Annotated in this window: 46 protein-coding genes, 3 tRNA genes, 1 other RNA gene and 1 pseudogene (2 of these 51 cut by a window edge); 41 read left to right on the top strand and 10 right to left on the bottom strand. The window is 72.0% G+C overall.

Features of this window, described 5'->3' with window-relative positions:
• A protein-coding gene (locus tag ACFYZB_RS15765) for an FHA domain-containing protein (protein WP_388758676.1) crosses the window boundary here: on the bottom strand, nt 1-2029 show its 5' portion. The gene continues 1913 nt to the left of window position 1, outside the view; only the first 2029 of its 3942 coding nucleotides appear in the window; it begins with the start codon at nt 2027-2029; the stop codon falls past the left edge of the window.
• A 357-nt stretch (nt 2030-2386) separates the two neighbouring features.
• Here ACFYZB_RS15765 and ACFYZB_RS15770 point away from each other — a divergent pair, with 357 nt between their 5' ends.
• From ACFYZB_RS15770 to ACFYZB_RS15785, 4 genes are all read left to right on the top strand, one after another.
• Nucleotides 2387-4042 (top strand): protein kinase, encoded by a 1656-nt coding sequence (locus ACFYZB_RS15770; protein ID WP_388758678.1) that lies wholly within the window; start codon nt 2387-2389, stop codon nt 4040-4042.
• 111 nt (nt 4043-4153) lie between these two features.
• Nucleotides 4154-5380 (top strand): serine/threonine-protein kinase, encoded by a 1227-nt coding sequence (locus ACFYZB_RS15775; RefSeq protein WP_388758680.1) that lies wholly within the window; start codon nt 4154-4156, stop codon nt 5378-5380.
• 90 nt (nt 5381-5470) lie between these two features.
• Nucleotides 5471-6577 carry a peptide chain release factor 2 gene (prfB, locus tag ACFYZB_RS15780; protein WP_351207049.1) on the top strand — a complete coding sequence of 369 codons (1107 nt, stop codon included), beginning with the start codon at nt 5471-5473 and terminating at the stop codon, nt 6575-6577.
• A gap of 298 nt (nt 6578-6875) precedes the next feature.
• The gene (locus tag ACFYZB_RS15785) at nt 6876-7814 is read left to right on the top strand and encodes a hypothetical protein (RefSeq protein ID WP_388758683.1); all 939 of its coding nucleotides are present in this window, start codon (nt 6876-6878) and stop codon (nt 7812-7814) included.
• A 92-nt stretch (nt 7815-7906) separates the two neighbouring features.
• On the opposite strand, the gene ACFYZB_RS15790 is transcribed toward ACFYZB_RS15785, so the two are convergent.
• Nucleotides 7907-8098 carry a hypothetical protein gene (locus tag ACFYZB_RS15790; RefSeq protein WP_023550109.1) on the bottom strand — a complete coding sequence of 64 codons (192 nt, stop codon included), beginning with the start codon at nt 8096-8098 and terminating at the stop codon, nt 7907-7909.
• A 237-nt stretch (nt 8099-8335) separates the two neighbouring features.
• Here ACFYZB_RS15790 and ftsE point away from each other — a divergent pair, with 237 nt between their 5' ends.
• The 5 genes from ftsE (at nt 8336) to ssrA (ending at nt 12348) form a co-directional block, all read left to right on the top strand.
• Nucleotides 8336-9025 (top strand): cell division ATP-binding protein FtsE, encoded by a 690-nt coding sequence (gene ftsE / locus ACFYZB_RS15795; RefSeq protein WP_055707746.1) that lies wholly within the window; start codon nt 8336-8338, stop codon nt 9023-9025.
• Between the two features lie 34 nt (nt 9026-9059).
• The gene (gene ftsX / locus ACFYZB_RS15800) at nt 9060-9977 is read left to right on the top strand and encodes a permease-like cell division protein FtsX (protein ID WP_351207055.1); all 918 of its coding nucleotides are present in this window, start codon (nt 9060-9062) and stop codon (nt 9975-9977) included.
• A gap of 68 nt (nt 9978-10045) precedes the next feature.
• On the top strand, nt 10046-11242 hold the full coding sequence (locus ACFYZB_RS15805) for a S41 family peptidase (protein WP_388758686.1): 1197 nt from the start codon (nt 10046-10048) through the stop codon (nt 11240-11242).
• Nucleotides 11243-11323: 81 nt separating this feature from the next.
• Nucleotides 11324-11866 (top strand): SsrA-binding protein SmpB, encoded by a 543-nt coding sequence (gene smpB / locus ACFYZB_RS15810; RefSeq protein WP_351207424.1) that lies wholly within the window; start codon nt 11324-11326, stop codon nt 11864-11866.
• A 113-nt stretch (nt 11867-11979) separates the two neighbouring features.
• Nucleotides 11980-12348: a transfer-messenger RNA gene (gene ssrA / locus ACFYZB_RS15815) on the top strand.
• A gap of 66 nt (nt 12349-12414) precedes the next feature.
• On the opposite strand, the gene ACFYZB_RS15820 is transcribed toward ssrA, so the two are convergent.
• Nucleotides 12415-13641 carry an MFS transporter gene (locus ACFYZB_RS15820; RefSeq protein ID WP_388758688.1) on the bottom strand — a complete coding sequence of 409 codons (1227 nt, stop codon included), beginning with the start codon at nt 13639-13641 and terminating at the stop codon, nt 12415-12417.
• An 84-nt stretch (nt 13642-13725) separates the two neighbouring features.
• Between ACFYZB_RS15820 and ACFYZB_RS15825 the strand changes: the two genes are divergently transcribed.
• The 5 genes from ACFYZB_RS15825 to ACFYZB_RS15845 all read left to right on the top strand — a co-directional run bounded on the left by ACFYZB_RS15825 (nt 13726) and on the right by ACFYZB_RS15845 (nt 18947).
• Entirely contained in the window at nt 13726-14697 is a 972-nt protein-coding gene (locus tag ACFYZB_RS15825; protein ID WP_388758690.1) for a LysR family transcriptional regulator, read from the top strand.
• Nucleotides 14698-14856: 159 nt separating this feature from the next.
• Nucleotides 14857-16236, top strand: coding sequence for a nitrate/nitrite transporter (locus tag ACFYZB_RS15830; protein WP_388758692.1), 1380 nt, complete (start codon nt 14857-14859; stop codon nt 16234-16236).
• A gap of 88 nt (nt 16237-16324) precedes the next feature.
• Complete coding sequence (locus ACFYZB_RS15835) at nt 16325-17485, top strand: uroporphyrinogen-III synthase (protein WP_388758694.1); 1161 nt, start codon at nt 16325-16327, stop codon at nt 17483-17485.
• Nucleotides 17486-17770: 285 nt separating this feature from the next.
• A complete protein-coding gene (locus ACFYZB_RS15840) occupies nt 17771-18217 on the top strand; it encodes a 2OG-Fe dioxygenase family protein (RefSeq protein ID WP_388758696.1) in 447 nt (148 codons plus the stop codon).
• A 112-nt stretch (nt 18218-18329) separates the two neighbouring features.
• On the top strand, nt 18330-18947 hold the full coding sequence (locus ACFYZB_RS15845; protein WP_388758698.1) for a LysE family translocator: 618 nt from the start codon (nt 18330-18332) through the stop codon (nt 18945-18947).
• On the opposite strand, the gene ACFYZB_RS15850 is transcribed toward ACFYZB_RS15845, so the two are convergent.
• The gene (locus tag ACFYZB_RS15850; protein ID WP_388758700.1) at nt 18936-19433 is read right to left on the bottom strand and encodes a YbaK/EbsC family protein; all 498 of its coding nucleotides are present in this window, start codon (nt 19431-19433) and stop codon (nt 18936-18938) included. The two genes, ACFYZB_RS15845 and ACFYZB_RS15850, sit on opposite strands and share 12 nt — an antisense overlap.
• 190 nt (nt 19434-19623) lie before the next feature.
• On the opposite strand from ACFYZB_RS15850, the gene ACFYZB_RS15855 reads away from it, so the two are divergent.
• The 6 genes from ACFYZB_RS15855 to ACFYZB_RS15880 all read left to right on the top strand — a co-directional run bounded on the left by ACFYZB_RS15855 (nt 19624) and on the right by ACFYZB_RS15880 (nt 26742).
• Nucleotides 19624-20217: a CGNR zinc finger domain-containing protein gene (locus ACFYZB_RS15855; protein WP_351207075.1), complete on the top strand. Its 594-nt coding sequence runs from the start codon at nt 19624-19626 to the stop codon at nt 20215-20217.
• 217 nt (nt 20218-20434) lie between these two features.
• The gene (locus ACFYZB_RS15860) at nt 20435-21019 is read left to right on the top strand and encodes a sigma-70 family RNA polymerase sigma factor (protein ID WP_030167252.1); all 585 of its coding nucleotides are present in this window, start codon (nt 20435-20437) and stop codon (nt 21017-21019) included.
• Nucleotides 21020-21081: 62 nt separating this feature from the next.
• Nucleotides 21082-21849 (top strand): zf-HC2 domain-containing protein, encoded by a 768-nt coding sequence (locus ACFYZB_RS15865; RefSeq protein ID WP_351207077.1) that lies wholly within the window; start codon nt 21082-21084, stop codon nt 21847-21849.
• A 69-nt stretch (nt 21850-21918) separates the two neighbouring features.
• The gene (locus tag ACFYZB_RS15870) at nt 21919-24273 is read left to right on the top strand and encodes a HelD family protein (RefSeq protein WP_388758703.1); all 2355 of its coding nucleotides are present in this window, start codon (nt 21919-21921) and stop codon (nt 24271-24273) included.
• A 365-nt stretch (nt 24274-24638) separates the two neighbouring features.
• Complete coding sequence (locus ACFYZB_RS15875) at nt 24639-26054, top strand: NAD-dependent malic enzyme (RefSeq protein WP_388758705.1); 1416 nt, start codon at nt 24639-24641, stop codon at nt 26052-26054.
• Between the two features lie 406 nt (nt 26055-26460).
• The gene (locus tag ACFYZB_RS15880; RefSeq protein ID WP_023550134.1) at nt 26461-26742 is read left to right on the top strand and encodes an HU family DNA-binding protein; all 282 of its coding nucleotides are present in this window, start codon (nt 26461-26463) and stop codon (nt 26740-26742) included.
• A 182-nt stretch (nt 26743-26924) separates the two neighbouring features.
• On the opposite strand, the gene murA is transcribed toward ACFYZB_RS15880, so the two are convergent.
• Nucleotides 26925-28265: a UDP-N-acetylglucosamine 1-carboxyvinyltransferase gene (gene murA / locus ACFYZB_RS15885; RefSeq protein WP_208900562.1), complete on the bottom strand. Its 1341-nt coding sequence runs from the start codon at nt 28263-28265 to the stop codon at nt 26925-26927.
• Nucleotides 28266-28544: 279 nt separating this feature from the next.
• Here murA and ACFYZB_RS15890 point away from each other — a divergent pair, with 279 nt between their 5' ends.
• The 8 genes from ACFYZB_RS15890 to ACFYZB_RS15925 all read left to right on the top strand — a co-directional run bounded on the left by ACFYZB_RS15890 (nt 28545) and on the right by ACFYZB_RS15925 (nt 40034).
• The gene (locus tag ACFYZB_RS15890; protein WP_055707730.1) at nt 28545-29117 is read left to right on the top strand and encodes a YqgE/AlgH family protein; all 573 of its coding nucleotides are present in this window, start codon (nt 28545-28547) and stop codon (nt 29115-29117) included.
• Nucleotides 29118-29146: 29 nt separating this feature from the next.
• Nucleotides 29147-29428 (top strand): DUF3039 domain-containing protein, encoded by a 282-nt coding sequence (locus ACFYZB_RS15895; protein WP_388758709.1) that lies wholly within the window; start codon nt 29147-29149, stop codon nt 29426-29428.
• A 172-nt stretch (nt 29429-29600) separates the two neighbouring features.
• Entirely contained in the window at nt 29601-31292 is a 1692-nt protein-coding gene (locus tag ACFYZB_RS15900) for a beta-N-acetylhexosaminidase (protein WP_388758711.1), read from the top strand.
• 258 nt (nt 31293-31550) lie between these two features.
• Entirely contained in the window at nt 31551-32444 is an 894-nt protein-coding gene (locus ACFYZB_RS15905) for an FAD binding domain-containing protein (RefSeq protein ID WP_388758713.1), read from the top strand.
• Nucleotides 32441-34411 carry a 2Fe-2S iron-sulfur cluster-binding protein gene (locus tag ACFYZB_RS15910; protein ID WP_388758715.1) on the top strand — a complete coding sequence of 657 codons (1971 nt, stop codon included), beginning with the start codon at nt 32441-32443 and terminating at the stop codon, nt 34409-34411. The genes ACFYZB_RS15905 and ACFYZB_RS15910 overlap by 4 nt, the downstream gene beginning before the upstream one ends.
• Nucleotides 34408-36717: a molybdopterin cofactor-binding domain-containing protein gene (locus tag ACFYZB_RS15915; RefSeq protein WP_351207094.1), complete on the top strand. Its 2310-nt coding sequence runs from the start codon at nt 34408-34410 to the stop codon at nt 36715-36717. Before ACFYZB_RS15910 ends, ACFYZB_RS15915 begins: the two co-directional genes overlap by 4 nt.
• A gap of 475 nt (nt 36718-37192) precedes the next feature.
• Entirely contained in the window at nt 37193-38353 is a 1161-nt protein-coding gene (locus tag ACFYZB_RS15920; protein WP_388758717.1) for an SUKH-4 family immunity protein, read from the top strand.
• A gap of 814 nt (nt 38354-39167) precedes the next feature.
• Nucleotides 39168-40034, top strand: a complete 867-nt coding sequence (locus ACFYZB_RS15925; protein WP_388758719.1) for a metallophosphoesterase family protein — start codon at nt 39168-39170, stop codon at nt 40032-40034.
• A 164-nt stretch (nt 40035-40198) separates the two neighbouring features.
• Here ACFYZB_RS15925 and ACFYZB_RS15930 read toward each other — a convergent pair.
• Together ACFYZB_RS15930 and ACFYZB_RS15935 are read right to left on the bottom strand one after the other, a co-directional pair.
• Nucleotides 40199-40270, bottom strand: a tRNA-Cys gene (locus ACFYZB_RS15930).
• A gap of 18 nt (nt 40271-40288) precedes the next feature.
• Nucleotides 40289-40386 (bottom strand) — tRNA-OTHER (locus tag ACFYZB_RS15935).
• A 177-nt stretch (nt 40387-40563) separates the two neighbouring features.
• Here ACFYZB_RS15935 and ACFYZB_RS15940 point away from each other — a divergent pair.
• From ACFYZB_RS15940 to dapE, 6 genes and pseudogenes are all read left to right on the top strand, one after another.
• Nucleotides 40564-41991, top strand: a complete 1428-nt coding sequence (locus tag ACFYZB_RS15940) for an MFS transporter (RefSeq protein WP_388758721.1) — start codon at nt 40564-40566, stop codon at nt 41989-41991.
• Nucleotides 41992-41996: 5 nt separating this feature from the next.
• Nucleotides 41997-42278: pseudogene (locus ACFYZB_RS15945) on the top strand (type II toxin-antitoxin system death-on-curing family toxin); the annotation flags it as partial.
• Between the two features lie 117 nt (nt 42279-42395).
• A complete protein-coding gene (locus ACFYZB_RS15950) occupies nt 42396-44198 on the top strand; it encodes a DEAD/DEAH box helicase (RefSeq protein ID WP_388758723.1) in 1803 nt (600 codons plus the stop codon).
• A gap of 414 nt (nt 44199-44612) precedes the next feature.
• Nucleotides 44613-45254: an IclR family transcriptional regulator gene (locus tag ACFYZB_RS15955; protein ID WP_388758725.1), complete on the top strand. Its 642-nt coding sequence runs from the start codon at nt 44613-44615 to the stop codon at nt 45252-45254.
• Nucleotides 45255-45420: 166 nt separating this feature from the next.
• Nucleotides 45421-46872 (top strand): amino acid permease, encoded by a 1452-nt coding sequence (locus ACFYZB_RS15960; RefSeq protein WP_388758727.1) that lies wholly within the window; start codon nt 45421-45423, stop codon nt 46870-46872.
• Nucleotides 46869-47924, top strand: a complete 1056-nt coding sequence (dapE, locus tag ACFYZB_RS15965; RefSeq protein WP_388758729.1) for a succinyl-diaminopimelate desuccinylase — start codon at nt 46869-46871, stop codon at nt 47922-47924. Before ACFYZB_RS15960 ends, dapE begins: the two co-directional genes overlap by 4 nt.
• On the opposite strand, the gene ACFYZB_RS15970 is transcribed toward dapE, so the two are convergent.
• A complete protein-coding gene (locus ACFYZB_RS15970) occupies nt 47905-49458 on the bottom strand; it encodes a PucR family transcriptional regulator (protein ID WP_388758731.1) in 1554 nt (517 codons plus the stop codon). The two genes, dapE and ACFYZB_RS15970, sit on opposite strands and share 20 nt — an antisense overlap.
• Before the next feature lie 103 nt (nt 49459-49561).
• On the opposite strand from ACFYZB_RS15970, the gene ACFYZB_RS15975 reads away from it, so the two are divergent.
• Genes ACFYZB_RS15975 through ACFYZB_RS15985 form a run of 3 tightly spaced genes read left to right on the top strand, consistent with a single transcriptional unit; the run spans nt 49562 to nt 52241 of the window.
• Complete coding sequence (locus ACFYZB_RS15975) at nt 49562-50311, top strand: chorismate synthase (protein ID WP_388758733.1); 750 nt, start codon at nt 49562-49564, stop codon at nt 50309-50311.
• Nucleotides 50308-51417: an o-succinylbenzoate synthase gene (gene menC / locus ACFYZB_RS15980; protein WP_388758735.1), complete on the top strand. Its 1110-nt coding sequence runs from the start codon at nt 50308-50310 to the stop codon at nt 51415-51417. Before ACFYZB_RS15975 ends, menC begins: the two co-directional genes overlap by 4 nt.
• A 32-nt stretch (nt 51418-51449) precedes the next feature.
• Nucleotides 51450-52241: a S16 family serine protease gene (locus ACFYZB_RS15985; RefSeq protein ID WP_388758737.1), complete on the top strand. Its 792-nt coding sequence runs from the start codon at nt 51450-51452 to the stop codon at nt 52239-52241.
• A gap of 6 nt (nt 52242-52247) precedes the next feature.
• On the opposite strand, the gene ACFYZB_RS15990 is transcribed toward ACFYZB_RS15985, so the two are convergent.
• On the bottom strand, nt 52248-52730 hold the full coding sequence (locus ACFYZB_RS15990) for an Lrp/AsnC family transcriptional regulator (RefSeq protein WP_388627372.1): 483 nt from the start codon (nt 52728-52730) through the stop codon (nt 52248-52250).
• Nucleotides 52731-52852: 122 nt separating this feature from the next.
• On the opposite strand from ACFYZB_RS15990, the gene hppD reads away from it, so the two are divergent.
• Complete coding sequence (gene hppD, locus ACFYZB_RS15995; protein ID WP_351207124.1) at nt 52853-53998, top strand: 4-hydroxyphenylpyruvate dioxygenase; 1146 nt, start codon at nt 52853-52855, stop codon at nt 53996-53998.
• Between the two features lie 140 nt (nt 53999-54138).
• The gene (locus tag ACFYZB_RS16000; protein WP_351207126.1) at nt 54139-55545 is read left to right on the top strand and encodes an FAD-linked oxidase C-terminal domain-containing protein; all 1407 of its coding nucleotides are present in this window, start codon (nt 54139-54141) and stop codon (nt 55543-55545) included.
• A gap of 17 nt (nt 55546-55562) precedes the next feature.
• On the opposite strand, the gene ACFYZB_RS16005 is transcribed toward ACFYZB_RS16000, so the two are convergent.
• The gene (locus tag ACFYZB_RS16005; protein ID WP_388758740.1) at nt 55563-55907 is read right to left on the bottom strand and encodes an SsgA family sporulation/cell division regulator; all 345 of its coding nucleotides are present in this window, start codon (nt 55905-55907) and stop codon (nt 55563-55565) included.
• Here ACFYZB_RS16005 and ACFYZB_RS16010 point away from each other — a divergent pair.
• Both ACFYZB_RS16010 and ACFYZB_RS16015 read left to right on the top strand, forming a co-directional pair.
• Nucleotides 55881-55963: transfer RNA gene (locus ACFYZB_RS16010), tRNA-Gly, on the top strand. The genes ACFYZB_RS16005 and ACFYZB_RS16010 overlap by 27 nt on opposite strands.
• A 258-nt stretch (nt 55964-56221) precedes the next feature.
• A protein-coding gene (locus tag ACFYZB_RS16015) for an RDD family protein (protein WP_388758742.1) crosses the window boundary here: on the top strand, nt 56222-57671 show its 5' portion. Its footprint extends 269 nt past the window's final position; 1450 of the gene's 1719 nt are visible here — the first part of the coding sequence; the start codon lies at nt 56222-56224; its stop codon lies beyond the right edge, outside the window.

Here is a 57671-nt window from a genome sequence, read left to right on the forward strand (position 1 = left end):
GGGTGCCGGGGTGGTCGGGGGAGAGGCCTCGGGCCGGTGCGCCGGGGAAGGGGACGGTGCCGTGGTCGCCGACGGTCTGGTCGGCCTGGCCGGGCGCGGAGATGCCGGAGCCGGGTGCCTGGGGGCCGATGTGGCCGGAGAAGCCTCCCCGGGCTGAAGTGCCCGGGGCGCCGGGAGTGTCCCACTCGCCGGTCGCCGGGTTCCGGGGCTGGGCCCCGGACGACTCGGCGGGGGTGCCCGCGGGGGAGCCCGGCGGGGCAGTGCCGGTCGGCTCGGTGTGCGCCGGGTCGCCCGGTGCGGTACCGGGTGCCGGGACCCGGGCGGGGTGGGCCGCGGTTCTGCCGGTCGCCGCGTGGTCGTCGAGTCGGCGCAGGAGTTCCTCCGTGCGGGCCGCCGCCTGCTCGCGGTCGTAGGCCAGCAGCAGCCGGCAGTCCTGGCCGTGGCCCGGCCGGACATGCGGGAGCCAGCCGAGCCAGGACCACTCGGCCGTGCGCTCCTCCACGGGGCGGGAACGGTCGGCGCTGATCAGCACGATCTCCAGCAGGTCGGGCGAGTGCAGCGCGGCCAGCTGGGCCAGCACCGCGCGGGTCAGCCCGGACAGCCGGGGCCGCGGACCGGCCAGGCCCAGCGCGCCCGCCTCGCGCAGTGCCGCCGTCACGGGCACCGCGGGCACCACGCCGGTGCCGTCCGGCGCGCTCCGGTCCGCCGTGCCGAGTCGCACGGTCAGCGTCTCCGGGTGACTGGGGCCGCGCTCCCACAACCGGGGCCCCGGACCGAGCGCCGTCAGCAGCAGTGCGGCGGGGTCCGGCCAGGTCTCGGGCTGCTGCGGGGCGGGGAGCGCCGGGGCGGTGCCGACTCGGGCGTCGGTGCCGTCGTACGCCTCGGGAGCCGTGGACTCCTCGCCACGCCCGCCGGCCAGCCGGCGCGCCCAGGCGCCGAGTCCGCGCCGCCGTGCGCCCTGTGGGGCGTCGATGCCTCGGACGGGAGTGCCCTTGCGGCCACTGTCCAGGGGTTCCGTGCCCGTCCCGCCGATGCCGAGGCGCCCTGCGTGGGTGTCCCCACCGGAACGGGCACCGGAGGCGTTCTCGATCCGGGGCGCCCCGCCCTGCCCCGGCACCACGGCCGACTCCCCGCGCCGGTGCTCCTGGCCCCCGCTGCCGGAGGTCCCCCACCCGGCAGGGCCATAGCCGTGCTGACCCGCCCCCACGGGCCCCGGGGCAGCGCCACCCGCAGCCGCCGACGGCGCTTCACCCCCACCGGGGCCACCCGCTCCCGACGACGAAGGCTGTACGGGGGGTTCGGGTGGGAAGCCGAACCCGGAGGACCCCGACGCACCCGCACCCGCAGACGCGTCCGCCCCCGCACCCGGAACGACCCGAACGCACCCCTCCCCGTCGGAGACGGTCCGCACCCGAGCGGCCGGCCCCCCGGACGGAGCAACCCGAAGCGCCGACTCCCCGATCCGCACCAGGCCCCCGGCGGGGACCCGCACCGGGCGCTCGTCCACCCGCACCCCGTCCAGGGCCGTACCGTTCGTGGAGCCGAGGTCGGCGACGGAGATCCGCCCGTCCGCCCCGACCGTGACCGCGCAGTGCAGCCGGGACACGTCGGGGTCGTCCAGCGGCACGTCCGCGTCGGCCGAGCGGCCCACGGAGATCCGCCCGCCGTGCAGCAGATGGACCCCGCCCGCGTCCGGGCCCGCGACGACGTGCAGCTGGGTCGGCGCGTCGTCGAGCTCGGGATGCGGCTCGGGGGCCGCCGGGGCGCCCAGGGACAGCACGGCGCCGTCGACCAGCGGGGGCTCGCCGAGGGCGCAGCGGCGTGGATCCAGCCGCTCGGTGCCGGCGTACAGCACGACGGAGGAGCCCGCGGCGTCACGGCCCTCCCCGGTGACCGCCCCGGCCAGCGCCGACGCGACCGCGGCCAGGTCCGTGCCCGTGGGCGCCGTGACCAGCACGTCGCGGCTCGCGGCGCGGCCCCGCTGCGGGGCAGGGCCCAGCGGGTCTACGACGGTCAGCCGGATCTGCATCGGCGTCAGCGGTCCCTTCTGCGCGGGTCTGCGCGGGACGGACTTCCCCCCACCCCACACGAGCACGTCGGCCAGTACTGGAAGGCATCCTCGCACCTGCCACCGACAACGCGCCCGGGACCCGGTGACAAGTGATCTTGATTGGTCGGCTCTGCCCCCAAAAGTGCCTGACCAGTGGCACACCCGCGATCACTTGAGATCGGTCACGTCCGGCTCCGGCAACCAGGAGACCGGGACGCGCGTCTTTCCGTCGACACGTGGCGCCCACAACGGCGGCACTACAGTGGGTCGGAACAACCGGAACGACAACCGGAATGCAGGCAAGCAAGCTTCAGCAAGCAACAGGGAGCGCGTGACGTGCGGCCAGTCGGCAGCAAGTACCTGCTTGAGGAGCCGCTCGGACGCGGCGCCACAGGCACCGTCTGGCGTGCCCGCCAGCGCGAGACCGCGGGCGCCGAGGCGGCCGTGCCCGGGCAGCCCGGCGAGACGGTCGCGATCAAGGTCCTCAAGGAGGAGCTGGCGAGCGACCCGGACATCGTGATGCGCTTCCTGCGCGAGCGGTCCGTGCTGCTGCGCCTCACCCACCCGAACATCGTCCGGGTCCGCGACCTGGTCGTCGAGGGTGATCTGCTCGCGCTGGTCATGGACCTCGTCGACGGCCCCGACCTGCACCGGTACCTGCGCCAGAACGGCCCCTTCACGCCGGTCGCCGCCGCGCTGATGACCGCGCAGATCGCCGACGCGCTCGCCGCGAGCCACGCGGACGGCGTCGTCCACCGCGACCTGAAGCCCGCCAACGTGCTGCTCCAGCAGCACGACGGCCGGATGCACCCGATGCTGACCGACTTCGGCATCGCCCGGCTCGCGGACTCCCCGGGCCTGACCCGCACCCAGGAGTTCGTCGGCACGCCCGCGTACGTGGCACCGGAGTCCGCCGAAGGCCGCCCCCAGACCTCCGCCGTGGACATCTACGGCGCCGGCATCCTGCTGTACGAGCTGGTCACCGGCCACCCGCCGTTCTCCGGCAGCACCGCGCTCGAGGTCCTGCACCAGCACCTGAGCGCCGAGCCGCGCCGCCCCTCCACCGTCCCGGACCCGCTGTGGACGGTCATAGAGCGCTGTCTGCGCAAGAACCCCGACGACCGGCCCAGCGCCGAGAACCTGGCGCGCGGCCTCCGGGTCGTCGCCGAGGGCATCGGGGTGCACGCGAACGCCGCGCAGATCGCCGCCGCCGAGGGCGTGGGCGCGCTGCTGGCCCCCGACCCGGCCCCGACCGCCGTACCGGGTGTGCCCGGCGCCGCCGACCCCACCCAGGTGCTGCCGAACACCGGTCCCCGGGGCGCGTACGACCCCAACGCGGCGACCAGTGTGCTGCCGCACACCGGCGGCCCCGCCGGCGCCGCCGACCCCACCGCCGTCCTGCCGAACACGGGCGCGGCGGACCCGACCGCGGTGCTGCCGAACACCGGCCCGCAGGGGCAGCAGCCCGAGCAGCCGCACCCCTGGCAGACCCAGCTGCGCGCGGCCCGCGACCGCAACGAGCAGACGCAGGTCCAGTACCTGTCCCCCGAGGACGACCCGCTGCGCCACCGTCCCCAGCGGCAGGTGGCCCGTCCCCAGCAGCAGCCGCGGCAGCCGCAGCCGCGCGGCCGGCAGCAGGGCTACCAGCAGGGGTACGGCCATGCGCCGCAAGCGCCCCAGCAGTACGCCCCGCCGCAGCAGTCGCAGCGGTACGCGCCGCCCGCGCCGGAGCCGCAGCGGCCCGCCCGTGAGCCCCGGGCGCCCCGGCAGCGCAGCGCCAACCCGATGAAGATCCCGGGCCTCGGCTGCCTGAAGGGCTGCCTGTTCACGATCGTCATCCTGGTCGTGGCGAGCTGGCTGATCTACGAGCTGACCCCGCTGCACACCTGGATCGGCCAGGGGCGCAGCTACTGGCACGAGGTGAGCCACTGGGCCGGCCAGGTGAGCAGGTGGGTCAAGGACCTGGGCGGTTCGTCCGGCAGCGGCAACTGACCACGAGCTTGTGGATTTGTCGACATCTGACGGGTGATTTCCGTCTCCGCGGTGAAGGTTGGCTCCTCGGACGCGTAGTTTTAGCGACAACACGCGTCTGTAGGAGCAGTCTTGGCACGGAAGATCGGCAGCCGGTACACCGCGAACCAGATCCTGGGGCGGGGCAGCGCCGGCACGGTGTGGCTGGGCGAGGGGCCGGAGGGTCCCGTCGCCGTCAAGCTGCTGCGCGAGGACCTCGCCTCCGACCAGGAGCTCGTCGGACGCTTCGTCCAGGAGCGCACCGCGCTGCTCGGCCTGGAGCACCCGCACATCGTCACCGTGCGCGACCTGGTGGTCGACGGCAACGACCTGGCCCTGGTCATGGACCTCGTACGCGGCACGGATCTGCGCACCCGGCTGGAGCGCGAGCGGCGGCTCGCGCCCGAGGCGGCCGTGGCGATCGTCGCCGACGTCGCCGACGCGCTGGCGGCGGCCCACGCGGCCGGGGTCGTCCACCGGGACGTCAAGCCGGAGAACGTGCTCCTCGACATGCAGGGCCCGCTCGGGCCCGGCGGAGCCCACCCCGCCCTCCTGACCGACTTCGGCGTCGCCAAGCTGATCGACTCGCCGAAGCGGACGCGGGCCACGAAGATCATCGGTACGCCGGACTATCTCGCCCCGGAGATCGTCGAGGGCCTGCCGCCGCGGGCGTCCGTGGACATCTACGCCCTGGCGACGGTCCTGTACGAGCTGCTCGCGGGCTTCACTCCCTTCGGCGGGGGCCATCCGGGAGCGGTCCTGCGGCGGCACGTCACCGAGACGGTCGTACCCCTCCCCGGTATCCCCGAGGAGCTGTGGCAGCTGCTCGTGCAGTGCCTGGCGAAGGCACCCGCATCCCGGCTGCGCGCCTCCGAGCTGGCGGCGCGGCTGCGGGAGCAGCTGCCGGTGCTGGCCGGGATGCCGCCGCTGGACGTGGACGAGCCGGAGCTCTCCGAGGAGGCCGCCGACGAGCCGGTGCCCTCGGCCACGCCGGGGGACGAGACGGTACGGCGGCGGGGGGCGGTGTCACTCGTCCCCGGGGCCCGGCCGGACTCCAACCGGGACACGCACACGTCGATGAGGGTGCCGGCGCCGGACGAGCTGGCGGGCGGCGCGCACGGGACCGCTCGCGTCCCCCGGGCCACGGGTGCCCCTCGGCCCGGCTCGGCCCGCCACCGCGCGGCGGTACGGCGGCGCAGGGTGACGCTGGGAGTGGCCGGGGTGGTACTGGCCGCTGCGGTGGGCGTCGGTGCGTGGTGGGCGTCCGGCGACGGCGACTCGGACGCGCCGCAGAACATCCACGGCACGTCGGCCCCGTGACCCACCCAGGGGGCGGGGCCCCGGGGCGGTGAGCGCAGTGCCGGGTACTGCACGGGCCAGGTCGCTTGCCACAGCCGTTACGCTGGATGCGTGGCAGTCGTCGATGTATCCGAAGAGCTGAAGTCCCTCTCCTCGACCATGGAGTCGATCGAGGCCGTCCTGGACCTCGACAGGCTGAGGGCAGACATCGCCGTGCTCGAGGAGCAGGCGGCCGCGCCGTCCCTCTGGGACAACCCGGACGAGGCGCAGAAGATCACCAGCAAGCTCTCCCACCTCCAGGCCGAGGTCAGGAAGGCGGAGGCGCTGCGCGGCCGGATCGACGATCTCGCGGTCCTCTTCGAGATGGCCGAGGAGGAGGACGACCCGGACACCCGTGCCGAGGCCGAGTCCGAGCTGACGGCCGTGCGGAAGGCGCTGGACGAGATGGAGGTCCGCACCCTCCTGTCCGGCGAGTACGACGCCCGTGAGGCGCTCGTCAACATCCGCGCCGAGGCCGGTGGCGTCGACGCCGCCGACTTCGCCGAGAAGCTCCAGCGCATGTACCTGCGCTGGGCCGAGCAGCGCGGCTACAAGACCGAGCTGATCGAGACGTCGTACGCGGAAGAGGCCGGCATCAAGTCGACCACCTTCTCCGTCCAGGCGCCGTACGCCTACGGCACCCTCTCCGTCGAGCAGGGCACGCACCGCCTCGTGCGCATCTCGCCCTTCGACAACCAGGGCCGCCGCCAGACCTCCTTCGCGGGTGTGGAAGTGCTGCCCGTCGTCGAGCAGTCCGACCACGTCGAGATCGACGAGAGCGACCTGCGGATCGATGTCTACCGGTCCTCCGGGCCCGGTGGCCAGGGTGTCAACACGACCGACTCCGCGGTCCGCATCACCCACCTGCCCACCGGCATCGTCGTCTCCTGCCAGAACGAGCGGTCGCAGATCCAGAACAAGGCCACCGCCATGAACGTCCTCCAGGCCAAGCTGCTGGAGCGGCGCCGGCAGGAGGAGCAGGCCAGGATGGACGCCCTCAAGGGCGACGGCGGCAACTCCTGGGGCAACCAGATGCGTTCCTACGTGCTGCACCCGTACCAGATGGTCAAGGACCTGCGCACCGAGTACGAGGTCGGCAATCCCGAGGCCGTCTTCAACGGCGAGATCGACGGGTTCCTGGAGGCCGGTATTCGCTGGCGCAAGCAGCAGGAGAAGTAACTTTGTCGACATGACAACTGCCGCCCAGGAGGCGGCAGTTGTCTTATGTCTGGGTTTTACATCACACTCACAGGCTTCAACTCCCCCCAAATACCCCCCGAAGGGACATTGCGCCCGCAATGGCCTTGACGTTGCTTTGAAAAATCGGAAGGGTTAAGCGCGGCATGCGTACTTCAGGGGCGCATGTGAACCGGGGGAATGAGTTGACGCGGACTTCGTCACCGGCTGCCTCCCGTCGATCACGGCAACGCCCCACGCGCCGCCTCATTGACGAACAGCTACTGGGGGTAGCAACCATATGACGAAGAAGACGCGGATCCGGGTCGCGCGGATAGCCGCCGGCGCCGTGATCGCGGCCGGTGCGTCACTGACCGCAGCCGGCGCGGCCTCCGCCGCGGGCATCGATGTCCAGGCGGGCCCGATCAACCTGGGCGTGCACACGAACGGCGAGGGCGACAACGGCGGCACCGACGGTGGTGACGGCGGCTGCAACCTCGGCATCTGCACCACCACCGGCGGCGATGCCACGACCGGCGGCACCACCACCGGCGGCGGCACCACCACCGGCGGCGACACGACGACCGGTGGCGACGCCACGACCGGCGGCACCACCACCGGCGGTGACACCACCACCGGCGGCGACACGACGACCGGCGGTGACAACACGACCGGCGGCGACGTCACCATCGGCGGTGTCATCGGCGGCGGCACGACCGGCGGCGACAACGGCACCGGCGGTGACAACGGCACCGGTGGCGGCAACGGCACCGGCGGTGACAACGGCACCGGCGGTGGCAACGGGACCGGCGGTGACAACGGGACCGGCGGTGGCAACGGCACCGGCGGCACCTCCACCACGGGTGGCTCCACCACCGGCGGCACCGGCGGCAGCACCACCGGTGGCGGCAATTCCGGCGGCTCCAGCACCTCGGGCGGCTCCAGCACCGGTGGCTCCTCCACCACGGGTGGCGGCAGCACCGGTGGTTCCAGCACCGGCGGCAACAACGACACCCCGCAGGGCGGCGGCAACAACAACGCCTCGCAGGAGCAGGGCTCCTCGCAGCTCACCGACACCGGCTCCGACACCCAGGCCCAGGGCGGCGGCAAGCAGCTCGCCGAGACCGGTGCCGGACAGACCGCGTTCCTGCTGATCGGCGCCGCGACGATGATCGCCGGCGGCATCGGCTTCCGCGTTCTGCCGCGCCTGGTGAACGGCCGCGGCGGCGCTGCGGCCTGAGGGTAACCCCACGGTCACCCTGTGCACGCACCGTGCACGCTGAAGGGCCCGGAGCTGACGCTCCGGGCCCTGACGCTTTTCTCAGTCTTTTCTCACGCGGTCTGGTGCGCCAGCAGCGCCACCGCGGCGATCAGCACCGCCAGCAGGGCGATCAGCGCCATCGGGTTCACCCCGCCCAGAAAGCCCTCTTGCTGCAGTCGCTCGCGGTTGGCGCGGCACACCGGGCACCGGCCCTCGCTCACGGGCGCCGCGCAGTTCGCGCACACCAACCGGTCGTACGTCATGCGCTCGCCCTCCTTGCACCGGCCGTCACATGTCTCAACGCTTGCGGGAACGAGAACGTTCCCCCTCCACTGTGCCAGGTTCCCACCGAGCTTGCGCGGGGCCTCGGAGAGAGGGGAGAGAACAGAGACGGGTACAAAAACGTACAACCCTTACCCAACCTCGACCTGCGACTGCACTTGCACACCCGGTTCGCGTATGGTCACGCTCATCTACCCCCGGCGACCCGTGGTGCATCCGTGATCCGATTCGACAACGTCTCCAAGGTCTACCCCAAGCAGACCCGCCCCGCACTCAGGGATGTCTCCCTGGAGGTGGAGAAGGGCGAGTTCGTGTTCCTCGTGGGGTCCTCCGGCTCGGGAAAGTCCACCTTCCTGCGGCTGATCCTCCGCGAGGAGCGGTGCAGCCACGGTCAGGTGCACGTGCTGGGCAAGGACCTCGCGCGCCTCTCCAACTGGAAGGTGCCGCAGATGCGCCGCCAGCTGGGGACGGTGTTCCAGGACTTCCGGCTCCTGCCGAACAAGACCGTCGCGGAGAACGTGGCCTTCGCCCAGGAGGTCATCGGCAAATCCCGCGGCGAGATCCGCAAGTCCGTGCCGCAGGTGCTCGATCTCGTCGGGCTCGGCGGCAAGGAGGACCGGATGCCCGGCGAGCTCTCCGGCGGTGAGCAGCAGCGCGTGGCCATCGCGCGGGCCTTCGTCAACCGGCCCAAGCTGCTGATCGCCGACGAGCCCACCGGCAACCTCGACCCGCAGACCTCCGTCGGCATCATGAAGCTGCTCGACCGCATCAACCGGACGGGCACCACGGTCATCATGGCGACACACGATCAGAACATCGTGGACCAGATGCGCAAGCGCGTCATCGAGCTGGAGAAGGGCCGCCTCGTCCGCGACCAGGCCCGCGGCGTCTACGGCTACCAGCACTAAGCAAGTTCACGACGGAAAGGCTCGACCAGACGCCATGCGCGCCCAGTTCGTCCTGTCGGAGATCGGTGTCGGTCTCCGCCGCAATCTGACGATGACCTTCGCCGTCATCGTCTCCGTCGCCCTGTCCCTGGCGCTCTTCGGCGGCTCGCTGCTGATGAGCGACCAGGTGAGCACCATGAAGGGCTACTGGTACGACAAGGTCAACGTCTCGATCTTCCTGTGCAACAAGCACGACGCCGACTCGGACGTCAACTGCGCCAAGGGCGCGGTCACCGAGGACCAGAAGAACCAGATCCTCGCCGACCTGAAGAAGATGCCGGTCGTCGAGAAGGTGTCGTACGAGTCGCAGGACGAGGCCTACAAGCACTACAAGGAGCAGTTCGGCAACTCCCCGCTGGCCAGCTCGCTGACGCCGGACCAGATGCAGGAGTCGTACCGGATCAAGCTGAAGGACCCGCAGAAGTACCAGGTGATCGCGTCCGCGTTCAACGGTCGCCCCGGGGTGCAGTCCGTGCAGGACCAGAAGGGCATCCTGGACAACCTCTTCACGCTGCTGAACCTGATGAACCGCGGCGCGCTCGGCGTGATGGCGATGATGCTGATCGTCGCGCTGCTGCTGATCATCAACACCGTGCGCGTCTCGGCGTTCAGCCGTCGGCGCGAGACCGGGATCATGCGCCTGGTCGGCGCCTCGGGCTTCTACATCCAGGCGCCGTTCATCGCCGAGGCCGCGGTCGCCGGACTCATCGGCGGCGGCCTCGCCTGCGTGGCCCTGGTGGTCGGCCGGTACTTCACCATCGACCACGGCATGGACCTCGCCCACCACCTCACGCTCATCAACTTCGTCGGCTGGAACGCGGTGTTGGCCAAGCTGCCGCTGATCCTCGCAACCAGCGTCCTCATGCCGTCACTTGCGGCGTTCTTCGCCCTGCGCAAGTACCTGAAGGTGTGACGCATGCCAAGAGGGCCGTACGGGGCATCCGCCCGTACGGCCCTTCGCGTTGTCCTAGACTCACCGCCATGTCAGGCCGAGACCTGTTCTGTCCGCCCCGCCGCACCCGCCGCGGGGCCGCCCTGACATTGGTCTTCGCCGGCGTCCTGGTCACCGGCGCCGCCACCGGCTCCTTCCAGGAGCCCGACGCCGCCGCGCGCAGGACCGTCGCCGGGTCGGCGCGTACGGCCACCGGGCCCGAGGACCTCCAGAAGGGCGCCGCGCACGAGGACGTGCAGAGGGCCGCCGCAGAGGCGATGGCCGACGGCAAGTCCCCGATGGAGGCCGCCGAACGGGCCGTCAGCCGCAGCGGGGACCGCTGGGGCGCGGTGTACAGCGAGGGCGAGTACCAGGAGTTCCAGGAGGCGCTCGACGGCCGCTACACCGGCGTCGGCCTGTGGGCGCGGCGCGAGCGGGACGGCCGGATCGAGGTGACCAGGGTGCAGCCGGGCTCCCCGGCCGCCGCGGCCGGGATCCGCGCGGGGGACCGGCTGCGCAGCGTCGACGGCAGCAAGGTCGACGGGCTGCCGGTCACCGAGGTGATCTCCTTACTGCGCGGCGACGCCGACGACGCGGCCGCCGGTACGACCGTCAGGCTGGGCCTGCAGCGCGGCACGCGCGCGTGGACCAAGGCCCTGCACCGGGCCAGCCTGTCGACGGACTCGGTGACCGTGCGCAAGCTGCCCGGCGGGGTCACGGTCATCAGGATCGCCGCGTTCACCAAGGGCTCCGGCGGCGCCGTCCGCGCCGCCCTCCGGCAGGCCCCGGCCGCCGCCGGTGTCATCCTCGACCTGCGCGGCAACTCCGGCGGCCTGGTCACCGAGGCGGTGGACACCGCCTCCGCCTTCCTCGACGGCGGCCTGGTCGCCACCTACGACGTCGACGGCGCCCAGCGCTCCCTGCACGCCGACCCCGGCGGCGACACCACCCGGCCCCTGGTCACCCTGGTCGACGGCGGCACGATGAGCGCGGCGGAGATGCTCACCGGGGCCCTGCAGGACCGGGGCCGCGCGGTGGTGATCGGCTCGCGCACCTTCGGCAAGGGCTCGATCCAGATGCCGGCCGAGCTGCCCGACGGCGCGGTGGCCGAGCTGACCGTCGGGCACTACCGCACCCCCTCCGGCCACGCGGTCGACGGCCGGGGCATCACCCCCGACCTGGACGCCGGCCCGGAGGCCCTGACCCGGGCCGAGACCGTCCTCACCGGCCTGGGCGACCCCTCGTAGCCACGCCTGGCGGCCACTCGTAATCGGCTGTACTCACACCCCCTGTGTGGTGCGAAAATGGTCGGCACTATGAGCAAGGGAATGTACGTACCGAAGGAGTCCCAGCCCAAGCAGGGCGGCGGGGCCGCCAAGGCCAGGGACGGCGAGAAGGGCGGCAAGCGCAAGATCGTCGCCCAGAACAAGAAGGCCCGGCACGACTACGCGATCATCGACACCTACGAGGCCGGACTCGTGCTCATGGGCACCGAGGTCAAGTCGCTGCGCGAGGGGCGGACCTCGCTGACCGACGGTTTCGTCCACATCGACCGCGGTGAGGCGTGGCTGCACAACGCCCACATCCCCGAGTACCACCAGGGCAGCTGGACCAACCACTCCGCGCGCCGCAAGCGCAAGCTGCTCCTGCACCGCGAGGAGATCGACAAGCTGGAGTCGAAGTCCCAGGAGACGGGTCACACGATCGTGCCCCTCGCCATCTACTTCAAGGACGGCCGGGCGAAGGCCGAGATCGCCCTCGCGCGGGGCAAGAAGGAGTACGACAAGCGGCAGACGCTGCGGGAGAAGCAGGACCGGCGGGAGTCGGACCGGGCGATCGCGGCGGCGAAGCGCAGGCAGCGCGGCGTCTAGCCGGCCGGGCGCCGGGAATAGGCTGGCATCGTCGTGCGTTGGTCACGTACGATGGCAGTGCACTCCACAGAGGGTGCGCGACCCCTCCTCGGAGGGGATTGAAAAATCAACATGGGGATGATCGGTTTCGACAGCGGCTGTCGAAGCAGGGGAAGCGTGTCGAGGAAGCGGCAATGATCTCGTAAACCATATGTCGCAAAAAATAATCGCCAACACCAAGCGCGATTCCTTCGCCCTCGCTGCCTAAGTAGCGACTTGCGAAGTGTCAGCCCGGGGCTGTTCCCGACCCGGATCCTGGCATCAGCTAGGGAACTAAACCTTGATCCCGGTCACGGGGTGAAGAGGGAAACCAAACAGTGACTGAGCCCGTCGGCGACTTGTTCGCGTGATCGCCGGGGCCGAGAAAAGCGAAGCGGACTGCACACGGAGAAGCCCTGATTCCGCACCGTTGGACGCGGGTTCGATTCCCGCCATCTCCACGAGACCCCTCCGGGGGTTCACCCCATGTGGGCAAGGCCCCGTCGCTTTCGAGCGGCGGGGTCTTCGTCTTAGGGAGCTGCAGCGCCGCCGGCTTCTTGGAGCGGCACCCCGCCGGCGCGGGTGAGCGAAGCCACCCCCAGCGCCAGCGTGGCGGCGCCGGCCGGGACTGCGAAGGCGGCGGTCGGCGACAGGTGCTCCGCCGCCCAGCCGCCGACCGCCGAACCGCACGCGATCCCCGTCAGCAGCCCCGTCACCATCAGGCTCATGCCCTCGTTCAGGCGGTCGGCCGGGGTGCGCCGCTGGACCAGCGTCATCGCCGTGACCATCGTCGGCGCCGTCGCCATGCCCGCCACCAGCAGCGCGCCCGCGAGCGCCCACAGCGAACCGGCGGTCCCCGCGGCGGCCCACGGCAGCGTCATCAGCGCGGCCATCCCCGCCAGGCAGTGGCCCAGCCGCACCCCGGCCGGTTTCAGCGCGCCGTACGCCAGGCCCGCCGCGCACGAGCCCGCCGCCTGGAGGGCGAGGACCGCGCCGGCCGCCGTACGGTGCCCCTGCGCGTCGGCGTACGCGATCGTGACGACCTCCATCGCGCCGAACACCGCTCCGGTCGCGGTGAAACAGGCCAGCAGTGGCGGGATGCCCGGGCTGCGCAGCGGCGAGGGCACCTGGGAACGGGCCCGCGGCGGCGGCTCGGTGGCCCGCTGAGCGGTGAACAGCAGCATGCCGGCGAGCAGCAGCACCGCGCCCGTGAGCGTGCCCGCCTCCGGGAAGAAGGTGCCGGTGAGGAAGGCGGCCAGCACCGGACCGAGCATGAAGCACAGCTCGTCGGCGGCCTGTTCGAAGGAGTTGGCGGTGTGCAGCGCGTCCGGCTCGTCGCGCAGCAGATGGGCCCAGCGGGCGCGGGACAGGCCGCCGATGTTCGGGGTGGCCGCGGTGCCGGCGTACGCGGCGAACAGGGTCCAGTCGGGGGCGCCGTAGCGCACGCACAGCAGCAGCGCGAGGCTGCCGAGCACCGAGGTGAGCGTGGCCGGTACGGCGATGCGGGCCTGCCCGTGCCGGTCGACGAGCCGGGCGATCCAGGGACCGGCCAGTGCGGTCGCCGCGAGACCGGTCGCGGTGACGGCGCCGGCCAGGGCGTACGAGCCCCGCGAGCCGGCGATCATCACGACGGCGCTCACGCTGAACATGCCCATGGGCAGCCGCGCGAGGAGGTTGCCGGTGGTGAAGGCACGGACGCCGGGGAGGGCGAAGAGGCGACGGTAGTTGCCGGTGGTGGTGGATATGACGGAGGGCATGGGTTCACCCTCGCCCTGAGTGGATCACGGGGTCCAACACCTTCTCGGTGCCGATTCACGCACCTGCGTTGTAAGTTCGCGGGCATGCCCGTCCCCACTGACCTGGACCCCCGTCTTCTGCGCGCCTTCGTCGCCGTGGCCGAGGAACTGCACTTCACCCGGGCCGCGGCCCGCCTGTACGTCGCCCAGCAGGCGCTCAGCCGGGATGTACGGCGGCTGGAGCGGGAGTTGGGCGCCGAGCTGTTCGTGCGGACGACCCGGCAGGTGACCCCGACCGCGGACGGTGAACGGCTGCTGCCGCTCGCCCGGCGGGTCCTCGCCGCCCAGGACGACCTGCTCGCCGCCTTCGCCTCCGGCCGGTCCCGCCCGCTGCTGGTGGACCTCAACTCCCCGGGCCTGGTCACCGGCCGGCGCGTGCTGCACCGGGCCCGTGAACTCGCCCCGGACTGCGAGCTGATGGCCCGCTACGAGAGCGGCCTGACCGGCGCCGCCGCCGAACTGCTGGCCGGCCGGCTGGACGCCTCCTTCGGCCGTTTCGCCGGCCTGGACCCGGCGCTGCGGTCCGCTCTGGAGCAGCAGCCGGTGCGCTGCGAGCCGATGGCCGTCGTCCTGCCCGAGGATCATCCGCTGGCCACCCTCGCCGAGGTTCCGGTGGCCGCGCTGGCCGGCGAGACCGTGTACGCCGGTGCCGGGAACCCGCGCACCCTGGAGTGGACCGACCTGGCGATCCGGCTCTTCGAGGGGCGGGGCATCCGGCTCGCCGCGCCCCTGCCGCCGGCCGTCGGGGAGGAGGAGTTCGAGCGGATCATGGCCAAGAACCGGCATCCGGTGCTGGCCGTGGTCGACTTCCCGGCCATGCCCCGCACGGTCCGCCGCCCGCTCGTCGATCCCGTCCCGCTGTCGCCGGTCTCCCTGGTGTGGCGCAAGGGGCTGGTCCATCCCGGTCTGGACGCGCTGCGCCGGGCGGCGACCGAGCTCGCGGGGGCGGAGGGGTGGCTGCGGCCGCCCGCCGAGGGGTGGATCCCCGCCGCCGACGCCGCTGTGATGCACCCGTGAGCCGGGCCTCACCGACCGGTCCCCGGTCCAGTGAGAGCAACGTTCCCTTCCGGTCACCCACAGCCACAGGCAGGAAACGCGCCCTCCCTACCTTCGGGCTGAGTCAGTCGACGGCAGGTCGACGGCAGACCGAGCAGCCGTAGCCCCCGTGGAGGCGTGATGACAGCCCCAGCCCCAACAGCCCCAACCCGTCGCAGTGGCCGCTGGATCGAACGCTGGGACCCGGAGGACGAGGGATTCTGGACGGCGACCGGGCAGCGGATCGCCAACCGGAACCTCTGGTTCTCCGTCCTGTCCGAGCACATCGGCTTCTCGGTCTGGACCCTGTGGTCCGTCCTCGTCCTGTTCATGGGCCCGAAGTACGGCCTCACGCCCGCCGACAAGTTCCTGCTGACCTCGATGGTCACCCTCGTGGGCGCGGTCGTACGCGTCCCCTACACCTTCGCCGTGGCCGTCTTCGGCGGCCGCAACTGGACGATCATCTCGGCGAGCCTGCTGCTGATCCCGACGATCGCGGCCTTCGCGGTGATGAAGCCGGGCACGTCCTTCACCACGTTCCTCGTCGTGGGCCTCCTGGCCGGGATCGGCGGCGGCAACTTCGCCTCCTCCATGACCAACATCAACGCCTTCTTCCCGCTGAAGAAGAAGGGCTGGGCGCTCGGCCTGAACGCGGGCGGCGGCAACATCGGTGTGCCCGTCATCCAGCTCGTCGCCCTCGCGGTCATCGGCGCGAGCGGCGGCCCGCGCGTCCTGCTGGGCATCTACATCCCGCTGATCGTCGTGGCCGCGATCCTCGCCGCGTGCTTCATGGACAACCTGGCGACGGTGAAGAACGACACCGGCGCGGCCAAGGACGCCGCCAAGGACGCCCACACCTGGATCATGTCGTTCCTCTACGTCGGCACCTTCGGCTCCTTCATCGGCTACAGCTTCGCCTTCGGCCAGGTCCTGACGATCCAGTTCGGCCGCACCCCGCTCCAGGCGGCGTACCTCACCTTCATCGGCCCGCTGCTCGGCTCCCTGATCCGCCCCCTCGGCGGCCGGCTCGCCGACCGTTTCGGCGGCGCCCGCATCACCCTGTGGAACTACGTCGCCATGGCCGCCGCCACCGGCGTGCTGATCGCCGCGAGCCTGCAGAAGTCGCTGCCGCTGTTCGTGTCCGTCTTCGTCGTCCTGTTCGTGCTCAGCGGCCTCGGCAACGGCTCGACGTACAAGATGATCCCCGGCATCTTCCAGGCAAAGGCCCTGGCCAAGGGGCTGGAGGGGGAGGCCGCGGTGGCGTACGGCCGCCGGCTGTCCGGCGCCTCCATGGGCCTGATCGGCGCGGTCGGCGCGCTCGGCGGGGTCGGCATCAACCTGGCCTTCCGCCAGTCCTTCCTGTCCTACGGCACCGGCACCGGAGCGTTCGTCGCCTTCCTCGCCTTCTACGCCGTCTGCTTCGCGGTGACCTGGGCCGTATACCTTCGCCGCCCGGCGCGACAGGCCGTGACGGTGGCGGCTTCGGAGACAAAGGCACAGCTCAGCTACGCGGAAGTGTGACGTAACACCGGTGCAATGAAGTCGAACCGAGCCTGTCACGCGCCGTTGACAGGCTCGATTCGGGTGCCGGTCAGCTAGGAGATGCCCCATGTACGACGAAGAGCAGCCTCCCGGAGCCGTCGAGCACGGTCCGCTCGCGGGATTCACCGTGGGCGTCACCGCCGCGCGCCGGGCCGACGAGCTGGGCGCCCTGCTGCAGCGGCGCGGTGCCGTCGTCCTGCACGCACCGGCCCTGCGCATCGTGCCGCTGGCCGACGACGGCGAACTCCTGGCCGCGACGAAGGAGATCATCGACCAGGTGCCCGACGTGGTCGTGGCCACCACGGCGATCGGTTTCCGGGGCTGGATAGAGGCCGCCGACGGCTGGGGCCTCGGCGAGCAGCTGCTCGGCCGGCTGAGGGGGGTGGACCTGCTGGCCCGGGGCCCGAAGGTCAAGGGATCGATCCGCGCGGCGGGCCTGACGGAGGCGTGGTCCCCTTCCTCGGAGTCCCTGGCGGAGGTCCTGGACCACCTGCTGGAGCAGGGCGTGGACGGCCGCCGTATCGCCGTACAGCTGCACGGCGAGCCGCTCCCCGGCTTTGTCGAGTCCCTGCGGGCCGGGGGAGCGGAGGTGGTCCCGGTCCCGGTGTACCGCTGGATGCCACCGGAGGACATCACCCCGCTGGACCGCCTCCTGGACGCGACGGTCTCCCGCTCCCTGGACGCCCTCACCTTCACCAGCGCCCCCGCGGCGGCCTCGCTGCTCTCCCGCGCGGAGACCCGAGGCCTGCTTCCCGACCTGCTGTCGGCCCTCGCCCACGACGTCCTCCCGGCCTGCGTGGGCCCGGTGACAGCGCTTCCCCTCCAGGCCCACGGCGTGGACACGATCCAGCCGGCACGCTTCCGCCTCGGCCCCCTGGTCCAGCTCCTGTGCCAGGAACTCCCGGCCCGCGCCCGCGCGTTGCCCGTCGCCGGTCACCGGGTGGAGATCCGGGGCCACGCGGTCCTGGTGGACGGCGCCCTCAAGCCGGTCCCCCCGGCCGGCATGTCCCTGCTCCGGGCCCTGTCCCGCCGTCCCGGCTGGGTGGTGCCCCGGGCGGACCTCCTGCGCGCCCTGCCGGGCGCGGGCCGCGACGAACACGCGGTGGAGACGGCGATGGCGAGGCTTCGTACGGCCCTCGGTGCCCCCAAACTGATCCAGACGGTGGTCAAACGCGGCTACCGCCTGGCCCTGGACCCGGCGACGGACGCGAAGTACGCGGACGCGTAGCTGAGCCCGGGCTTCGAGCACAGGAAGAATCCGCCTCCTGATACGAGGCGCGTTTCGTTCAACCCTTCACAACAGGCAGCGGATAAAATCAGCCACAATAATCCGGCCATAGGGGATCCGCGTCTTCGAGTGGACATTTCCGAAAAGTACTCACCCGAATATTAAGGCCGCGCCAACTCCTCCCGCCCTGCTGCAGATCCTCGTTGACCCACCTACCGCCGAACTGCATAACGGCGCCGGCGCCACGCCACACTGAGTGCGCCGCGTGCCGGCGACGACTACCGGGTGGAGGCCCAGCAGCCGCACTACCAGACGCTGGACTACAACACCCTCAACGGCGGGGTCGCCCGGCACTACGAGCCGTTCGAGGACGAGATCCTCCGCGGCAACACGATGGACGGCCTGGTCCGGCTGGGGGCGGGTGTCTTCGGCCGCCTCGCTCCCTACTCGGCCTGGCACATCGAGGCGCACCAGTTCCGCATCGAGGTGAACGGCGAGGAGGTCGGCAGGCCCACCCCCGAGGGTGTTCACCGGGACGGTGTCACCTTCGTCCTGATGGCAATGATCGGCCGCAACAACGCCATCGGCGGCGAGAGCACCGTTTTCAACCTGGAGAAAGAGCCGGTGGCGAAATTCACCCTGTCCGACGTCCTGGATGTCGCTCTCGTCAACGACGAAAGGGTTTACCACGGCGTCTCGCCCATCGAGCAGGTGGATCCCCGCCTCGCGTGACGTGCTGGTGATCACCTACCGTCACAAGGCCTGACATCGCATGTGTGCGGGAGCGCGTGTCGGCGCCCCCGCACATCTCACGTCGTTCGAGCGAGGAAACGGGGAACGGTAAGTGGGTCAGATCATCGCCGTCGCGGTCATCACCATTCTGGCTGTCATCAGTCCGGGAGCGGATTTCGCGATGACCGTCCGCAACAGCTACCTGTACGGACGCACCGCGGGGGTCCTCGCGGCGGTCGGTATCTCCCTCGGGGTGCTGGTCCACGTCACCTACACCATGCTCGGAGTGGGTCTGCTGGTGTCGCGGACTCCGGCCCTGTTCACCGCGATGAAGCTGATCGGCGCGGCCTACCTGGTGTTCATCGGGTACAGGACGTTCGTCACCAAGGCCCAGGTGGACATCGACGTGTCCGACGGCAGCGGCCTCTCGAAGGCCGGGGCCCTGCGCACCGGGTTCCTGACGAACGCGCTCAATCCCAAGACCATGCTCTTCGTGCTCAGCACCTACACCCAGGTGGTCAGCGCCGATACCCCGGTCGTCCAGCAGATCGGTTACGGCCTGTTCATGTCCTTCGCCCATCTGGTCTGGTTCGCGCTGGCCGCGACCCTGTTCTCCAACCAGGGCCTGCGCACCCGGTTGCTGCGGCGGCAGTCCGTGTTGAACAAGGTGATCGGGACGGTGCTCGTCGGCCTCGGCATGGCCTTGGCGCTCACCCCGTCAGTCCAGTGACACCGGCTCCACGCGGGGCTCGGCGATGGACCGGTAGTCGGCCGTCGACAGCGCGACGGAACGGTCGAGCCGGGCGGCGTTGAAGTAGAACTCCGGGTGCACCAGCAGCCCGGGGTCGACGATCAGCTCCAGCCGTTCGTCGAAGGACAGGGGAAGGATGGTGCCGCTGGGGGAACCGGCCAGTTCCTCGGCGATGTCGGGGGAGGCGAAGGAGGCGTAGGTGCCGCCGTAGAGCGCCTTCACCGCCCCCAGGTCGATCCGCTTGTCCCCCGGCACGACCACCAGCGCGTGGCGCTTCTCCTTCTTGCCGATCTTCACCATGACGATGATGCACTTGGCGGCCTGGTCGAGTGCGTGGCCGCGGAGCCGGCTGACCGCCTCGGTACCGCCCTCCGGAGCGTGCTCGATCACCCGATACGTCGCCCGGTGCTCATCGAGCAGGGCGAGCAGCTTGCCGTAGGTGTCGTCGGCGTCGTCCGAAGCCATCGGATCCTCCTGATTCGGTGTTCAACCGGGCTGTTGATCTCCCGAGTTGACCTTATCCTCAGCGTGGCGCCGGATCAGGGTGTGATCAGCCGGTACGAGGGGTTCCGGCCGCGGCCGCGGGCGGGCACTGTGAAGAGGAGAGCCCCTCGGAGAACAGCCCCACGCTTCCTGCCTAGGCGGTGACAGGCACATGGCACTGGGTACGGCCACGCCCCCCTACGAGCCGCGGTTCGACGCCGGACGGATCTGTCTCGATCTCCTCGCGACCACGCATCCGGCAGAACGGCTGGACGGAGTCGAGGCGTTGTGCGCGTGGATCGGCGGGGTGGGGCTCGTGCCGGAGGGGACCGCGCTCTGCCGGGCCGATGCCTCCTGGCTCGTCGGGTTCCGCGAACTGCGCGCACACATCGGGCAGTTGGTGCGCAACCCGCATGCGCCGGACACGCCGTCGTACGAGAGTGCGCTCCGGCGGGTCAACGAGGTCGCCCAGGCCTCGACCCCCGTCCCGCGTGCCGTACGCGGTGGGGACGGCGGACTCACCAGGGAGTTGGCCGGCCCGCCGACCTGCGCCGGGCTGCTCGCGCTCGTCGCGCGGGACGCCGTGGACCTGCTCACCGACCCCGTCGCGCGGGCGGCCGTGCGAGAGTGCGAGGGGGACAACTGCCCGCTCGTGTACGTGGACACGTCCCGGGGGCGGCGCCGGCGGTGGTGCTCCAGTGAGGTCTGCGGAAACCGGGAGCGGGTGGCCCGGCACCGGCGGCGGGCAGCGCTCGCGCGGGCGTGATTTCCGTAACACCAGGTTTGGATGCCACGTACACGGGAATTCTGCGCCTCCCCTTGCGGCGTGTCTGAAATGTGAAGATCAAGTGGTGGGATTGTGGTCGCATGTCCCGCTCGTCACGTCACCCCGGAGAAAACTGTCACCTCCGTTTGAACACCGCGCCGCTTCCTTCCGTACGGGTGGGCGAGCGACCGACTGGGGGAACCCCCGGACACCGGAGGTGGGCGTGCGCAAGGATGCGGCCGTGGCCAATGAACGTGGATCGAGGGCCCGACATCGCATGTCCTCACAGCCCTCGGAACCGGATGAGGAGCTGATGCGTGCGCTGTATCGAGAGCACGCCGGACCCCTCCTCGCGTATGTCCTGCGCCTGGTCGCCGGTGATCGGCAGCGCGCCGAGGACGTCGTACAGGAAACGCTCATCCGTGCCTGGAAGAACGCCGGTCAGCTCAATCGGGCGACCGGTTCGGTACGCCCCTGGCTGGTGACGGTCGCGCGCCGCATCGTCATCGACGGCCACCGCAGCCGGCAGGCCCGGCCGCAGGAGGTCGATCCGTCGCCGCTGGAGGTCATCCCCGCGGAGGACGAGATCGACAAGGCGCTGTGGCTGATGACGCTGTCGGACGCGCTCGACGACCTGACCCCGGCCCACCGGGAGGTGCTCGTCGAGACGTACTTCAAGGGGCGTACGGTCAATGAGGCGGCCGAGACGCTGGGTATCCCCAGCGGCACGGTGCGTTCTCGGGTGTTCTACGCCCTGCGGTCGATGAAGCTGGCACTGGAGGAGCGGGGGGTGACGGCGTGATGAGCAGTGGATACGGGGGGATGCAGGGATTCGGCCCGGGTGGTCCGGGTATGTCTGGTCCCATGAACCCCAGTTCGGGATCTTCGGTGCCGAGCGAGCACGAGACCGTCGGCGCCTACGCCCTCGGGATTCTCGACGACGCCGAGGCAACCGCTTTCGAGGCGCATCTCGCCGGCTGTGAATGGTGTGCCCAGCAGCTGGACGAGCTGGCCGGGATGGAGCCGATGCTGGCCGCGCTCGCGGACCTGCCGGGCTCCGGCAGCTCCCCCGCGATCGGCGAGTCGCTGTCCGCCAAGCCCAGCCCGCGGCTGGTGGAGAAGCTGGTCGACGAGGTCGCCGAGAAGCGCGCCCAGAAGCGCCGGCGCAGCTTCTACATGATCGCGGCCGCGGCCGCCCTGATCATCGCCGGGCCGCTGGCCGCGGTGGCGGTCAACGGCGGCTCGGACAGCGGTGGGCAGGTCACGGCGTCCTCCGCGCAGACCACCTTCGAGGCCATGCCCGACAAGAAGTCGGCCACGGACCCGTCGTCGCAGATCAGCGCCACCGTCGCCATGGCCCAGAAGGACTGGGGTACCCAGACGGTCCTGGAGCTGAAGAACGCCAAGGGGCCGATCAAGTGCTCCCTGGTGCTCGTCGCGAAGAACGGGCAGCGCGTGACGATGTCCTCCTGGTCCGTGCCGGACTGGGGCTACGGCATCCCGAACGGGAAGACCCCGGAGTCCAGGAAGCCGCTCTACATCGGCGGTGCGGCGGCCTTCAAGCCCAATGAGATCGACCACTTCGAGGTCGTGACCTTCCAGGGCCAGAAGCTGGTGCAGGTGAACGCGTAGCCGCCGTAGCCTTGCCGGGTCCCCTTCGCGTACGGTTGACGGCTGCCCAGCACGTCAGAAGGGGGCCCGGTGGCCGCTCAGGTTCAGCAGTCCGCGGTCGGCCCGGCACACGACGGACAGGATTCCGTCCGTGACCGGGAGATCGGCGTCGAACAGGAACACCTGGACCGGGTGTACCGGCGGCTCGAGGAGAAGATCCACGAGGCGGAGTTCCTGATGCACGACGCGGCCAAGCGCGGCCAGGTCGGCACCCCGGGCGCGCTGGCCGAGCGGGATGCCCAGGTCTTCCGGGCCGGCATCCACCTGAACCGGCTGAACAACGAGTTCGAGGACTTCCTGTTCGGGCGGATCGACCTGCTGCTCGGCAAGGACGGCAAGAAGGGGCCCGACGGCGCCTACACCGCCGTGGAACCCGCCGAAGGCGCCGTGCGGGACGACAACACCGCCGACATCGCCGAAACCCTGCACATCGGGCGCATCGGCGTGCTCGACGAGGACTACGCGCCGCTGGTCATCGACTGGCGGGCCCCCGCCGCCGCGCCCTTCTACCGGGCGACCCCCGTGGACCCGGGACGCGTCGTACGGCGCCGGGTCATCCGGTCCAAGGGGCGCCGGGTGCTCGGCGTCGAGGACGATCTGATGCGGCCCGAGCTGACCGCCCGCCTCGACGGCCGTGAGCTGCCCGTGATCGGCGACGGCGCCCTCATGGCCGCCCTCGGCCAGGCCCGCAGCCACACCATGCGGGACATCGTCTCCTCCATCCAGGCCGAGCAGGACCTGGTCATCCGCGCCCCCGCCGCCTCCATCACCCATGTGGAGGGCGGCCCGGGCACCGGCAAGACCGCCGTCGCCCTGCACCGCGCCGCCTACCTGCTCTACCAGGACAGACGCCGGTACGCGGGCGGCATCCTGATCGTCTCCCCGACCCCGCTGCTCGTCGCCTACACCGAGGGCGTGCTGCCCTCGCTCGGCGAGGAGGGCCAGGTCGCCATCCGCGCGATCGGCTCGCTCGTCGACGGCGCGGAGGCCACGCTGTACGACTCCCCGTCCGTGGCCCGTGCCAAGGGCTCGTACCGGATGCTGAAGGTGCTGCGCAAGGCCGCCCGGGGCGCCCTGGAACTGGGGCCCGCCCCCCGTCCCGCCGCCGACGGGGACGCCGGGCCGCGGGCCTTCGACGGGCCGCCGTCGCGTCTCCGCGTCGTCGCCTTCGGACGCCGGCTGGAGCTGGAGGCGGCGGAGCTGGAACGCATCCGCCGCACCGCCCTCGGCGGCACCGCGCCGGTCAACCTGCTCCGCCCGCGCGCCCGCAAGCTGCTGCTGGACGCGCTGTGGGCCAAGTCGGGGTCGGCCGCCCGGCACACCGACCCGGAGCTCGCCGCCGAGCTGCGCTCCTCCTTCGACGAGGACGTGACGTCCGAGGACGTCTTCATCGCCTTCCTCGACGCCTGGTGGCCCGAGCTGACCCCGAAGGCGGTGCTCGCCGCCATGGCCGACGAGCGGCGGCTGGGCCGCTGGGCCCGCCGGATCCTCAACCCCGGCGAGGTCCGCAAGGTCGCCCGCTCCCTCCAGCGCGACGGCCACTCGGTGCACGACATCGCCATGCTGGACGAGCTCCAGGCGATCCTCGGCGCCCCGGCCCGGCCGCGGAAGAAGCGCGAGATCGACCCGCTGGACCAGCTCACCGGACTGGAGGAGCTGATGCCGGTGCGCGAGGAGACACAGCGGGAGCGGGCCGAGCGCCTCGCGCAGGAGCGCACCGAGTACGCGCACGTCATCGTGGACGAGGCGCAGGACCTCACGCCGATGCAGTGGCGCATGGTCGGCCGCCGCGGCCGGCACGCCACCTGGACGGTGGTCGGCGACCCGGCCCAGTCCTCCTGGTCCGACCCGGACGAGGCCGCCGAGGCCCGCGACGAGGCCCTCGGCACCCGCCCCCGGCGCCGCTTCGAGCTGACCGTGAACTACCGCAACCCCGCCGAGATCGCCGAGCTGGCCGCCAAGGTGCTCGCGCTCGCCATGCCCGGCTCCAAGGCGCCGAGCGCCGTGCGGTCCACCGGGGTCGAGCCGCGCTTCCTCGTCGTACGGGAGTCCCTGGGGGCCACCGTGCGGGCCGAGGCCCAGCGGCTGCTGGACCGGGTGGACGGCACGGTCGGCGTGGTCGTCGCCATGAACCGGCGCGAGGAGGCCCGGCGCTGGCTGGCCGGGCTGGGCGACCGGGTGGTGGCGCTCGGCAGTCTGGAGGCCAAGGGGCTGGAGTACGACGCGACCGTGGTCGTCTCCCCGGCGGAGATCGCCGACGAGTCCCCGGCCGGCCTGCGCGTGCTGTACGTGGCGCTGACCCGCGCGACCCACCAGCTGACGGTGGTGTCGGGGGAGCGGGACGAGCCCGACGCGGCCGGGGTGCCGGACCTGCTGAGGGACTGACTTTCCTGTGAACTCCCCGCAGGGGGAATGGTCCTCGGCATCCGTTTGTTAGCCTGGTTGCGGCACCGGCTCGATCCAAGCCCCCGGGCCCAACCTTCGTCCCTGCGAGGGACCACTTGCCGCGAGGCGAGCATGGCGGGTCGGTGTCGTAAACGTGAGAGAGACCCACGTCCGTGTGACGTGGGTCTCTTTCTTTGCCTGATCGCTTCTCGTATGGTGGAAGTGGTTTTCCGAAATAGCGCAGCAATCAGGCATCGCTCATGAACAAAACGTCCGCAATCCAGGGCGACTACCACGTACTCCGCGGTAGGTGCGACGATCGGACGGCACAACTCGCGACACGGTGAAAGCAGAGGAAGTCGGCCATGGCAACGGCGCCCAGCGTCTCCTACTCGATGACCATCCGGCTGGAGGTGCCCGCGAGCGGAACCGCCGTCTCGCAGCTCACCACCGCCGTGGAGTCCTCCGGAGGCTCGGTCACCGGCCTCGACGTCACCGCGTCCGGCCACGAGAAGCTCCGTATCGACGTCACCATCGCGGCCACCTCCACGGCCCACGCCGAGGAGATCGTCGAGAAGCTGCGCGGGATCGAGGGAGTCACCCTCGGCAAGGTCTCCGACCGTACGTTCCTGATGCACCTCGGCGGCAAGATCGAGATGGCGTCGAAACACCCCATCCGCAACCGTGACGACCTGTCCATGGTCTACACGCCGGGCGTGGCCCGCGTGTGCATGGCGATCGCCGAGAACCCCGAGGACGCCCGCCGCCTCACCATCAAGCGCAACTCCGTTGCGGTCGTGACGGACGGCTCCGCCGTGCTCGGCCTCGGCAACATCGGCCCCAAGGCCGCGCTGCCCGTCATGGAGGGCAAGGCGGCCCTCTTCAAGCGCTTCGCCGGCATCGACGCCTGGCCGATCTGCCTGGACACCCAGGACAGCGACGCGATCGTCGAGATCGTCAAGGCGATCGCCCCCGGGTTCGCCGGCATCAACCTCGAGGACATCTCCGCCCCCCGCTGCTTCGAGATCGAGGCCCGGCTGCGCGAGGCTCTCGACATCCCCGTCTTCCACGACGACCAGCACGGCACCGCGATCGTCGTCCTCGCCGCCCTGACCAACGCACTGCGCGTCACGGACAAGGCGATCGAGAACATCCGGGTCGTCATGTCCGGCGCCGGCGCGGCCGGTACGGCCATCCTCAAGCTGCTGCTCGCCGCGGGCGTGAAGAACGCCGTCGTCGCCGACATCCACGGTGTCGTCCACTCCGGCCGCGAGGACCTGGTGAACGCACCGGCCGACTCGCCGCTGCGCTGGATCGCCGACAACACCAACCCCGAGGGCCTCACCGGCACCCTCAAGGAGGCCGTGCGCGACGCCGACGTGTTCATCGGCGTCTCCGCCCCGAACGTGCTCGACGGCGATGACGTGGCCGCCATGGCGGACGGCGCCATCGTGTTCGCGCTCGCGAACCCCGACCCCGAGGTGGACCCCGCAATCGCCCGTCAGACGGCGGCGGTTGTGGCCACCGGCCGCTCCGACTTCCCGAACCAGATCAACAACGTGCTGGTCTTCCCGGGCGTCTTCCGCGGCCTGCTCGACGCCCAGTCCCGCACCGTCAACACCGAGATGATGCTGGCCGCCGCGAAGGCCCTCGCCGACGTGGTCAGCCAGGACGAGCTGAACCCGAACTACATCATCCCGAGCGTCTTCAACGACAAGGTCGCGGGCGCGGTGGCGGGTGCGGTCCGCGAGGCCGCGAAGGCCGCCGGCGCGACGGTCTAGCCCGGACCGCTCCGGACCGCTCCGGGCCGGGCTGAGGCCCGGCCCCGGCGCTCCGGCCCGGGTGCCGCCTCACGCCCGGCCGGGTGAAGGAAAAGCGGCGGCCGGGCGTCGGCCCGGTGACCGCGTGCCGTACTGTGCAGGGGCTGTGAGGATCACCACGGCGGCCCGCGCACCGGCGCGTCGTGGAACCAGCCGATGCCGGGCGCCCTCTAGGGTGACGCCGAGCAGGCGCTTTTCGTGTGACTCCCCAGGGTGTTCTCACGACTCCTACGGGTGCCGGATTGGCTTTACCGCCGCAGGTAGGGGCAGGATGCGTCCCTGGGCGCGAGCGCATCGGCATCGCAGTGCCTCGGGCGGATCGCCGCGTGGCACACCCCAACGGCAAGAAAAACACGGGAGTAACAACATGAACCGCAGTGAGCTGGTGGCCGCGCTGGCCGACCGCGCCGAGGTGACCCGCAAGGACGCCGACGCCGTGCTGGCCGCGTTCGCCGAGACCGTCGGCGAGATCGTCGCCAAGGGCGACGAGAAGGTCACCATCCCCGGCTTCCTGACCTTCGAGCGCACCCACCGTGCCGCTCGCACCGCGCGCAACCCGCAGACCGGCGAGCCGATCAACATCCCCGCCGGCTACAGCGTGAAGGTCACCGCGGGCTCCAAGCTCAAGGAAGCGGCCAAGGGCAAGTAGGCGCTCCGCTTCGAGCGCCGGTCCACCGGAGCGCCGCTGCGGTGGAGCGCCGTGGGCGGCTGCGGGCCCGTCGTGGCTGGTCGCGCAGTTCCCCGCGCCCCCTTGGGGCGCTTGAGCCGAAGACGCTGAAAAGGGCGGCCCCCCTCGCAGGAGGGAGGCCGCCCTTTCGCCGATGACGCGGGCTAGCCGAGCGCCTTGCCCGGCAGCTCGACCTTGGCACCGAGCTCGACCAGCTTCTCCATGAAGTTCTCGTAGCCGCGGTTGATGAGGTCGATGCCGTGGACGCGGGACGTGCCCTCGGCCGCCAGGGCCGCGATGAGGTACGAGAAGCCGCCGCGCAGGTCGGGGATGACCAGGTCGGCGCCCTGGAGCCGGGTGGGCCCGGAGACGACCGCGGAGTGCAGGAAGTTGCGCTGGCCGAAGCGGCAGTCGGAGCCGCCCAGGCACTCGCGGTAGAGCTGGATGTGCGCGCCCATCTGGTTGAGGGCCGAGGTGAAGCCCAGCCGGGACTCGTAGACCGTCTCGTGGATGATGGACAGGCCCGTGGCCTGGGTCAGCGCGACGACCAGCGGCTGCTGCCAGTCGGTCTGGAAACCGGGGTGCACGTCCGTCTCCAGCGCGATGGACTTCAACTGGCCGCCCGGGTGCCAGAAACGGATGCCCTCGTCGTCGATCTCGAAGGCGCCGCCCACCTTCCGGTAGGTGTTCAGGAACGTCATCATCGAGCGCTGCTGGGCGCCGCGGACGTAGATGTTGCCGTTGGTCGCGAGCGCCGCGGAAGCCCAGGAGGCGGCCTCCAGGCGGTCCGGGAGGGCGCGGTGGGTGTAACCGCCGAGCCGCTCCACACCCGTGATGCGGATCGTGCGGTCGGTGTCCATCGCGATGATCGCGCCCATCTTCTGCAGGACGCAGATCAGGTCCTCGATCTCCGGCTCGACGGCCGCGTTGGACAACTCCGTTACGCCCTCGGCGAGTACGGCCGTCAGCAGCACCTGCTCGGTCGCGCCGACGGACGGGTACGGCAGCCGGATCTTCGTACCCCGCAGGCCCTTGGGAGCCTCCAGGTACTGCCCGTCCGCCCGCTTCTCGATGACCGCGCCGAACTGCCGCAGCACGTCGAAGTGGAAGTCGATGGGCCGGCCGCCGATGTCACAGCCGCCGAGGCCCGGGATGAACGCGTGGCCGAGGCGGTGCAGCAGCGGCCCGCAGAAGAGGATCGGGATACGGCTGGAACCCGCGTGGGCATCGATGTCAGCCACGTTGGCGCTCTCGACGTGCGTCGGGTCCATCACCAGCTCGCCCGGCTCCTCGCCCGGCCGGACCGTCACCCCGTGCAGCTGCAGCAGGCCGCGGACGACCCGCACGTCACGGATGTCGGGAACGTTGCGCAGGCGGCTCGGCGCGCTGCCCAGCAGGGCGGCGACCATGGCCTTCGGTACGAGGTTCTTCGCACCGCGGACACGGATCTCGCCCTCCAGCGGGGTTCCGCCGTGGACAAGCAGGACATCGTCGTTGACGGTCATGTATCTCGCGTTCCGATGAGTTGGTCAGGGGGCGGCCGGTCACTTGTTGCGCGGGGGCCGGGAGAGACAGGGTAATCGCCGATCACCCCCCGTCCGTAAGCCCAGGGACCGCCCTGGTGCGTCATATCTGTGTCACAACACGAACCGTGCGCTATCGGGCACATGGGGTCACCGGTCCGGGGCGTGCGCCCAGGGCGCTTCCGCGCTCCCTGAGCTGCGTTCACTCCGCGGCTCCGATTGGCTCCCCACCGAAGGGGAAGATGCGGGATCATGTCTGGCATGACCGAGGTGTCCTCGCTCACAGGGCGGCTGCTCGTGGCCACTCCCGCCCTGGCGGACCCGAACTTCGACCGCGCGGTGGTGCTCCTTCTCGACCACGACGAGGAGGGCTCCCTCGGCGTCGTCCTCAACCGCCCCACCCCGGTGGACGTGGGCGACATCCTGGAAGGCTGGGCCGACCTCACCGGCGAGCCCGGGGTGGTCTTCCAGGGCGGCCCCGTCTCGCTGGACTCGGCGCTCGGCGTCGCGGTCATCCCCGGCGGCGCGAACGGCGACCTCGCCCCGCTCGGCTGGCGCCGGGTGCACGGCGCGATCGGCCTCGTCGACCTGGAGGCCCCGCCGGAGCTGCTCGCCTCGGCCCTCGGTTCCCTGAGGATCTTCGCCGGATACGCCGGATGGGGCCCCGGCCAGCTGGAGGACGAGCTGGTCGAGGGGGCCTGGTACGTGGTCGAGTCGGAACCCGGGGACGTCTCCTCACCGGCCCCGGAGAGACTCTGGCGCGAAGTACTGCGCCGCCAGCGCAACGAACTGGCGATGGTGGCCACGTATCCGGACGACCCGTCGCTCAACTGATACCCGTGCGCTTCAGTACCCTGGGGCCTATGAGCACTCTCGAGCCCGAGCGCGGGACTGGTACGGGGACCCTCGTAGAGCCGGCGCCACAGGTGTCCCACGGCGACGGTGACCACGAGCGCTTCGCCCACTACGTCCAGAAGGACAAGATCATGGCGAGCGCCCTCGACGGCACCCCCGTCGTGGCGCTGTGCGGCAAGGTCTGGGTGCCGGGCCGCGACCCGAAGAAGTACCCCGTGTGCCCCATGTGCAAGGAGATCTACGAATCCATGGGCAGCGGCGGCGACGACAAGGGCGGCGACAACAAGTAGGGATCCGTCCGCGTACGTGAGGCCCCGGTGCGTGTGCGGTGCGCACGTGCCGGGGTTTTCGCGTTCTCTGGTCAGGGAGTGGTCCAGACCTGTAGCCTCCGGTCGCAGTTGTACGGAGCGGAACGGTGGTTGCACCCGGTGCAACGCGCGTGACGGAGGTGCGGCGGGCGACATGAGCGACGAACTCGGCGAGACGAGTGACACACACCTCTTCCCGGAACCCGACGTGGCGCTGATCCCCGCGCCGAACCGCGTGTCGGCCTCGCTGCCCGGCGGCGGCACCGGATTCGTCATCGACGCGGGCACCGAGATCGACGCCACCGGGGGCACCGAGCGGGTCGCGCGCTGGCTGCGGACGACCGTCGGCGGGGCGACCGGGCTGCCGCTGGGCCCGCACCGCGACAGCGGCTCCCGCATCCTGCTGCGGATCACCCCCTCGCTCGAGGACGAACTCGGCAGTCCCGAGGCCTACCAGCTGTGCGCCGACGGCTACCTGATCTGCATCGACGGCGCGAGCGAGGCGGGCCTGTTCTGGGGCGCCCAGACCTTCCGTCAGCTCCTCGGTCCGGAGGCCTTCCGGCGCGCCCCCGTCACCGGCCGGACCGAGTGGGAGTTCCCGGCTGTCACCGTCCGCGACGCGCCCCGGTTCCGCTGGCGCGGTCTACTCCTGGACGTGGCACGGCACTTCATGCCCAAGGAAGGCGTGCTGCGCTATCTCGACCTGATGGCCGCGCACAAACTGAACGTCTTCCATTTCCATCTGACCGACGACCAGGGCTGGCGGATCGAGATCAAGCGGTATCCGAAGCTGACCGAAACCGCTTCCTGGCGGGCACGGTCGAAATTCGGTCACCGGGCCTCACCGCTTTGGGAGGAGAAACCCCACGGGGGTTACTACACCCAGGACGACATCCGGGAGATCGTCGCCTATGCCGCCGAGCGGCATATCACCGTCGTCCCGGAAATCGACGTACCCGGCCATTCGCAGGCCGCCATCGCCGCGTACCCGGAACTCGGCAACACCGACGTCATCGACACCACCGCCCTCACCGTCTGGGACAACTGGGGGATCTCGGCCAACGTACTCGCCCCCACCGACACCACCCTGCGGTTCTACGAGGGGGTCTTCGAGGAGGTCCTGGAGCTGTTCCCCTCACAGTTCGTCCACGTCGGCGGCGACGAGTGCCGCAAGGAGCAGTGGACGGATTCGGTCACGGCCAAGACCCGGATCGCCGAGCTCGGTCTCGCCGACGAGGACGAGCTGCAGTCGTGGTTCATCGGGCACTTCGACGCCTGGCTCGCCGCGCGCGGGCGCCGGCTCATCGGCTGGGACGAGATCCTGGAGGGCGGGCTGGCCAAGGGGGCGGCGGTGTCGTCCTGGCGCGGTTACGGCGGCGGGATCGCGGCCGCGCGGGCCGGTCATGACGTCGTCATGTGCCCGGAGCAGTACGTGTATCTGGACCACCGTCAGGCCCTGGGCGAGGACGAGCCGGTGCCGATCGGGTTCGTGCGCACCCTGGAGGACGTCTACCGGTTCGAGCCCGTCCCGGAGGGCCTCACCGAGGAGGAGGCCCGGCATGTGCTGGGCACTCAGGCCAATGTCTGGACCGAGGTGATGGAGGACACCGCGCGCGTGGACTACCAGACCTTCCCCCGGCTCGCGGCCTTCGCCGAGGTGGCCTGGAGCCGGCTGCCCGCCCCCGCGCAACGGGACTTCGCCGGCTTCGAACGCCGTATGACCGCCCATTACGCGCGACTTGACGCCCTCGGCGTCGCCTACCGGCCGCCCACCGGACCCCGGCCGTGGCAGAAGCGCCCCGGCGTGCTCGGTCGCCCGATCGAGGGATCGCCGCCGAACAGGTGACCGCGCCGACCGGCCGTCCGTCTCGAACACATGCTGGAAAACCGCGCCAAGGGTCACCGAAGAGTGTCAATCGGCGCGCACCGGTGATGCCGTACGAAAACGGACCATCTCCGCGATGAGGTGGGCGAATGCCTCCTAAGGGACCCCCGCGTCCGCCCCCTGCGAAGATGTGCCAGAGTTGCCACGTCCGCCCTGTGAGCACGTACCGTACGGCCACACAGGTGGGACCAGGTGGGGCAGCGGGAAGGGGCAGCCGGTTTGACCACGCACGCACCACAGGCGGAGCAGGCCGTCACGCTGCCCACGACGCTGGACGAGGCCGTGGCGGCCCTCGCGGCCACGCCCACCGCCGTGCCCGTGGCGGGCGGCACCGACCTGATGGCCGCCGTCAACTCCGGCCAGCTCAGGCCCGCCGCCCTGGTGGGTCTCGGGCGGATCAGCGAGATCCGCGGCTGGCAGTACCAGGACGGCCATGCGCTGCTCGGCGCGGGCCTCACGCACGCACGCATGGGCCGCCCCGACTTCGCGGCCCTGATCCCGGCGCTCGCCGCCGCCGCGCGCGCCGCGGGCCCGCCGCACATCCGCAACGCGGGCACCCTGGGCGGCAACATCGCCTCGGCCGCCCCCACCGGGGACGCGCTGCCGGTGCTGGCCGCCCTGGAGGCGACGCTGATCATCGCCGGCCCGGGCGGAGCCCGCCGGGAGGTCCCGGTGTCGCACCTGCTGGCCGGCATGGAGATGCTGCGTGGCGGCGAACTCATCGGCTACGTGCGCGTGCCGCTGCTGCACGCCCCGCAGGTCTTCCTGAAGGCGACCGGACGCACCGGCCCGGGCCGCGCGCTGGCCTCCGTGGCCCTGGTCCTCGACCCCGCCCGGCGCGGAGTGCGGTGCGCCGTCGGTGCCATAGCGCCGATGCCGCTCAGGCCCCTGGAGGCCGAGCAGTGGGTCGCCCGGCTGATCGACTGGGACAACGACCGCGCCCTCGTCCCGGAGGCCCTGAACGCCTTCGGCGAGTACGTCGCCGCGGCCTGCATCCCGGACCCGGCACCGGAGCCCGACGGCTCGGTGACCCCGCTTCCGCCCGCCGTACTGCACCTGCGGCGCACCGTCGCCGCACTGGCCCGACGAGCACTGGGGAGGGCGCTGTCGTGACCGACGACCAGCACGGAGAGGGCACGCCCCGGGGCGGCGGACGCTGGGACCCGCTGCCCCAGGGCGACTACGACGACGGCGCCACCGCCTTCGTCAAGCTCCCCGAGGGCGGCATCGACGCCCTGCTGTCCGGCGACAGCCCGCTGGCCGCGCCGGGGCACGGCTATGTGCCGCCGCAGATAGCGGCCGCCCCCGGTACCGGCGACCCCGCCGCGACGGGCACCTGGACCGCGCCCGCGGGCGGCGCCGAGTGGCCCGACCCGAACGCCGTCCCGCGGACGCAGGCCGCGGACGACCGGTTCACGTACAACCCCGGCGCGACCCAGCACTGGACCTTCGAGGAGCCCGCCGCCCCGGCCGCGCCCGGACACGACGTCACCGGGCAGTGGTCCATCCCCGTCGCCGGCGGCGATCTCCCGGACGAATCGGGCGAGTTCACCACCTCCTCCCTCGTCGAGCAGTGGGGCGGTGGCACCCCGCCGGCCACGCTGCCCGGCGGCGCACCCGCGCCCTGGGCGACGGAGGAGGCGGGCCGCCCCTGGGACCGGCCCGCCGACACCGGCCACACCGGCCTGCCCGACCACACCGACGCCCATCCGGGAGGCGGTCCGGCCGCACCGGCATCGGCGGGTCCGGCGACGCCGGGCTACGCCCCCGCACCGGACGAGCGGTACGGGCAGCACCCGACCGGCCACGCCACCACCGCCCACGAGGACACCGGGGCGCCCGGTCACGGGGGCGCCGGGCACCCGCCGGCCGGTCACGAGGACACGGGGCATCAGCCGGCCGTACACGAGGACGGCCGGCGGGCCGAGGGCGCCGAGGCGCAGGCCGAAGGGCACCGCGTCGAAGCCGGTCGCCCCGGCGCCTTCGGTGAGTCCGCCGAGCCTGCCCAGCCCGCCGCGTTCGTCGAGTCCGCCGAATCCGCGCGGCCCCGCGTGCCGACCACCCACCCGGAGCAGCCGGGCGAGGCCGGAGCGGGACCGGACGCGGACGGCCAGGGCCCCGCCGAGGCCCCTGAGCGCCCCGCTGACGGCCCAGCAGGGCACGAGGGCTCTACGGGTGCAACCGGAGTCCCGCAGGCGGCCACAGCAGCCGCCGCGGCCCCGCGGACCCCGGCCCCCACAGCCGTACCGGAGCACGCCGCCGAAGCACCCGAGGCCGCCGCGCCCCGGCCGCAGGAAGGCGCCACCGGGGAACACGCGGAGCACACCGCGCCCCTCCCGCCGCACGACGACCACCCCCTCGCCTCCTACGTCCTGCGCGTCAACGGCGCCGACCGGCCCGTCACCGACGCCTGGATCGGCGAGTCGCTGCTGTACGTGCTGCGCGAGCGCCTCGGGCTCGCGGGCGCCAAGGACGGCTGCTCGCAGGGCGAGTGCGGAGCCTGCAACGTCCAGGTCGACGGCCGTCTGGTGGCCTCCTGCCTGGTCCCGGCGGTCACCGCGGCCGGCAGCGAGGTGCGCACGGTCGAGGGCCTGGCCGCCGACGGACAACCCTCCGACGTGCAGCGCGCGCTCGCCCGGTGCGGCGCCGTGCAGTGCGGTTTCTGCGTGCCCGGCATGGCGATGACCGTGCACGACCTGCTGGAGGGCAACCCCGCGCCGACCGAGCTGGAGACCCGCCAGGCGCTGTGCGGCAACCTGTGCCGCTGCTCCGGCTACCGGGGTGTCCTGGAGGCCGTCAAGGACGTCGTCGCCGAACGCGAGGCCTCGCACACCGCCGACGCCGGGACGGACGCGGACGAGGCCCGTATTCCCCACCAGGCCGGCCCCGGGGCCGGCGGGGTCAACCCGTCGGCGTTCGAGGCGCCGGGCGCGTTCGACACGCCGCGGGCCGATCCCGGCGGCTACGGCGACACCCCGCCGTACGGCACGCCCGACCCCTACGGCACCCCGCCGCACGGCACCCCGGGACCGCACGATGCACACGACCCGCACTACGGCCAGGACGGAGGCCAGGCGTGAGCAACGAAGCCGCCACGGCGACCACCGCCGCGGAACCCGCCCCCGAGGCCGAGCCGTTGCCGCACGGCATCGGCGCCTCCCTGCCCCACGCCGACGCCCGCGCCAAGACCGAGGGCACCTTCCCCTACGCGGCCGACCTGTGGGCCGAGGGCCTGCTGTGGGCGGCCGTCCTGCGCTCCCCGCACGCGCACGCGCGCATCGTGTCCATCGACACCGCCCACGCGCGCGAGATGCCCGGCGTACGGGCCGTGGTCACGCACGAGGACGTGCCCGGCACCCCGCGCCACGGCCGGGGCACCCCCGACCGGCCGGTGTTCGCCTCCGAGGTCGTACGGCACCACGGCGAGCCCATCGCGGCCGTCGCCGCCGACCATCCGGACACCGCGCGGATGGCCGCCGCGGCCATCATCGTCGAGTACGAAGTGCTCGACCCGGTCACCGACCCCGAGCAGGCCTTCGAGGCCGAGCCGCTGCACCCCGACGGCAACCTGATCCGGCACATCCCGCTGCACCACGGCGACCCGTCGGCGGTCGGCGAGGTCGTCGTGGAGGGCCAGTACCGCATAGGGCGCCAGGACCCGGCCCCGATCGGCGCCGAGGCCGGCCTCGCCGTGCCGCGCCCCGACGGCGGCGTGGAGCTGTACCTGGCCTCCACTGACCCGCACACCGACCGCAACACCGCCGCGGCCTGCTACGGCCTGTCCCCCGATCGGGTGAAGATCGTCGTCACGGGGGTGCCGGGCGCCACCGCCGACCGCGAGGACCAGGGCTTCCAGCTCCCGCTCGGCCTGCTCGCCCTCAGGACCGGCTGCCCGGTGAAGCTCACCGCGACCCGCGAGGAGTCCTTCCTCGGCCACGCCCACCGCCATCCGACCCTCCTGCGGTACCGCCACCACGCGGACGCCGAGGGCAAGCTGGTGAAGGTGGAGGCGCAGATCCTGCTGGACGCCGGCGCGTACGCCGACACCTCCTCCGACGCCCTGGCCGCCGCCGTCTCCTTCGCGTGCGGCCCGTACGTCGTCCCGAACGCCTTCATCGAGGGCTGGGCCGTGCGCACCAACAACCCGCCCTCCGGCCATGTGCGCGGCGAGGGCGCGATGCAGGTGTGCGCCGCCTACGAGGCGCAGATGGACAAGCTGGCGAAGAAACTCGGCCTGGACCCGGCCGAGGTGCGCCTGCGCAACGTGCTGGCGACGGGCGACGTCCTGCCGATCGGCCAGACGGTGACCTGCCCCGCCCCGGTGGCCGAACTCCTGCAGGCGGTACAGGACTTCCCGCTCCCCGACCTGCCCAAGGACACGCCCGAGGAGGACTGGCTGCTGCCCGGCGGTCCCGAGGGCGCGGGTGAACCGGGCGCGGTGCGCCGGGGTGTCGGCTACGGCCTCGGCATGGTGCACATGCTCGGCGCGGAGGGCGCCGACGAGGTGTCCACGGCGACGGTCAAGGTCCATGACGGCGTCGCCACCGTCCTGTGCGCCGCCGTGGAGACCGGCCAGGGCTTCACCACCCTCGCCCGGCAGATCGTCCAGGAGACCCTCGGCATCGAGGAAGTCCACGTGGCGCCGGTCGACACCGACCAGCCGCCGGCCGGCGCGGGCTGCCGGGGCCGGCACACCTGGGTCTCGGGCGGCGCCGTGGAGCGCGCGGCGAAGATGGTCCGCACCCAGCTCCTGCAGCCGCTCGCGCACAAGTTCGGCATGTCCACCGAACTGCTGCAGATCACCGACGGCAAGATCACCTCGTACGACGGCGTGCTGTCGACCACCGTCACCGAGGCCCTGGACGGCAAGGAGCTGTGGGCCACCGCCCAGTGCCGCCCGCACCCGACCGAGCCGCTGAACGCCTCCGGCCAGGGAGACGCCTTCGTGGGCCTGGCCTTCTGCGCGATCCGCGCGGTGGTGGACGTCGACATCGAGCTGGGCTCGGTGCGGGTGGTGGAGCTGGCGGTCGCCCAGGACGTGGGCCGGGTCCTCAACCCCACCCAGCTGGCGGCCCGTATCGAGGCGGGCGTGACCCAGGGCGTCGGCATCGCGCTCACCGAGAACCTCCGTACGCCCCGCGGCCTGATCCGCCACCCCGACCTGACCGGCTACGCCCTCCCGACCGCGCTGGACGCCCCGGACATCCGGATCGTCAGACTGGTCGAGGAACGGGACGTGGTCGCCCCCTTCGGGGCCAAGTCCGTCAGCGCGGTCCCGGTCGTGACGGCACCGGCCGCGATCGCCTCCGCCGTCCGCGCGGCGACCGGCCGTCCGGTCAACCGCCTGCCGATCCGTCCACAGGCGGCGGTGGTGACGGCCCAGTGATCCTCCGCCGCACGTGATCGAGGGGGTTGCGGTCGTCACCGGGGTGACGTCTTCCGCCGCACGGTCGTGACGGGCCGACCGGGAGTACACGCCCGGTGCCGGTGCGGAGACGGCGGCCCGACCCCGGCCGGGCCACCGCCTGTCGGCGGCGACGGCGGAGGCGTACGCGGAGGCGGTCAGGGCACGCCAGAACGGCCGTGCGAAGACCGGCCACGGCGCGAGCCGTACCGTTGCCGACCCGGACGAGGAACTGCGCCACCGCACCCCGCGCATCGGCCTCTGGCCGGACGCCTCGGCGTGGTCGCCGGAGCAGCCGGTGCGGGCGATCCGCGCGGGCGCGCAACGTGCCCGGGTCGCCCGACGTCCTTCCTGGTGAGGGCCGTTGTCAGTGGGGCGGCGTAGTGTGCCGAGTGGTGGGGGCAGCGACACCCACCGTCTCAACGGCGCACCGTACGGGGAAGATCGCGGGGGAGCGATGAGCACGACCGAGGCCGGGGTTCCGGCGATCACGCTGACCGAGGCGGAGCTGGACCGGTATGTCACGCACGCGCCGACACGCGGTCTGCTCGCGGGCCCCGGCCTGCCGACGGACACCGACCTGCTGACCTTCTCCCCCCTGCGCACCCACGGCCTGCGCACGCTGGCCGACGCCGCCGACGGCCCGTTCCGGGTGGCGGACGAGCTGCGCGACCGCCTGGTCATAGGCGAACTCCTCAACCCGGCGGGCATGGCGCGCGAGTCCATCCTGCTCGACGGCGGCACCGGCGAGCTGACGACGGCCTACCTCTTCGACCCGTCCCGCCCCCGCCCCTTCGCGCCCTCCCTGGCCATGCTGCTGCGTTTCGCCGCGGTCACCGAGGAACTGGCGGGCCTGCGCGGCCGTTTCGCCTCCCTCGCGGGACGGTACGGCCCCGAGACGGCGGCCGAGGCGACCCGTCGCCTCCTCTCCCTCTTCCAGGAGGGCGCGGCCGGCGAGGTCCCGCCGTACTGGAAGGCGGCGGCTCTGATCCGCCCCCTCGCCCTCGTCGCCGGCCCCGGCACCGCCTCCGGGCTCACCCTCGACGTCCCCGCCCGGCTGCTGGACCAGGAGTTCGGGCAGGGCCGCGTGGTCCGCTTCGAGGAGGTCGACTTCCCCGCCACGCTCACGCACGAGCCGACCCGGCGCTTCCTCAGCGAGACCGGGCTGCCCGAGGAGGCGGTCCTCTTCCACACCGACACGGACGTCCCGCTGCCGACGCTCCGCGAGTACGTCACCGAGGAGTGCGCGGACACCTACGCGTGGGGTGAACTCCCCGCCCACGCCGACCACTTGATCCGTCTCGGCCGGCTGACCGAGGGCAACAGCCTGCTGATCGACGGCAGAACCGGCGCGGTCCTGACCTTCAGCGAGCCGGAGGCCGCGCTCCACCCCCTCAACACCGACGTCTCCACCCTCGCCTTCACGCTCTGGCTCCTGCACCACGAGCGCACCATCGACGAACACCTCGGCAACGAACTGACGACGGCGGCGTACGACCAGCTGGCCGCGGCGATGCTCCACACCCTGTCGTCCGTCGACCCCACGGCCACGGCGCCCGGCACCGACTGGCACTACTGGACGGACCTGTTCCAGGACGAGGCGGGCGGGCTCCTGTGACCCGCAGACCGGCTCCGGCGACGCCATCCGGCCCGCCGCCCCTCCGCAGCGTGAGCCGTGCGCGTTCACTTCTGCGATGTGCTGTCTGATAGGCAGATACGCCAGGTTTCGCCACCCCCTCGGAAGCTCGGTGGCTGGTCATTCGCGTTTCGCCACCCCCACGCCAGCCTTCCGCAAGGGCTTGTTCGCCACCAGAAAAGTCGACAATGGCCCCTCATGACTGGTTGGCGTGCTCATGTCCATGGGGGCTTGCGGTAGCGTGCGGGTCATCCCCTCCAGTGCAAGTCAGGGGGCTGGGTGCTATTTAGTGAACACTTGACACGTCCCTGTGCACACGAACGGCCTGGCTTTGGGATGCCGCCCAAAGCCAGGCCGGTGCGCGGGGCAGGGTGGGCCCGGCCGAGCAGGCATCGGTCGGGTTCACTCACCCTGACCAGCCGTCCGGTACACCCCTCATGCGTCACAAGAAATGTTCAACGCATCCCGCAATGGCAGTGATCGCCGTGAGGAAGAGATCCGCTAACTCCACCCAGTCCAGCCGTTGGCGTTGTCTACGGTGCCTTCTCCGCCGAGTCGATCGCTCCATGTCGCCCGACCTCCCATCTCTCTGCGTTCCCAACGGTGTTGGGACCTGCCGGTACAGGCAGGCGTTCGAGGAGAGACGGCGTCGGACCTTGGCAACCTACCTGCACGCTCGCTGCAGCGAGGCCAAGAGCCATCGATCGCCAGGGTTCGTCACTCTTAACTGATAGGGTCCGCCAGGCCACTCGGATGAAGGGTGATCTCCCGGCGGACTCCCCGTTAGGTTGACGAGATGAAGATTCTTCATCTGTCCGATACGCACCTCGACCGTGCAGGAGGCCCGGACGCCGACGGCGCCGATGGCACCGCGGCACTGCGGCGCCTGCTCGCCGACCTGGTCCACCTGAGCGACCTTGATGCTGTCATCGTTACGGGAGACGTCGCGGACGATGGATCCAGTGAGGGGTACTCGCGGGCTCATGAACTCCTTGGCGGCTACGCGAAGGAGCGGGGCGCACCGGTGTTCTACGCGACCGGGAACCACGACGAGCGGGCGGCGTTCACCGAGGTGCTCGGCTGCGGCCACACCCGCCCCGACGCGGTCTGCGACGGGCCCGACGGCGAGCGGGCCGCGGCGAGCACGATCGACGGCTGGCGCGTGGTCACCCTCGACTCGCTCGTACCGGGCAAGGGTTACGGCCAGATCAGCCGTGCCCAGCTTGACTGGTTGCGCGAGGTGCTGGCCGCGCCTGCGCCGCGTGGCACGATCTTGGGCTTCCATCACCCGCCGATCGCGCTGGAGGTCGAGGTGCAGCGGGCGCTGGGGCTGCAGAATGCCGACGAGTTGGCCGCGGTGATCCGCGGGACCGATGTGCAGCTCATCCTCTGCGGTCACTTCCATCTTCAGATCTTGGGGCATCTGGAGCAGGCGACGGTCTGGGTCACGCCCGGGGTGGTCAGCCGCATCGACCTGACCGCCCGGCCCGGCACCGAGCGCGCCGTGCACGGCCCTTCGGCCTCCCTGGTCCAGCTCGGCACGGCGAACGGACCGCTCATCCACACCCTTCATGCCCGTGGCCCCCGCCTGGGCGAGACGGTCTACGAAGCCGATGAGGAGGAGATGCGGCAGGTCATCGAGGACCTCGGCCCCACCGGGTGAGTCCGAAGTGAATGTAAGCGGCGCCAGGCGGTAGGGCGCGCTCGCCGTGGATGAGGGCTTGTTCGAGGTCGCCCTCTCGCGAGACGGAAACCGAGACGGGCGATCAAACGGGCGGCACCCCTCGCGGGGTGCCGCCCGTTTGTCTTGCCAGCTCAGGCAGGTAGAGGCCGTGGCGGGAATCGAACCCACGTAACTCGCTTTGCAGGCGAGCCCCTAAACCACTCGGGCACACGGCCATGTTGAGTTGTCGTTCTCGGCCGTGGTGGGGATCGAACCCGCGTAACTCCCCGCGGGCGGAGCCCGCTGACGGATGCAGCGCAGGCGAGCCCCTGGACCACTCGGGCACACGGCCTTGTTCGTGGACATGACGGTATGGCGAGGTGCCGCGCGGGCTCAAGGGACGCGGTGGGGCTGCAATGCGACTGCCATACGCCGTTCATGAACGGCCTCGGACGTACGACCAAGGTCGCAGTACGGGCCGGACCACGGACAGGGGTCAAACCGCACCGTGCGCCTTACTCTGACGGCCATGAGTGCCCTTGAGTCGCGTGATGCCGATGTCGTCGACCCCGTCGAGCGGGACGGCGGCGTACTGGGCCGGGCCTACCGGGCGCTCAGTGTCGGGATCGTCTCCGTCGTGCTGCTGATCGCGTTCGAGGCGACCGCCGTCGGCACCGCCATGCCGGTCGCGGCGCGGGAGCTGGACGGGGTGGCCCTGTACGCGTTCGCCTTCTCCGGGTACTTCACGACGAGCCTGTTCGGCATGGTGCTGGCCGGCCAGTGGTCCGACCGGCGGGGCCCGCTCGGGGCGCTGACCACGGGGATCGGGGCCTTCGCCGCGGGACTCGTCGTCGCCGGGACCGCGCAGGTCATGCCGGTGTTCATCCTGGGGCGGGCCGTGCAGGGCTTCGGCGGCGGACTGGTCATCGTCGCGCTGTACGTCGTCGTCGGCCGCGCCTACCCCGAGCGGCTGCGGCCCGCGATCATGGCGGCGTTCGCGGCCGGCTGGGTCGTACCGTCCGTCGTCGGCCCGCTCGCCTCCGGCGCCGTCACCGAGCACCTCGGCTGGCGCTGGGTCTTCCTCGGCATCCCGGTCCTCGTCGTCCTCCCGCTCGCCCTCGCCCTGCCGCAGATACGGCGCAGGGCATCGGGCCCGGTGGACGAGGATGCCGGCGCCGGCTTCGACCGGAAGCGGATCCGCCTCGCCCTCGGCATCTCCCTGGGCGCAGGCCTCCTGCAGTACGCCGCCCAGGACCTGCGTCCCCTGTCCCTGCTCCCGGGACTGGCGGGCACCGCCCTGCTGGTGCCCGCCGTGCTCGGGCTGCTGCCGCGCGGCACCTACCGGGCGGCCCGCGGACTGCCCTCCGTCGTGCTGCTGCGCGGACTGGCCGCCGGTTCGTTCATCGCGGCCGAGTCCTTCGTCCCGCTGATGCTGGTGACCCAGCGCGGGCTGTCCCCGACGCTGGCCGGTTTCTCGCTGGCGGCGGGCGGCGGCACCTGGGCGCTGGGCTCATGGGTGCAGTCCCGGCCGCGCGTGCAGCCGTACCGGGAGCGGCTGACGACCGCCGGAATGGTGCTGGTCGCCGCCGCGATCAGCGCCGCGCCCGGTGTGCTCGTGCACTCCGTGCCCGTGTGGACCGTCGCCGTCGCCTGGGGTTTCGGGTGCTTCGGCATGGGCCTGGTGATCTCCTCGACCAGCGTGCTGCTGCTGAAGCTGTCCGCCCCGGAGGAGGCCGGCACCAACTCCGCCGCGCTGCAGATCTCCGACGCCCTCTCCAACGTGGTCCTCCTCGCCGCGACCGGCGCCGCGTTCGCCGCCCTGGGCGGCGGCAGCACGGCCACCACGGCCACGGCGGCCGGCGGCGGCCACCCCGCCGCGTTCGCTGCCGTGTTCCTGCCGATGGCCGGGGTGGCATTGGCGGGGGCATGGGTGACGACGCGGTTGCGCACAGACTGACATTCCATCGTCCTCAGTCTCAGATGTTCGGCGTCGAGGCGTACCCGGACCTCTTCGAGAAAGCGGCGGCGCTGCTTCAGTCACTGGCGGCGAACCACCCCCTGGTCGACGGCAACAAGCGCATGGCCTGGATGTCCACAGTCGTCTTCCTGGACTTCAACGGCACCGAAATGCTCGACGTCGACCAGGACGAGGCGTACAAGCTGGTGATCGATGTGGCGTCGGGAAGCGTCGAGGACGTAGGTCTGATCGGGCGCCGTCTGAGGGCGCTGCACGAGGCGATGTGACCTCGGTCCCACCCGTGGGCGACCCGGGGTCGTTCGCACGTTGGCACCGGCGGGGCGCCGGTAGGGTGGCCCGGTTGTCATACGTAGCCGAGCCGCCCAGCCCCATAAACGGAGACCGTGACTACCACCGCCGCCACCTCCTCCTCCCACTCCCACCACCTGTCGCCCGCCTTCCCGGGCCGCGCGCCCTGGGGTACCGCCAGCAAGCTGCGTGCCTGGCAGCAGGGGGCGATGGAGAAGTACGTACAGGAGCAGCCGCGTGACTTCCTCGCCGTCGCCACGCCCGGCGCCGGCAAGACCACCTTCGCGCTGACGCTGGCCTCCTGGCTGCTGCACCACCACGTCGTGCAGCAGGTGACCGTGGTCGCGCCGACCGAGCACCTGAAGAAGCAGTGGGCCGAGGCGGCGGCGCGGATAGGCATCAAGCTCGATCCCGAGTACAGCGCGGGACCTCTCGGCCGGGAGTACGACGGCGTCGCCGTCACCTACGCCGGCGTCGGCGTGCGGCCCATGCTGCACCGCAACCGGGTCGAGCAGCGCAAGACCCTCGTCATCCTCGACGAGATCCACCACGCCGGTGACTCCAAGTCCTGGGGCGAGGCCTGCCTGGAGGCGTTCGAGCCCGCCACCCGCCGGCTCGCGCTGACGGGTACGCCCTTCCGGTCCGACACCAACCCCATCCCCTTCGTGACGTACGAGGAGGACAACGCCGGCATCCGGCGGTCCGCCGCCGACTACACGTACGGGTACGGGTCCGCCCTGTCGGACGGTGTCGTCCGGCCGGTCATCTTCCTCTCCTACAGCGGCAACATGCGCTGGCGTACCAAGGCCGGTGACGAGGTCGCCGCCCGGCTCGGCGAGCCGATGACCAAGGACGCGATCAGCCAGGCGTGGCGTACGGCGCTCGACCCGCGCGGCGAGTGGATGCCGAGCGTGCTGCGCGCCGCCGACCAGCGGCTGACCGAGGTCAGGAAGGCCATCCCGGACGCCGGTGCCCTCGTCATCGCCTCCGATCAGGATTCGGCGCGTGCCTACGCGAAGCTGATCCGTGAGATCACGGGAACCAAGGCCACGCTCGTCCTCTCCGACGACGCCGGCGCCTCGAAGAGGATCGACGAGTTCAGCGAGAGCGACGACCGGTGGATGGTCGCGGTGCGCATGGTGTCCGAGGGCGTCGACGTGCCGCGGCTCGCGGTCGGCGTGTACGCGACGACCATTTCGACCCCCCTGTTCTTCGCGCAGGCCGTCGGGCGTTTCGTGCGGTCCCGGCGGCGCGGCGAGACCGCGTCCGTGTTCCTGCCGACCGTGCCCGACCTGCTGACCTTCGCCAACGAGATGGAGAAGGAGCGGGACCACGCCCTCGACAAGCCGAAGAAGGAGGGCGAGGAGGACCCGTACGCCGAATCCGAGAAGGAGATGGAGGAGGCGAACAAGCAGCAGGACGAGGACACCGGCGAGCAGGACATGCTGCCCTTCGAGGCGCTGGAGTCCGACGCCGTCTTCGACCGGGTGCTCTACGACGGCGCCGAGTTCGGTATGCAGGCGCACCCGGGGAGCGAGGAGGAGCAGGACTACCTCGGCATCCCGGGGCTCCTCGAACCCGAGCAGGTGCAGTTGCTGCTGCAGAAGCGGCAGGCCCGGCAGATCGCGCACAGCCGGAAGAAGCCGGACAGCGAGGCCGACCTGCTGGAGCTGCCGGCCGAGCGGCGGCCGGTGGTCACGCACAAGGAGATGATGGAGCTGCGCAAGCAGCTGAACACCATGGTCAGTGCGTACGTCCACCAGAGCGGCAAGCCGCACGGGGTGATCCACACCGAGCTGCGCCGGGTCTGCGGCGGGCCGCCCAGCGCGGAGGCCACGGCGGGACAGCTGCGGCAGCGGATCGCCAAGGTGCAGGAGTGGGCCACGCGCATGCGGTGACGCTCCGCTGGGTTCGGCGATCTTTGCCCGCCCGCCCGCCCGACCGACCGACCGCCCGACCGTCTCGGTCGGTCAACAGGTGGCTGACGCGGGGCTTCGCCCCGGACCCCCCAGGGATTGGCTTTTGTCAGTTCCTGGGGCCTGTGCGTTTCCGGACGAATAGCGGCAGGCCGGAAGCAGTCTTGCCCGGATTCTGGACGGAGACTTCCGCTCAGCGAACCTGCTTCGCTACTGTCCCGCTACGCACACGCCCCGTGGCAGCGCCGCCGCGGAGCGCAGCCGTGAAGCGACATGCCCGGAGCCGCCGGGCCTTCCTGCCGATCGGCGGCCTCTGAAAGCGCGTCGCCGACGGGACTCGGCGACGCATCCGCCGCTCAGGGGGCTGCCGACCTCACCGCCGAAGGAGTGGGCGTCGTGACCGCGGAGACCTCTCAGACGCTCGACCGGGGACTGCGTGTCCTCAAGCTGCTGGCCGACACCGACCACGGGCTGACCGTCACCGAGTTGTCCACGAAACTGGGCGTGAACCGTACCGTGGTGTACCGGCTGCTCGCCACACTGGAACAACACGCCCTCGTACGGCGTGACTTGGGCGGGCGAGCCCGGGTCGGGCTCGGGGTGCTGCGGCTCGGACGGCAGGTGCATCCGCTGGTGCGGGAGGCCGCGTTGCCCGCGCTGCGGTCGCTCGCCGAGGACATCGGGGCCACGGCACATCTGACCCTGGTGGACGGGACGGAGGCGCTGGCCGTCGCCGTGGTCGAACCGACCTGGACGGACTACCACGTGGCGTACCGCGCCGGGTTCCGGCATCCGCTGGACCGCGGGGCGGCCGGCAGGGCGATCCTGGCCGCGCGGCAGTCACCGTCCGCGGATCCCGGGTACACCCTCACCCATGGGGAGCTGGAGGCCGGGGCGAGCGGGGCCGCGGCGCCGTTGGTCGGGGTTACCGGCGTCGAGGGCAGCGTGGGTGTCGTGATGCTGGCGGACTCCGTACCGGAGCGGGTGGGGCCGAGGGTGGTGGAGGCGGCGAAGGAGGTCGCCGAGGCCCTGCGCTGACCAGCTCCCCCCACCGCTGACCAGCCCGCCCCACCGCACCCGCGACCACCCTGTTGCTCATCCGGCCAAATGCCCACCCGCATCTTTGGCCGATCAACTCACCCACCGCCCCACCTCTCTCCGCATCATCAAGGGCCAAACAGCCCGAGGCGGAGGGATCAGCACGGTGGACACAGTCGGTACACGGCCGGAGGCCAGACCGCAGGGAACGCGAACACGTCGCCTCACCCGGCGCCAGCCGGTGCAACGCCTCGTCGGTGAAGCCGCCGGCAGCCCCCTGAAGCGGACCATGGGCGTCGCCCAGCTGACGCTGCTCAGCGTGGGCGCCACCCTCGGCACCGGCATCTTCGTGGTGCTGGGGCAGGCCGTGCCGGAGGCGGGACCCGCCATCGTCGTCTCCTTCGTCGTCGCCGGCGTCACCGCCCTGTTCTCGGCGCTGTCCTACGCCGAGCTGGCCGGCATGATCCCCGGCTCGGGATCCTCGTACAGCTACGCCTACGCCACCCTCGGCGAGCTGGTCGCCTGGGTGTGCGGCTGGTGTCTGATCCTGGAGTACGGAGTGTCGGTCGCCGCCGTCGCCGTGGGCTGGGGGCAGTACGTCAACGAGTTGCTCCAGCTCACCTTCGGGGTGACCCTCCCCGACTCGCTCAGCGCCCCGCCCGGGGCCGGCGGCACCCTCAACATCCCCGCCGCCCTCATCGTCGTACTCGCCATGGTCGTCCTGCTGCGCGGGGCAAGGGAGAGCGCCGTCGCCAACACCATCATGGTCGGCGTCAAGATCGCGGCCCTCGTCCTCTTCTGCGCCGTCGCCTTCACCGCCTTCCGCGCCGGGAACTTCCACCCCCTCTTCCCGCTCGGCGCCGCCGGCATGAGCGCCGGAGCCGCCTCGCTCTTCTTCTCCTACATCGGGTTCGACGCCGCCTCCACCGCGGGTGAAGAGGCACGCAACCCGCAGAAGGACCTGCCGCGCGCCATCATCCTGTCGCTCGTCCTCGTCACCGCCCTGTACGTGCTCGTCGCCGTCGCCGCGCTCGGCGCCATGCCGTGGAAGCGGTTCGCGGGAACCGAGGCCACGCTCAGCGAGGTGCTCGTACGGTCCGTCGGCGGCGGGAACCTGTGGCCGGTCCTGCTGTCCATCGGCGCGGTCGTCGCCACCACCAGCGTGGTCCTCACCGTGCAGTACGGGCAGATCCGGATCCTCTTCGCCATGGCGCGGGACGGGCTCGTGCCCCCGCTGTTCGCCAAGGTCCACCCGCGCACCGGAGTGCCCCGCGCCAACACCGTGATCGTGTCCGGCTTCATCGCCGTACTCGCCGCCCTGGTCCCGCTCGGCAGTCTCGCCGACGCCACCAGCATCGGTACCCTCTTCGCGTTCATGCTGGTCAACCTGGCGGTCGTACTGCTGCGCCGGCGCAGCCCCGACACCCCGCGGTCCTTCCGGGTGCCCCTCTCGCCCGTCACGCCCCTGCTCGGCGTCGCCTTCTGCGTCTACATGCTGGGCAGCCTGGGCGCCGACACCTGGATCGCCTTCGGGGCATGGATGGCGACCGGGCTCGTCCTCTACGGCCTCTACGGCATCCGGCACTCCAAGCTCAACCAGCCCGAGGACCCGGCATGACCTCCCTCGACCTCACCGCCGACGTCGTCACCCTCACCCGCGCCCTCGTCGACCTGCCCTCCGAGAGCGGGCGGGAGGCGGAGATCGCGGACGCCGTCCACGCTGCGCTGCGCGCCCTGCCCCATCTCACCGTCGACCGGGTCGGCAACTCCGTGGTCGCCCGCACCCACCTCGGCCGGTCCGAGCGGGCCCTGATCGCCGGGCACCTGGACACCGTCCCGGCCGCCGGGAACCTGCCCTCGCGGCTCGCCGGCGACCGCGTCCACGGGCTGGGCGCCTGCGACATGAAGGGCGGGGTGGCCGTGGCTCTCCGGCTGGCCGCCACGGTTCCCGCACCCGTCCGCGACCTCACCTACGTCTTCTACGAGTGCGAGGAGGTGGAAGGGGACAGGAACGGGCTCGCCCGGATCGGCGCCGAGCGGCCCGACCTGCTCGCCGACGCCTCACTCGCCGTCCTCATGGAACCCTCCGGCGCCGGAGTGGAGGCCGGCTGCCAGGGCATCCTCACCGCCGACATCGTGGTCAAGGGCGCCCGCGCCCACACCGCCCGCGCCTGGCAGGGCGTCAACGCCGCCCACAAGGCCGCGCCCGTCCTGCAGCGGCTCGACGACCACACGCCCGAGCGGGTCGAGGTCGACGGGCTGGAGTACCGGGAAGGGCTCAGCGCCGTCGCCGTACGGGCCGGGGTCGCCGGGAACGTCGTGCCGGACGAGTGCGTCGTCACCGTCAACTGCCGCTTCGCGCCCAGTCGTTCACCCGAGGAGGCCGAGGCGTACGTGCGCTCGCTCTTCCCGGAGTACGAGGTGCGCGTCACCGAGGCCGTCGGCGGTGCCCTGCCGCACCTGGACCGGGTCGGAGCCCTCGCAGCCGCGCTCGGTGCCGAGCCGCGGCCCAAGCTCGGCTGGACCGACGTCGCCCGGTTCGCCGCGCTGGGCGTGCCCGCGCTCAACTACGGCCCCGGAGACCCCGCCCTCGCCCACACGGCGGGGGAGTACGTCCCGGTGGAGCACCTGCGCAGGTGCGAGGACCGGCTCAGGCAGTGGCTCCGGTGAGCCCCGCCAGCACCCGCAACTGAAGCCAGAGCACCAGCCGTTCGTCGGGGTCGTCCAGGTCGACCCCGGCGTGCTGCTGGAGCTGCCTCAGGCGGTACCGGCAGGTGTTGGGATGGACGGCGAGGAGCTTCGCCGCGCCCGCCATGTCGCAGCCCGCGTCGAACCAGCAGACCAGGGTGCGGGCGTACTCCGTGCCGTGCGCGGCGTCGTACGCCAGCACCCGGCGCCAGGCGCCCGCGCTCAACTCCCGCCGTTCGCCCATCACTTCGGCCAGCCGCAGCAGCGTGACGCGGGACCGCACCTCGTCCACGCCGGCCACGGGCAGGCCGGCGTCCAGCACCCGCAGCACCAGGTCCGCGTCCGCCCGCGAGTCCGCCAGCCCCGCCGCGTCCGGCACGACCTCGCCGAGCGCCGCCCGCACCGGCACCCGCAGCGCCTGCCCGGCCCGCGCCACGATGTCCTCGGCGAGCTTCTTGTGCCGTTCTCCGGGGCCGGGCAGTACCGCGTACACCACCCCGTCCACCAGCACGCCCGCGTGCCGCCCGTAGCGCGCCTCGCACTGAAGCCGTACGACGTCCAGCAGGCGCAACGCCGTGCGCTCGGCGTCGGGGACGCTCGCGGCGGAGTCCAGTACGAACGCCGCCACCCGGGCGGGACCGGCGAGGCCCAGCCGCTCGGCGGCCGTGGCCGCGTCCGCCGCCGTGCCGTCCAGCAGGCGGCGCAGCAGCTCGCTGCCCCGATGGCGGGCCAGTTCCCGGGCCGCGCGCGCCCGCAGCAGGAGCAGGGCGGCCGTGGAGGCGCCCTGGGCGAGGGCGTCCTCGGCGTCCGGGGCGAGGGAGCCGCCGTCGATCACCCACACCGAGCCGAGCGTCTCCCCGCCGGCCCGGACCGGCATCGCCAGGCGGGGCAGGTCCCCCTCGGACAGCGCGGGCAGCCTCAGCGGGCGGTCGGCGGCGAACAGCCGGCGGTACTGCTCGGTGTTCTCCGCGCTGGCCGGCACCTGGCGGCCGAGGATGCCCTGCCGGCGGTCCTCGTCCACCGGCTGGCCGGGGACGGTGGAGTAGGCGAGGAGCCGCTGCCGCGGGTCCTCGATGGCCGTGGCCCCGCCGGCCGCCGTCGCGATCGCGTCCGCCAGCGCGAACAGGTCGCCGAGCCCGCTGTCGGCCGCGGCCGCGTCGGCGGGGCGGGCGGCGATGGCCGAGGCGAGCAGCAGATGCACGTGGTGCCAGGCGGCGTCCTCGGCGACCGACAGCAGGGCCACGCCGAGCGCCTGCGCCTCCGCGACCGGACCGTCCGCGCCGCGCACCACCACCCCGGTCGCCCCGGCCTCGGCCGCCGCCCGCAGCAGCGGCCCGCACTCCGCCGCCGGCACGCCCACCGCCAGCAGCAGCGCGCCGGGCTGCCGGGCGAGCGGGGTGCGGCCGTCGTGGAGCACGGCCTCGGTCACCGGGACGGCCTGCCCGGCGGGGGCCGTGTGCAGGCGCAGGGCGACGCCGACGACGTCGAGGAGGTCACCGAGGGTGCAGGCGTCCATGAGGGTCCCCAGCGGGCTGTGTTGGCGGATGGTGAAACGAACGTACGCACGTCTTGGCCGCTCGCACAACACACGCCGGGCCGGCACCTCCGAGACTCGTGCCATGACCACAGGAGTCACCATCCGCACCGCCGACGACGTCGCCTCCCTCGCCGCCGTGGCCGACTACTTCAGCGACGTCTGGCAGACGCCCCGCACCGCCCCGCCCTACCCGGCCGAGGTCCTGCACAGCCTGGTCCACGCCGGCGGCGCGGTCCACGCCGCGTACGACGGGCAGAGGCTGCGAGGCGCCTCCGTCGCCGTCCTCGGCGCCGGCCGCGGCACGTACTCGCTGGTCGCCGCCGCCGACCGCGGGCTCGGGCACGCCGTGAAGCAGGCCCAGCGCGACTGGGCCCTCGGCCTGGGCGCGCACACCATGCGCTGGACCTTCGACCCGCTGGTCGGCCGCAACGCCCGCTTCAACCTGGTCAAGCTGGGCGCGGTCGGGACGGAGTACCTGGTCGACTTCTACGGTCCGATGACCGACGGTGTGAACGACGGCGACGAGAGCGACCGGCTGACGGTGACCTGGGAACTGGACGCCCCGACGGCGTCGTACGACGCGGAACCCCGCGGACCCGTCACCGCCACCGCCCCCGACGGCGACCCCCTCACCCGCCGCGACGAGCGGCACATCTGGTGCCGGGTGCCGGAGGACGTCGTCAAGCTGCGCGCCGCCGACCCGGCCCAGGCGCTGCGCTGGCGGTACGCGGTGCGCGAGGTGCTGCTGACCGCCTTCGTGGACGGGTTCCGGGCCACCGGGATGACCCGTGACGGCTGGTACACGCTCACCCGGACGGAGGAGGCCGCGTGAAGCTCGAGCGCGTCGAGATCGTGCACGTCGCGATCCCGCTGGTCAGCCCCTTCCGTACGTCGTTCGGGACGATGACGACGAAGGACACCTTCCTCCTGCACGTCGTCACCGACTCCGCCGAGGGCTGGTCGGAGTTCGCCGCCGACCCCGAGCCGCTGTACTGCCCGGAGTTCGTCGCCGGCGCCGAGATCGTGCTGCGCGACTTCCTGATCCCGCGCGTGAGTGCCCTACCGGACCTCACGACGGCCGCGCTCGCTCCCGCCCTGGCGAGGATCAAGGGCCACGAGCTGGCGAAGGCGGCCCTGGAGACGGCCCTGCTGGACGCGGAACTGCGGTCGTACGGCATGCCGCTCGCCGTGTTCCTCGGCGCGGTACGGGACCGGGTGCCCGCCGGGGTGTCGGTCGGCATCAAGAACTCGGTGCCGGAGCTGCTGGACGATGTCGTGCGCTACCTCGACGAGGGGTATGTCCGCATCAAGCTGAAGATCGAGCCCGGCTGGGACGTCGAACCGGTGCGCGCGGTCCGCGACCGCTTCGGCGACGCCCTCCCCCTCCAGGTCGACGCGAACACCGCCTACACCCTCGCCGACGCCGAGCACCTGCGACGCCTCGACGACTTCGGGCTGCTGCTGATCGAGGAGCCGCTGGCGGAGAACAACCTGCACGCCCACGCCCAGCTGCAGCGGCGCCTGCGCACCCCCGTCTGCCTGGACGAGTCCCTGCACCACGCCTCCGACACCGCCGCCGCGATCGCGATGGACGCCTGCCGGGTGGTGAACGTCAAGCCCGCCCGGGTCGGCGGCTACCTGGAGGCCCGCCGGGTCCACGACGTGGCGCACGCGCACGGCGTCCCGGTGTGGTGCGGCGGCATGCTGGAGACCGGCATCGGTCGCGCCCCCAACCTGGCCCTGGCCGCCCTGCCCGGCTTCACCCTCCCCGGGGACACCTCCGCCTCCTCCCGCTACTTCGCCGAGGACCTCACCGAGCCGTTCGTCCTTCGGGACGGCCATCTGCCGGTGCCGACCGCCCCCGGAATCGGCATCGAGCCCCTTCCGGAGGCCCTGCGCCGGTTCACCGTGGAGCGACGGGACCTGTACGGGGCATAAGACACAGCTGGTGGTCACGTTAGATTGATCCCGTGCTCTCACGTCTCACGCGTCCCCAGGCCGTAGCCGTCTGTGCTCTGCCCGTCGTGGCACTGCTCGCCACGGCGGCGTTCGCGCCGCTGCCGTTCTCGGTGGCGCAGCCCGGGATGACGGCGAACGTGCTCGGCGAGAACAGGGGCACCCAGGTGATCACCGTCTCCGGCGCGCCGACCCGGAGGACCAGCGGGCAGCTGCGGATGGTGACGATCGAGGCGACCGGCCCGGACGCCACGGTGACCCTCGGTGACGTGGCCGGCAACTGGTTCCGCACCGACCGGGCCGTCATGCCGCGCGACGCGGTCTACCCGAGCGGCAACACCGTCAAGGAGATCGAGAAGCACAACGCGGCGCAGATGCAGCAGTCCCAGGACGCGGCGACCCGGGCGGCGCTGAAGTACCTGGGGCTGAGCGCCGACAAGGTCAAGGTCACGCTGAAGCTCGCCGACGTGGGCGGGCCCAGCGCGGGCCTGCTGTTCACCCTGGGGATCATCGACAAGCTGCACGGCGACGGCAGCGGCGGCGACCTCACCGGCGGCCGCACCGTCGCCGGCACCGGCACGATCGACGCCTCCGGCGCGGTCGGCGCGGTCGGCGGGGTGGCCCTGAAGACCCAGGCCGCCCGGCGCGACGGCGCCACCGTCTTCCTGGTCCCCAGGGCCGAGTGCGCCGATGCCAAGGCGGAACTCCCGGAGGGCCTCCGCCTGATCCCGGTGACCACACTCAGGGGCGCCGTGAACTCCCTTCAGGCGCTTCAGAGCGGCAAGGGGTCCGTGCCGAGCTGCTGAGCCGGCCTACGTCCCCTCCCCGCTATCCGCAGCCGCCTGTTCCACCAAAGGGATGATCCGCAGCGGAACCGGGTTCTCCATGACGATCGCCGTGGACGCCCGGACGATGCCCTCGAAGCCGACCACCCGGTCGATCACCCGCTGGAGATCGGCGTTGGAGCGGGCCACCAGGCGGCACAGCATGTCTCCGCTGCCGGTGGTGGTCAGCAGCTCCAGCACCTCCGGCACGGTCGCCAGGTGCGCCCGTACATCGGGCCCCTGACCCTGCCGGATCTGCAGCGTGGCGAAGGCGGTCACCGGGTAGCCGAGCGCCGCCGGGTCCACCTGCGGGCCGAATCCCCGGATGACCCCGTTCGACTGGAGCCGGTCCAGGCGCGCCTGCACCGTGCCCCGGGCGACCCCGAGCCGCCGGGACATCTCCAGCACGCCGATGCGCGGCTCCCGGGCGAGGAGCACGATGATCCGCCCGTCCAGATGATCGATCGCCACGGCACCCCCAGGGATGAGCATCCTGTACAGAAAGACCGCCGACACGGCCGTACCACTGAGCAGATTGCCCAGTGAATACACGAACTATTGCGCACCTTGCAGAGCGGGGCCACCCTTCCGGCATGACGCAGACCACTCACCACACTCCCGACACAGCCCGGCAGGCCGACCCCTTCCCGGTCAAGGGAATGGACGCGGTCGTCTTCGCCGTGGGCAACGCCAAGCAGGCGGCGCACTACTACTCCACCGCCTTCGGCATGAAGCTGGTCGCCTACTCCGGACCGGAGAACGGCAGCCGCGAGACCGCCAGTTACGTCCTCGAGAACGGCTCCGCCCGCTTCGTGTTCACCTCGGTCATCAAGCCGAGCACCGACTGGGGCCACTTCCTCGCCCGGCACGTGGCCGAGCACGGCGACGGCGTCATCGACCTGGCCATCGAGGTCCCGGACGCCCGCGCCGCCTACGCGTACGCCGTCGAGCACGGCGCGAAGGGCGTCGCCGAGCCGTACGAGGTGAAGGACGAGCACGGCACCGTCGTCCTCGCCGCGATCGCCACCTACGGCGAGACCCGCCACACCCTGGTCGACCGCTCCGGCTACGACGGCCCCTACCTGCCCGGTTACGTCGCCGCCAAGCCGATGGTCGAACCGCCCGCCCAGCGCACCTTCCAGGCCATCGACCACTGCGTCGGCAACGTCGAACTCGGCCGGATGAACGAGTGGGTCGGGTTCTACAACAAGGTCATGGGCTTCACGAACATGAAGGAGTTCGTGGGCGACGACATCGCCACCGAGTACAGCGCGCTGATGTCGAAGGTGGTCGCGGACGGCACCCTCAAGGTGAAGTTCCCGATCAACGAGCCCGCGATCGCGAAGAAGAAGTCCCAGATCGACGAGTACCTGGAGTTCTACGGCGGCGCCGGCGTCCAGCACATCGCGCTGAACACGGGCGACATCGTGGAGACCGTGCGCACCATGCGCGCGGCCGGCGTCGAGTTCCTCGACACCCCCGACTCCTACTACGACACCCTCGGCGAGTGGGTCGGCGACACCCGGGTGCCGATCGAGACCCTGCGCGAGCTGAAGATCCTCGCCGACCGCGACGAGGACGGCTACCTGCTGCAGATCTTCACCAAGCCGGTCCAGGACCGCCCGACGGTCTTCTTCGAGATCATCGAACGGCACGGTTCCATGGGCTTCGGCAAGGGCAACTTCAAGGCCCTGTTCGAGGCGATCGAGCGGGAGCAGGCCAAGCGCGGCAACCTCTAGATCCGTACGGGGTCCAGTCGGGCGGCGGCGCTTCCGGTCCGTCGCCCGGCGCCTGCGACGCCGCCGACGCCTCCGGGAATCCGGGGGGGACCGAGCGGAGTACGGAACGGGTTCACAGCGATGGCCGTGAGTGCGACCCTTTGATCATGAGCCGCATCGAAGCGCCCCGCGACGAGGCAACCGGCAACCTCACCGACCGGCTCCTGGCCGGCCTGCCCGCCGAGGCCGTCCTGACCGACCCCGACGTCACCGCCTCCTACGCCAACGACATGGCGAGCTTCTGCCCGGCCGGCACCCCGGCCGTCGTCGTCCTGCCGCGCACGGTCGAACAGGTCCAGCACGTCATGCGCACCGCCACCGAACTGCGCGTGCCCGTGGTCCCGCAGGGCGCCCGCAGCGGCCTGTCCGGCGCCGCCAACGCCAGCGACGGCTGCATCGTGCTCTCCCTCACCAAGATGGACCGCATCCTGGAGATCAGCCCCGTCGACCGGATCGCCGTGGCCGAACCCGGCGTGATCAACGCGACCCTGTCCCGCGCGGTCGAGGAACACGGCCTGTACTACCCGCCGGACCCCTCCAGCTGGGAGATGTGCACCATCGGCGGCAACATCGGCACGGGCTCGGGCGGCCTGTGCTGCGTCAAGTACGGCGTGACCGCCGAGTACGTCCTCGGCCTGGACGTCGTCCTCGCCGACGGCCGCCTGCTGTCCACCGGCCGCCGCACCGCCAAGGGCGTCGCCGGCTACGACCTCACCCGCCTGTTCGTCGGCTCCGAGGGCTCGCTCGGCATCGTCGTACGGGCCGTGCTCGCGCTCAGGCCCAAGCCGCCGCAGCAGCTGGTGCTGGCCGCCGAGTTCCCCTCCGCCTCGGCCGCCTGCGACGCGGTCTGCCGGATCATGGAGGGCGGGCACGTCCCGTCCCTCCTCGAACTGATGGACCGTACGACCGTCAAGGCGGTCAACGACCTCGCCCACATGGGCCTCCCGGAGACCACCGAGGCACTGCTGCTGGCCGCCTTCGACACCCCGGACCCGGTCGCCGACCTCGCCGCCGTCGGCGCGCTGTGCGAGGCCGCCGGCGCCACCGAGGTGGTCCCGGCCGAGGACGCGGCCGAGTCCGAGATGCTGCTGAAGGCCCGGCGGCTCTCGCTGACCGCGCTGGAGGCGGTCAAGGGCACGACGATGATCGACGACGTGTGCGTACCCCGCTCCCGGCTCGGCGCGATGCTGGAGGGCGTCGAACGGATCGCCGCCAAGTACGACCTGACCATCGGCGTCTGCGCCCACGCCGGCGACGGCAACACCCACCCCACCGTCTGCTTCGACGCGGCGGACGAGGCCGAGTCCCGGCGGGCCCGCGAGTCCTTCGACGAGATCATGGCGCTCGGCCTGGAGCTCGGCGGCACCATCACCGGCGAACACGGCGTCGGCGTGCTGAAGAAGGAGTGGCTCGCCCGGGAGATCGGCCCGGTCGGGATCGAGATGCAGCGCGCCGTGAAGCAGGCGTTCGACCCCTTGGGCATCCTCAACCCGGGCAAGCTCTTCTGACCGCTGCCTCATGGGGCTCACTGGGCGAGTAGCTGGTCGAGCGCGTCGTCGATGCCCAGCTGCCCGCCCTCGGTCCCCGGCGGAACGGCCCGCAGGGTCCGCTCCAGCCAGGCCGACACCTGCGTCACCGGCGCCTCCAGCAGCGCGTCCCCGTTCGGCGAGCTCAGCGCCATCAGCACGACACTGCGCCCCTCGGCCTTCGTCGGCCACACCCGCACGTCCCCCTGCCCGCAGGCCCGGAAGACGCCCTCGACCAGCAGGTCCCGGGCGAACGTCCAGTTGACGGCGGAGCCGGAGTTGATGTGGAAGGCGATGTGCACGGCGTACGGATCGTCGGAGCGGTAGCTCAGCCGGGCCGGCACCGGAATGCCGCGCTCCGGTGACAGGACGAGCCTCATTTCGAGCTCCCGCTCCACCACGGTGTGATGCATGACCTGTGTGTCCTCTCTGTTCGGGGCTGTTCGGGGCCGCTCGGAACGGGCCCGCACCGGGGGAGAGAGGGCAGGGGCCAGGGCATTACGCGGGTTCGGGGAAGTTTTTTTCGCGGACGTGTACGAGCCGGGTACGGCGTCGCCCGGAAAGGGGTGGGTCCTGCGGGACTGGCGCTGCGGGCTGCCGCGGTCTGATAGATGTGGAGGCTCCCATCCCACCCCCGAGCAGATACGGGACGACGGACATGAGCGCCCCAACCCCGGCCCCAGGTGACGACAGGCCCCGCGAGGGCTACTACCCGGACCCGTCCATCCCCGGGTACGTCCGGTACTGGAACGGCGCCTCCTGGGTGCCCGGCACCAGCCGCCCGGCGCCGAAGGACGGCGAACCGCTCACCCCGCCGCCCGGCGTCCGCCCCGCGGCCCCGGCCGTCGAGGAGACGGGCCCGCACTTCTTCGACGAGGATCCCCAGCCGACGCCCTCCGGCCAGGACGGCTCCGGCACCTGGGCGCCCGACGGCCGGAGCGGCTCCGCCGCCTGGGGGGCCGACGCGCGCGGTGGCACGGGTCGTGCCGGGTACGGCGACCAGGGCGCAGGGCAGCCGGGCGTCGGCGCCCAGGGCGCCGGTCAGCCCGGTGCCGGTGGCGCCGGCCGGTCCGCGGGGCCGTTCGGTTCCGCCGGGGACGGCGACGGGCGTACCGCCTGGGGCGCCGACCCACGGGTGCCCGCGGAGGGCTCGGCCCGGCCGACCGGCCAGGGCGGCCGCACGGACGGCACGGCCCCGGTCCCGCCGGGGGAGGGCGACGAGCAGGATCCCGGCGGCACCTTCGTCTTCCGGCGGCCGGTCCCGGGGCCCGCGGCCGTGAAGGACGACGGCACCATGACGTTCCGCCCCGTACCCGGCCAGAGCAGGCGGGACGCCCAGCCCACGTCCGGCCCACAGGCCTCCGGCTCCCCGGCCTCCGGCTTCGGACCGCACGACGCGGCCCAGGGCCCCGGCTTCGGCGCGCCCGTGACGGGTCAGGACGCGGGCGCGGCCGGCTCCTCCGCGGCGCCCGGTGCCTTCGGTCCGCAGGCCTCCGGCCCGGGAGCGGCGCCCGGTGGCTTCGGTCCGCAGGGTCCGGTCGGCGCGCCCACCCCGCCCGCCGCCGCATCCCCCTCGAACCCCGCCCCCCCGAACCCGGCCTCCCCGAGCCCCGCCTCCCCGGCCGGAGGCCCCGGTTTCGGTGCCGGCAAGGCCGCCGCCGCCCGCGCCGCCGCGCAGGCACCGCAGGCGGCCCCGCCCGCACAGCCCGCCCAGGCGGCCGTGGCGCCCTCGGTGCCGGCGCAGGGCGGCCCGGTGACCAGCGGGCCCGGTGGCGGGCAGGCGTCCTGGGCGCAGCAGGTGCACCAGCTGGCCGGTGGCGCGGACGAGCAGCCCGTGGCGCCGTGGAAGCCGCCGGTGGAGGACCCGTTCCAGGCGGCCGCGCGCCGGCAGGCCGCAGCCCGTCCCGCCGGGCTCGGCAAGCGGTTCGCCGCCCGGCTGATCGACACCCTGGTCGTGGGCGCCGTGACGGCCGCGGCAGCCGTACCGCTCGGCATCAAGGCCGTCGACCACGTCCAGCAGAAGATCGACGCGGCCAGGCTGTCCGGACACGAGGTCACCGTCTGGCTGCTCGACGGCACGACCGCCACCAGCCTCGGCATCGTGCTCG

Source organism: Streptomyces sp. NPDC001852, from assembly GCF_042891825.1.
Taxonomy (GTDB): domain Bacteria; phylum Actinomycetota; class Actinomycetes; order Streptomycetales; family Streptomycetaceae; genus Streptomyces.

Coding starts and splice junctions, on each gene's coding strand:
- ACFYZB_RS15785 (WP_388758683.1), top strand. CDS start 6,876: ATGACGAAGAAGACGCGGATCCGGGTCGCGCGGATAGCCGCCGGCGCC.
- ACFYZB_RS15790 (WP_023550109.1), bottom strand. CDS start 8,098: ATGACGTACGACCGGTTGGTGTGCGCGAACTGCGCGGCGCCCGTGAGC.
- ftsX (WP_351207055.1), top strand. CDS start 9,060: ATGCGCGCCCAGTTCGTCCTGTCGGAGATCGGTGTCGGTCTCCGCCGC.
- ACFYZB_RS15805 (WP_388758686.1), top strand. CDS start 10,046: ATGTCAGGCCGAGACCTGTTCTGTCCGCCCCGCCGCACCCGCCGCGGG.
- smpB (WP_351207424.1), top strand. CDS start 11,324: ATGTACGTACCGAAGGAGTCCCAGCCCAAGCAGGGCGGCGGGGCCGCC.
- ACFYZB_RS15820 (WP_388758688.1), bottom strand. CDS start 13,641: ATGCCCTCCGTCATATCCACCACCACCGGCAACTACCGTCGCCTCTTC.
- ACFYZB_RS15825 (WP_388758690.1), top strand. CDS start 13,726: ATGCCCGTCCCCACTGACCTGGACCCCCGTCTTCTGCGCGCCTTCGTC.
- ACFYZB_RS15830 (WP_388758692.1), top strand. CDS start 14,857: ATGACAGCCCCAGCCCCAACAGCCCCAACCCGTCGCAGTGGCCGCTGG.
- ACFYZB_RS15835 (WP_388758694.1), top strand. CDS start 16,325: ATGTACGACGAAGAGCAGCCTCCCGGAGCCGTCGAGCACGGTCCGCTC.
- ACFYZB_RS15850 (WP_388758700.1), bottom strand. CDS start 19,433: ATGGCTTCGGACGACGCCGACGACACCTACGGCAAGCTGCTCGCCCTG.
- ACFYZB_RS15855 (WP_351207075.1), top strand. CDS start 19,624: ATGGCACTGGGTACGGCCACGCCCCCCTACGAGCCGCGGTTCGACGCC.
- ACFYZB_RS15865 (WP_351207077.1), top strand. CDS start 21,082: ATGAACCCCAGTTCGGGATCTTCGGTGCCGAGCGAGCACGAGACCGTC.
- ACFYZB_RS15875 (WP_388758705.1), top strand. CDS start 24,639: ATGGCAACGGCGCCCAGCGTCTCCTACTCGATGACCATCCGGCTGGAG.
- ACFYZB_RS15880 (WP_023550134.1), top strand. CDS start 26,461: ATGAACCGCAGTGAGCTGGTGGCCGCGCTGGCCGACCGCGCCGAGGTG.
- murA (WP_208900562.1), bottom strand. CDS start 28,265: ATGACCGTCAACGACGATGTCCTGCTTGTCCACGGCGGAACCCCGCTG.
- ACFYZB_RS15890 (WP_055707730.1), top strand. CDS start 28,545: ATGACCGAGGTGTCCTCGCTCACAGGGCGGCTGCTCGTGGCCACTCCC.
- ACFYZB_RS15895 (WP_388758709.1), top strand. CDS start 29,147: ATGAGCACTCTCGAGCCCGAGCGCGGGACTGGTACGGGGACCCTCGTA.
- ACFYZB_RS15900 (WP_388758711.1), top strand. CDS start 29,601: ATGAGCGACGAACTCGGCGAGACGAGTGACACACACCTCTTCCCGGAA.
- ACFYZB_RS15920 (WP_388758717.1), top strand. CDS start 37,193: ATGAGCACGACCGAGGCCGGGGTTCCGGCGATCACGCTGACCGAGGCG.
- ACFYZB_RS15925 (WP_388758719.1), top strand. CDS start 39,168: ATGAAGATTCTTCATCTGTCCGATACGCACCTCGACCGTGCAGGAGGC.
- ACFYZB_RS15940 (WP_388758721.1), top strand. CDS start 40,564: ATGAGTGCCCTTGAGTCGCGTGATGCCGATGTCGTCGACCCCGTCGAG.
- dapE (WP_388758729.1), top strand. CDS start 46,869: ATGACCTCCCTCGACCTCACCGCCGACGTCGTCACCCTCACCCGCGCC.
- ACFYZB_RS15970 (WP_388758731.1), bottom strand. CDS start 49,458: ATGGACGCCTGCACCCTCGGTGACCTCCTCGACGTCGTCGGCGTCGCC.
- ACFYZB_RS15975 (WP_388758733.1), top strand. CDS start 49,562: ATGACCACAGGAGTCACCATCCGCACCGCCGACGACGTCGCCTCCCTC.
- hppD (WP_351207124.1), top strand. CDS start 52,853: ATGACGCAGACCACTCACCACACTCCCGACACAGCCCGGCAGGCCGAC.